The organism is Nonomuraea sp. KM88 (assembly GCF_052245635.1).
Lineage (GTDB): Bacteria > Actinomycetota > Actinomycetes > Streptosporangiales > Streptosporangiaceae > Nonomuraea.
In genome coordinates, this window is sequence record NZ_JBQQCC010000003.1 from 676,751 (window position 1) to 731,452 (window position 54,702).

General features: G+C 71.6%; 58 protein-coding genes and 1 pseudogene (2 of these 59 only partly in view). 32 read left to right on the forward strand and 27 right to left on the reverse strand.

What is annotated here, in order from left to right:
• Both ACTWPV_RS12755 and ACTWPV_RS12760 read left to right on the forward strand, forming a co-directional pair.
• Positions 1-553 carry the 3' portion of an AAA family ATPase gene (locus ACTWPV_RS12755; RefSeq protein ID WP_443151894.1) on the forward strand. The gene continues 65 nt to the left of window position 1, outside the view, so the window shows 553 of its 618 coding nt (coding positions 66-618); its start codon lies beyond the left edge, outside the window; its stop codon occupies positions 551-553.
• A gap of 97 nt (positions 554-650) precedes the next feature.
• Positions 651-995, forward strand: coding sequence for a YciI family protein (locus ACTWPV_RS12760; protein WP_347642556.1), 345 nt, complete (start codon positions 651-653; stop codon positions 993-995).
• Between the two features lie 27 nt (positions 996-1,022).
• Here the strand turns inward: ACTWPV_RS12760 and ACTWPV_RS12765 are convergent, their stop codons facing one another.
• Complete coding sequence (locus ACTWPV_RS12765) at positions 1,023-2,384, reverse strand: glutamine synthetase family protein (protein ID WP_347642555.1); 1,362 nt, start codon at positions 2,382-2,384, stop codon at positions 1,023-1,025.
• 187 nt (positions 2,385-2,571) lie between these two features.
• On the opposite strand from ACTWPV_RS12765, the gene ACTWPV_RS12770 reads away from it, so the two are divergent.
• Together ACTWPV_RS12770 and ACTWPV_RS12775 are read left to right on the forward strand one after the other, a co-directional pair.
• A complete protein-coding gene (locus tag ACTWPV_RS12770) occupies positions 2,572-3,117 on the forward strand; it encodes an EF-hand domain-containing protein (RefSeq protein WP_347642554.1) in 546 nt (181 codons plus the stop codon).
• 32 nt (positions 3,118-3,149) lie between these two features.
• Positions 3,150-4,136, forward strand: a complete 987-nt coding sequence (locus tag ACTWPV_RS12775; RefSeq protein WP_443151895.1) for a terpene synthase family protein — start codon at positions 3,150-3,152, stop codon at positions 4,134-4,136.
• Between the two features lie 30 nt (positions 4,137-4,166).
• On the opposite strand, the gene ACTWPV_RS12780 is transcribed toward ACTWPV_RS12775, so the two are convergent.
• The gene (locus tag ACTWPV_RS12780; protein ID WP_443151896.1) at positions 4,167-5,132 is read right to left on the reverse strand and encodes a DUF5937 family protein; all 966 of its coding nucleotides are present in this window, start codon (positions 5,130-5,132) and stop codon (positions 4,167-4,169) included.
• Between the two features lie 58 nt (positions 5,133-5,190).
• On the opposite strand from ACTWPV_RS12780, the gene ACTWPV_RS12785 reads away from it, so the two are divergent.
• Positions 5,191-6,405, forward strand: coding sequence for an MDR family MFS transporter (locus ACTWPV_RS12785; protein ID WP_443151897.1), 1,215 nt, complete (start codon positions 5,191-5,193; stop codon positions 6,403-6,405).
• Between the two features lie 61 nt (positions 6,406-6,466).
• Positions 6,467-8,239 (forward strand): NAD+ synthase, encoded by a 1,773-nt coding sequence (locus tag ACTWPV_RS12790; protein ID WP_443151898.1) that lies wholly within the window; start codon positions 6,467-6,469, stop codon positions 8,237-8,239.
• A 14-nt stretch (positions 8,240-8,253) separates the two neighbouring features.
• Here ACTWPV_RS12790 and ACTWPV_RS12795 read toward each other — a convergent pair whose 3' ends face one another.
• Complete coding sequence (locus ACTWPV_RS12795) at positions 8,254-8,610, reverse strand: hypothetical protein (protein WP_443151899.1); 357 nt, start codon at positions 8,608-8,610, stop codon at positions 8,254-8,256.
• A 128-nt stretch (positions 8,611-8,738) separates the two neighbouring features.
• On the opposite strand from ACTWPV_RS12795, the gene ACTWPV_RS12800 reads away from it, so the two are divergent.
• The 4 genes from ACTWPV_RS12800 (at position 8,739) to ACTWPV_RS12815 (ending at position 11,672) form a co-directional block, all read left to right on the forward strand.
• Positions 8,739-9,110: a metalloregulator ArsR/SmtB family transcription factor gene (locus ACTWPV_RS12800; protein ID WP_443151900.1), complete on the forward strand. Its 372-nt coding sequence runs from the start codon at positions 8,739-8,741 to the stop codon at positions 9,108-9,110.
• On the forward strand, positions 9,107-9,619 hold the full coding sequence (locus ACTWPV_RS12805; RefSeq protein WP_443151901.1) for an SRPBCC family protein: 513 nt from the start codon (positions 9,107-9,109) through the stop codon (positions 9,617-9,619). The genes ACTWPV_RS12800 and ACTWPV_RS12805 overlap by 4 nt, the downstream gene beginning before the upstream one ends.
• 74 nt (positions 9,620-9,693) lie before the next feature.
• Positions 9,694-10,791 carry a hypothetical protein gene (locus ACTWPV_RS12810; RefSeq protein WP_443151902.1) on the forward strand — a complete coding sequence of 366 codons (1,098 nt, stop codon included), beginning with the start codon at positions 9,694-9,696 and terminating at the stop codon, positions 10,789-10,791.
• Positions 10,792-10,976: 185 nt separating this feature from the next.
• Complete coding sequence (locus ACTWPV_RS12815; RefSeq protein WP_443151903.1) at positions 10,977-11,672, forward strand: GNAT family N-acetyltransferase; 696 nt, start codon at positions 10,977-10,979, stop codon at positions 11,670-11,672.
• A gap of 80 nt (positions 11,673-11,752) precedes the next feature.
• Here the strand turns inward: ACTWPV_RS12815 and ACTWPV_RS12820 are convergent.
• From ACTWPV_RS12820 to ACTWPV_RS12835, 4 genes and pseudogenes are all read right to left on the reverse strand, one after another.
• Positions 11,753-12,526: pseudogene (locus ACTWPV_RS12820) on the reverse strand (transposase family protein).
• 225 nt (positions 12,527-12,751) lie between these two features.
• A complete protein-coding gene (locus ACTWPV_RS12825) occupies positions 12,752-13,591 on the reverse strand; it encodes a DoxX family protein (protein WP_443151904.1) in 840 nt (279 codons plus the stop codon).
• Entirely contained in the window at positions 13,584-14,015 is a 432-nt protein-coding gene (locus ACTWPV_RS12830) for a DoxX family protein (RefSeq protein ID WP_443151905.1), read from the reverse strand. The genes ACTWPV_RS12825 and ACTWPV_RS12830 overlap by 8 nt, the downstream gene beginning before the upstream one ends.
• Positions 14,016-14,062: 47 nt before the next feature.
• Positions 14,063-14,533: a VOC family protein gene (locus ACTWPV_RS12835; protein ID WP_443151906.1), complete on the reverse strand. Its 471-nt coding sequence runs from the start codon at positions 14,531-14,533 to the stop codon at positions 14,063-14,065.
• Between ACTWPV_RS12835 and ACTWPV_RS12840 the strand changes: the two genes are divergently transcribed.
• Both ACTWPV_RS12840 and ACTWPV_RS12845 read left to right on the forward strand, forming a co-directional pair.
• Entirely contained in the window at positions 14,492-15,361 is an 870-nt protein-coding gene (locus tag ACTWPV_RS12840; RefSeq protein WP_443151907.1) for a sigma-70 family RNA polymerase sigma factor, read from the forward strand. The two genes, ACTWPV_RS12835 and ACTWPV_RS12840, sit on opposite strands and share 42 nt — an antisense overlap.
• 10 nt (positions 15,362-15,371) lie before the next feature.
• On the forward strand, positions 15,372-15,716 hold the full coding sequence (locus ACTWPV_RS12845) for a hypothetical protein (RefSeq protein ID WP_443151908.1): 345 nt from the start codon (positions 15,372-15,374) through the stop codon (positions 15,714-15,716).
• On the opposite strand, the gene ACTWPV_RS12850 is transcribed toward ACTWPV_RS12845, so the two are convergent.
• The gene (locus ACTWPV_RS12850; protein ID WP_443151909.1) at positions 15,644-16,279 is read right to left on the reverse strand and encodes an SDR family NAD(P)-dependent oxidoreductase; all 636 of its coding nucleotides are present in this window, start codon (positions 16,277-16,279) and stop codon (positions 15,644-15,646) included. The two genes, ACTWPV_RS12845 and ACTWPV_RS12850, sit on opposite strands and share 73 nt — an antisense overlap.
• Before the next feature lie 87 nt (positions 16,280-16,366).
• Here ACTWPV_RS12850 and ACTWPV_RS12855 point away from each other — a divergent pair, with 87 nt between their 5' ends.
• Complete coding sequence (locus ACTWPV_RS12855; protein WP_347642543.1) at positions 16,367-16,729, forward strand: MerR family transcriptional regulator; 363 nt, start codon at positions 16,367-16,369, stop codon at positions 16,727-16,729.
• 31 nt (positions 16,730-16,760) lie between these two features.
• Here ACTWPV_RS12855 and ACTWPV_RS12860 read toward each other — a convergent pair whose 3' ends face one another.
• Positions 16,761-17,432, reverse strand: coding sequence for a TetR/AcrR family transcriptional regulator (locus ACTWPV_RS12860; RefSeq protein ID WP_443151910.1), 672 nt, complete (start codon positions 17,430-17,432; stop codon positions 16,761-16,763).
• 91 nt (positions 17,433-17,523) lie between these two features.
• On the opposite strand from ACTWPV_RS12860, the gene ACTWPV_RS12865 reads away from it, so the two are divergent.
• Positions 17,524-18,660, forward strand: coding sequence for a hypothetical protein (locus ACTWPV_RS12865; protein ID WP_443151911.1), 1,137 nt, complete (start codon positions 17,524-17,526; stop codon positions 18,658-18,660).
• Here the strand turns inward: ACTWPV_RS12865 and ACTWPV_RS12870 are convergent.
• Positions 18,634-19,395 carry a TetR/AcrR family transcriptional regulator gene (locus ACTWPV_RS12870; RefSeq protein WP_443151912.1) on the reverse strand — a complete coding sequence of 254 codons (762 nt, stop codon included), beginning with the start codon at positions 19,393-19,395 and terminating at the stop codon, positions 18,634-18,636. The genes ACTWPV_RS12865 and ACTWPV_RS12870 overlap by 27 nt on opposite strands.
• 85 nt (positions 19,396-19,480) lie before the next feature.
• On the opposite strand from ACTWPV_RS12870, the gene ACTWPV_RS12875 reads away from it, so the two are divergent.
• Positions 19,481-20,389, forward strand: a complete 909-nt coding sequence (locus ACTWPV_RS12875; RefSeq protein WP_443151913.1) for an ATP-binding cassette domain-containing protein — start codon at positions 19,481-19,483, stop codon at positions 20,387-20,389.
• A complete protein-coding gene (locus ACTWPV_RS12880) occupies positions 20,386-21,162 on the forward strand; it encodes an ABC transporter permease (RefSeq protein WP_443151914.1) in 777 nt (258 codons plus the stop codon). The genes ACTWPV_RS12875 and ACTWPV_RS12880 overlap by 4 nt, the downstream gene beginning before the upstream one ends.
• A 15-nt stretch (positions 21,163-21,177) precedes the next feature.
• Here the strand turns inward: ACTWPV_RS12880 and ACTWPV_RS12885 are convergent, their stop codons facing one another.
• From ACTWPV_RS12885 to ACTWPV_RS12900, 4 genes are all read right to left on the reverse strand, one after another.
• The gene (locus tag ACTWPV_RS12885) at positions 21,178-21,786 is read right to left on the reverse strand and encodes a TetR/AcrR family transcriptional regulator (protein WP_347620754.1); all 609 of its coding nucleotides are present in this window, start codon (positions 21,784-21,786) and stop codon (positions 21,178-21,180) included.
• Positions 21,787-21,793: 7 nt separating this feature from the next.
• A complete protein-coding gene (locus ACTWPV_RS12890; protein WP_443151915.1) occupies positions 21,794-23,344 on the reverse strand; it encodes an MFS transporter in 1,551 nt (516 codons plus the stop codon).
• Between the two features lie 169 nt (positions 23,345-23,513).
• On the reverse strand, positions 23,514-24,188 hold the full coding sequence (locus ACTWPV_RS12895) for an SDR family NAD(P)-dependent oxidoreductase (RefSeq protein ID WP_443151916.1): 675 nt from the start codon (positions 24,186-24,188) through the stop codon (positions 23,514-23,516).
• A 29-nt stretch (positions 24,189-24,217) separates the two neighbouring features.
• On the reverse strand, positions 24,218-24,382 hold the full coding sequence (locus ACTWPV_RS12900; RefSeq protein ID WP_443151917.1) for a hypothetical protein: 165 nt from the start codon (positions 24,380-24,382) through the stop codon (positions 24,218-24,220).
• A 106-nt stretch (positions 24,383-24,488) separates the two neighbouring features.
• Here ACTWPV_RS12900 and ACTWPV_RS12905 point away from each other — a divergent pair, with 106 nt between their 5' ends.
• Positions 24,489-24,890 carry a winged helix-turn-helix transcriptional regulator gene (locus tag ACTWPV_RS12905; protein ID WP_364134715.1) on the forward strand — a complete coding sequence of 134 codons (402 nt, stop codon included), beginning with the start codon at positions 24,489-24,491 and terminating at the stop codon, positions 24,888-24,890.
• Between the two features lie 64 nt (positions 24,891-24,954).
• Here ACTWPV_RS12905 and ACTWPV_RS12910 read toward each other — a convergent pair whose 3' ends face one another.
• Together ACTWPV_RS12910 and ACTWPV_RS12915 are read right to left on the reverse strand one after the other, a co-directional pair.
• Positions 24,955-26,517, reverse strand: a complete 1,563-nt coding sequence (locus tag ACTWPV_RS12910) for an FAD-dependent oxidoreductase (RefSeq protein ID WP_443151918.1) — start codon at positions 26,515-26,517, stop codon at positions 24,955-24,957.
• Positions 26,518-26,630: 113 nt separating this feature from the next.
• Complete coding sequence (locus ACTWPV_RS12915) at positions 26,631-27,653, reverse strand: hypothetical protein (protein ID WP_443151919.1); 1,023 nt, start codon at positions 27,651-27,653, stop codon at positions 26,631-26,633.
• Between the two features lie 120 nt (positions 27,654-27,773).
• Between ACTWPV_RS12915 and ACTWPV_RS12920 the strand changes: the two genes are divergently transcribed.
• Positions 27,774-28,406: a TetR/AcrR family transcriptional regulator gene (locus tag ACTWPV_RS12920; RefSeq protein WP_443151920.1), complete on the forward strand. Its 633-nt coding sequence runs from the start codon at positions 27,774-27,776 to the stop codon at positions 28,404-28,406.
• Positions 28,407-28,536: 130 nt separating this feature from the next.
• Here ACTWPV_RS12920 and ACTWPV_RS12925 read toward each other — a convergent pair whose 3' ends face one another.
• On the reverse strand, positions 28,537-29,898 hold the full coding sequence (locus ACTWPV_RS12925) for an MFS transporter (RefSeq protein WP_443151921.1): 1,362 nt from the start codon (positions 29,896-29,898) through the stop codon (positions 28,537-28,539).
• Between the two features lie 134 nt (positions 29,899-30,032).
• On the opposite strand from ACTWPV_RS12925, the gene panB reads away from it, so the two are divergent.
• Positions 30,033-30,863 (forward strand): 3-methyl-2-oxobutanoate hydroxymethyltransferase, encoded by an 831-nt coding sequence (gene panB, locus ACTWPV_RS12930; RefSeq protein ID WP_443151922.1) that lies wholly within the window; start codon positions 30,033-30,035, stop codon positions 30,861-30,863.
• A gap of 50 nt (positions 30,864-30,913) precedes the next feature.
• Here panB and ACTWPV_RS12935 read toward each other — a convergent pair whose 3' ends face one another.
• Entirely contained in the window at positions 30,914-31,852 is a 939-nt protein-coding gene (locus tag ACTWPV_RS12935) for a serine/threonine dehydratase (protein WP_443151923.1), read from the reverse strand.
• 46 nt (positions 31,853-31,898) lie between these two features.
• Positions 31,899-33,071 carry a trans-sulfuration enzyme family protein gene (locus ACTWPV_RS12940; protein WP_443151924.1) on the reverse strand — a complete coding sequence of 391 codons (1,173 nt, stop codon included), beginning with the start codon at positions 33,069-33,071 and terminating at the stop codon, positions 31,899-31,901.
• A 265-nt stretch (positions 33,072-33,336) separates the two neighbouring features.
• Between ACTWPV_RS12940 and ACTWPV_RS12945 the strand changes: the two genes are divergently transcribed.
• From ACTWPV_RS12945 to ACTWPV_RS12965, 5 genes are read left to right on the forward strand one after another with little or no spacing between them, the layout of a single operon-like run.
• The gene (locus tag ACTWPV_RS12945; protein WP_443151925.1) at positions 33,337-34,026 is read left to right on the forward strand and encodes an alpha/beta hydrolase; all 690 of its coding nucleotides are present in this window, start codon (positions 33,337-33,339) and stop codon (positions 34,024-34,026) included.
• Between the two features lie 45 nt (positions 34,027-34,071).
• Complete coding sequence (locus tag ACTWPV_RS12950) at positions 34,072-34,959, forward strand: ABC transporter ATP-binding protein (RefSeq protein WP_347642525.1); 888 nt, start codon at positions 34,072-34,074, stop codon at positions 34,957-34,959.
• Positions 34,956-35,675, forward strand: coding sequence for an ABC transporter permease (locus ACTWPV_RS12955; RefSeq protein ID WP_347642524.1), 720 nt, complete (start codon positions 34,956-34,958; stop codon positions 35,673-35,675). The genes ACTWPV_RS12950 and ACTWPV_RS12955 overlap by 4 nt, the downstream gene beginning before the upstream one ends.
• 8 nt (positions 35,676-35,683) lie before the next feature.
• The gene (locus ACTWPV_RS12960; RefSeq protein WP_347642523.1) at positions 35,684-36,766 is read left to right on the forward strand and encodes a sensor histidine kinase; all 1,083 of its coding nucleotides are present in this window, start codon (positions 35,684-35,686) and stop codon (positions 36,764-36,766) included.
• A complete protein-coding gene (locus tag ACTWPV_RS12965; protein ID WP_443151926.1) occupies positions 36,763-37,368 on the forward strand; it encodes a response regulator transcription factor in 606 nt (201 codons plus the stop codon). The genes ACTWPV_RS12960 and ACTWPV_RS12965 overlap by 4 nt, the downstream gene beginning before the upstream one ends.
• A gap of 30 nt (positions 37,369-37,398) precedes the next feature.
• Here ACTWPV_RS12965 and npdG read toward each other — a convergent pair whose 3' ends face one another.
• Positions 37,399-38,052 carry an NADPH-dependent F420 reductase gene (npdG, locus tag ACTWPV_RS12970; RefSeq protein ID WP_443151927.1) on the reverse strand — a complete coding sequence of 218 codons (654 nt, stop codon included), beginning with the start codon at positions 38,050-38,052 and terminating at the stop codon, positions 37,399-37,401.
• Between the two features lie 97 nt (positions 38,053-38,149).
• Positions 38,150-39,292 carry a lipase family protein gene (locus tag ACTWPV_RS12975; protein WP_443151928.1) on the reverse strand — a complete coding sequence of 381 codons (1,143 nt, stop codon included), beginning with the start codon at positions 39,290-39,292 and terminating at the stop codon, positions 38,150-38,152.
• Positions 39,293-39,467: 175 nt separating this feature from the next.
• On the opposite strand from ACTWPV_RS12975, the gene ACTWPV_RS12980 reads away from it, so the two are divergent.
• Together ACTWPV_RS12980 and ACTWPV_RS12985 are read left to right on the forward strand one after the other, a co-directional pair.
• On the forward strand, positions 39,468-40,046 hold the full coding sequence (locus ACTWPV_RS12980) for a hypothetical protein (protein WP_443151929.1): 579 nt from the start codon (positions 39,468-39,470) through the stop codon (positions 40,044-40,046).
• Between the two features lie 13 nt (positions 40,047-40,059).
• Positions 40,060-40,704 carry a cyclase family protein gene (locus ACTWPV_RS12985; RefSeq protein ID WP_443151930.1) on the forward strand — a complete coding sequence of 215 codons (645 nt, stop codon included), beginning with the start codon at positions 40,060-40,062 and terminating at the stop codon, positions 40,702-40,704.
• On the opposite strand, the gene ACTWPV_RS12990 is transcribed toward ACTWPV_RS12985, so the two are convergent.
• The gene (locus ACTWPV_RS12990) at positions 40,701-40,877 is read right to left on the reverse strand and encodes a hypothetical protein (RefSeq protein ID WP_347642517.1); all 177 of its coding nucleotides are present in this window, start codon (positions 40,875-40,877) and stop codon (positions 40,701-40,703) included. The genes ACTWPV_RS12985 and ACTWPV_RS12990 overlap by 4 nt on opposite strands.
• Positions 40,878-40,909: 32 nt before the next feature.
• Here ACTWPV_RS12990 and map point away from each other — a divergent pair, with 32 nt between their 5' ends.
• A complete protein-coding gene (map, locus tag ACTWPV_RS12995; RefSeq protein ID WP_347642516.1) occupies positions 40,910-41,758 on the forward strand; it encodes a type I methionyl aminopeptidase in 849 nt (282 codons plus the stop codon).
• An 18-nt stretch (positions 41,759-41,776) separates the two neighbouring features.
• Here map and ACTWPV_RS13000 read toward each other — a convergent pair whose 3' ends face one another.
• From ACTWPV_RS13000 to ACTWPV_RS13015, 4 genes are all read right to left on the reverse strand, one after another.
• The gene (locus ACTWPV_RS13000; protein WP_347642515.1) at positions 41,777-42,166 is read right to left on the reverse strand and encodes a sensor histidine kinase; all 390 of its coding nucleotides are present in this window, start codon (positions 42,164-42,166) and stop codon (positions 41,777-41,779) included.
• Positions 42,167-42,374: 208 nt separating this feature from the next.
• Positions 42,375-44,351 (reverse strand): cytochrome c oxidase assembly protein, encoded by a 1,977-nt coding sequence (locus ACTWPV_RS13005; RefSeq protein ID WP_443151931.1) that lies wholly within the window; start codon positions 44,349-44,351, stop codon positions 42,375-42,377.
• On the reverse strand, positions 44,348-44,944 hold the full coding sequence (locus ACTWPV_RS13010; protein ID WP_443151932.1) for a copper resistance CopC family protein: 597 nt from the start codon (positions 44,942-44,944) through the stop codon (positions 44,348-44,350). The genes ACTWPV_RS13005 and ACTWPV_RS13010 overlap by 4 nt, the downstream gene beginning before the upstream one ends.
• Positions 44,945-45,020: 76 nt before the next feature.
• Entirely contained in the window at positions 45,021-46,304 is a 1,284-nt protein-coding gene (locus tag ACTWPV_RS13015; RefSeq protein WP_347642512.1) for a helix-turn-helix domain-containing protein, read from the reverse strand.
• A 62-nt stretch (positions 46,305-46,366) separates the two neighbouring features.
• On the opposite strand from ACTWPV_RS13015, the gene ACTWPV_RS13020 reads away from it, so the two are divergent.
• The gene (locus tag ACTWPV_RS13020) at positions 46,367-46,501 is read left to right on the forward strand and encodes a hypothetical protein (RefSeq protein ID WP_347642511.1); all 135 of its coding nucleotides are present in this window, start codon (positions 46,367-46,369) and stop codon (positions 46,499-46,501) included.
• A gap of 238 nt (positions 46,502-46,739) precedes the next feature.
• On the forward strand, positions 46,740-49,538 hold the full coding sequence (locus tag ACTWPV_RS13025; protein WP_443151933.1) for a BTAD domain-containing putative transcriptional regulator: 2,799 nt from the start codon (positions 46,740-46,742) through the stop codon (positions 49,536-49,538).
• A 4-nt stretch (positions 49,539-49,542) separates the two neighbouring features.
• Here the strand turns inward: ACTWPV_RS13025 and ACTWPV_RS13030 are convergent, their stop codons facing one another.
• Complete coding sequence (locus ACTWPV_RS13030) at positions 49,543-51,111, reverse strand: helix-turn-helix domain-containing protein (RefSeq protein ID WP_443151934.1); 1,569 nt, start codon at positions 51,109-51,111, stop codon at positions 49,543-49,545.
• Positions 51,112-51,205: 94 nt separating this feature from the next.
• On the opposite strand from ACTWPV_RS13030, the gene ACTWPV_RS13035 reads away from it, so the two are divergent.
• The 3 genes in view from ACTWPV_RS13035 to ACTWPV_RS13045 are tightly spaced (at most 56 nt apart) and all read left to right on the forward strand, a layout consistent with a single transcriptional unit that may run on beyond the window.
• On the forward strand, positions 51,206-53,404 hold the full coding sequence (locus ACTWPV_RS13035; RefSeq protein WP_443151935.1) for a molybdopterin cofactor-binding domain-containing protein: 2,199 nt from the start codon (positions 51,206-51,208) through the stop codon (positions 53,402-53,404).
• Entirely contained in the window at positions 53,388-53,621 is a 234-nt protein-coding gene (locus tag ACTWPV_RS13040; protein ID WP_347642507.1) for an EF-hand domain-containing protein, read from the forward strand. The genes ACTWPV_RS13035 and ACTWPV_RS13040 overlap by 17 nt, the downstream gene beginning before the upstream one ends.
• A gap of 56 nt (positions 53,622-53,677) precedes the next feature.
• Positions 53,678-54,702 carry the 5' portion of an NCS2 family permease gene (locus ACTWPV_RS13045; RefSeq protein WP_443151936.1) on the forward strand. 355 nt of this gene lie beyond the right edge of the window, so 1,025 of the gene's 1,380 nt are visible here — the first part of the coding sequence; it begins with the start codon at positions 53,678-53,680; the stop codon falls past the right edge of the window.

The window sequence follows — 54,702 nt, forward strand, 5'->3', positions numbered from 1 at the left end:
GCTCCGCCGCCTGTACGGCCTGGGCGGCGCCGAGAGCCTGCCCGTCACCGCGGGCGCGGTCGCGGTGATCGACTCGGCGCAGGCCAAGCGGCACTGGCACGGCAGGCTCGGCTGGATGCCAGGCCCGGTGCGCCGCGCCCTGGTGTTCGCCACCCATGTGGGCCGCATCCGGCGGGCGCTCGCCGGCGGCCGCTCGGTCATCGCCCACAACCGGGGCTGCGCCCCGTACGTGCTGAAGGGCTTCGCGTGGCTGGCGCGGCGGCACCACTCCCGCTTGCACCTGCTCCTGCTGGACGCGACGCCGGAGGCGGCGCTGGCCGGGCAGCAGGCCAGGGGCCGGGTGGTGGCGCCGCGCACGTTCGCCCGCCATCAGCGGCGGTGGGCCCGCCTGGTCGCGCGGGTGAAGGGCGGCGACCCCACGCCGGCGGCGGGCGTGCTGATCGTCGACAGGGCGGAGGCGGCCCTGCTGGAGGCGATCACCTTCGACGGCGGGGACGACGACCGCCTGCGCGAGATCCGGATCACCGGATCGTCGCCCGACCACGACGGATGACGGCGGGCCGGAACGCGGCCGATTTTTTCCGCGTGGCGTGTCGATCCGGGCGCGGGCCGTTCGTGTGAAGGGTGAACTCCGAGGAAAGGACACCGCGATGAGGCATTACGTGCTCACCATGTACCAGCCCGACGGCGAGCCGCCGGGACCCGAGATCCTCGACCCGGTCATGCGCGACCTGGGGGCGCTGGAGCAGGAGATGAAGGACGCCGGCGTGTGGGTCTTCTCCGGCGGGCTGCGCCCGCCGGACCAGGCCGCCGTGGCGCGGCTGAGGGAGGGCGAGGTGCTCACCACCGACGGCCCGTACACCGAGGGCAAGGAGCACGTCGGCGGGTTCACCATCATCCGGGCGGCCGACATGGAGGCCGCGCTCGGGTGGGGCCGCAAGATGGCGAGGGCCGTGGCGCTCCTCCCCATCGAGGTGCGCGAGTTCCAGGGCTGAGCAGGCTCCGCCCCGGAACGGGCCTCGTCACAACACGGGCAGGTAGCGGCCGAGCTCGAACTCGGTGACGGTGCGGCGGTAGTCGCGCCACTCGGCCCGCTTGTTGCGCAGGAAGAAGTCGAAGACGTGCTCGCCCAGTGTCTCGGCCACCAGCTCGCTGCGCTCCATGACGGCGATCGCCTCGTCGAGCGACCCGGGCAGCGGCTGGATGCCGAGGGCCCGCCGCTCGGCGCTGGTCAGCGTCCACACGTTGTCCTCGGCGGCGGGCGGCAGCTCGTAGCTATCCTCGATGCCCTTCAGCCCGGCCGCCAGGACCAGCGCGAACGCCAGGTAGGGGTTGCACGCCGAGTCGAGCGAGCGGAACTCGATGCGCGTCGAGCCGCCCTTGTGTGGTTTGTACATCGGCACCCGGACCAGCGCGGACCGGTTGTTGTGGCCCCAGCACACGTAGGAGGGCGCCTCGCCGCCCTGACCGGCGATGAACTCGGCCCCGCCCCAGAGCCGCTTGTAGGAGTTGACCCACTGGTTGGTGATGGCGGTGATCTCGGCGGCGTGCTTGAGCAGCCCGGCGATGAACGAGCGGCCGATCTTGGACAGGCGGTAGTCGGTGCCGGCTTCGTGGAAGGCGTTGCGGTCGCCCTCGAACAGCGACATGTGGGTGTGCATGCCGGAGCCTGGGTGCTCGGTGAACGGCTTGGGCATGAACGAGGCCCAGATGCCCTGCTCCAGCGCGACCTCCTTCATGACCAGGCGGAAGGTCATGATGTTGTCGGCCGTGGTCAGCGCGTCGGCGTAGCGCAGGTCGATCTCCTGCTGGCCGGGCGCGCCCTCGTGGTGGCTGAACTCCACCGAGATGCCCATCGACTCCAGCATCATGATCGCCTGGCGCCGGAAGTCGTGGCCGGCGCTGTGGGGGGTGTGGTCGAAGTAGCCGCCCGAGTCGATCGGCTCGGGCCGCCCGCCCGGCTCGGGCCGGTTCTTCAGCAGGAAGAACTCGATCTCGGGGTGGGTGTAGAAGGTGAAGCCCATGTCGGCGCACTTGGCGAGCGTGCGCTTGAGCACCCAGCGGGGGTCGGCGTGCGACGGCGAGCCGTCGGGCATGAGGATGTCGCAGAAGATGCGCGCCGCACCGGGCGTCTCGCTGCGCCAGGGCAGGATCTGGAACGTGGCCGGATCGGGCTTGGCGAGCATGTCGGACTCGTAGACCCGGGCGAAGCCCTCGATGGCCGAGCCGTCGAAGCCGATGCCCTCGGCGAACGCGCCCTCCAGCTCCGCGGGGGCGATCGCGACGGACTTGAGGAAGCCGAGCACGTCGGTGAACCACAGCCGGATGAACCGGATGTCGCGTTCCTCGAGCGTGCGGAGCACGAACTCCTGCTGGCGGTCCACGGCATCCCCTCAAGACGACAGTACGGGTCCCCTACCAGCATGCCGTGTCCGTGTTTCGCACACGTTACGGGGGGTGCCGGGGAAGGCTCCCGCGGAGGAGCCCGTGAACAAGCCGGTGCGAGCCTCGCTGACAAAGGGCCCGCCCCGACTTACTGTGATCACGCAGTCAGTCTCGGGGGAGGCATTGGTGGCTATCGACCTGCTCAATCACAAGCTCGATCGAGCGTTCGACCACATCGACGCGAGCGGCAACGGCGTCGTCGAGCGTGAGGACCTGCTGGGTCTGGGCGCCCGCATTCTGGTGGGCTTCGGGGAGTCCCCCACCTCGGTCACCGGGGCGAGCCTCGTCGGCAGCTTCGACGGCATCTGGTCCACCTTGTCGCTGGCGCTCGAGCGCGACGGCGACTCCGGCATCGCGCGGGAGGATTTCCGCAAGGGGATGACGGCGGCGTTCGTCACCGGCGACCGCTACGACCCGGTGTTCAGGCCGGCGACGGTGGCGGTGGCGGAGTTGTGCGACGCCGACGGCGACGGAGAGATCGGCCCCGCCGAGTTCCGTACGCTGCTGTGCGCGTTCGGCGTGGCCTACGACGACGTGGACGAGGCGTTCGACCGGCTCGACAGGGAGGGCAGGGGCACGCTCACCGTGGACGGGCTGGTCCGGGCCGCTTGCGACTACTACACGAGCGGAGACCCCAACGCCGCGGGCAACTGGCTCTTCGGACCGCTGTGAAGACTCCGCTGAAGACGACCGTGAGGACGAGTGTGAACACCACCGCGAGCACCACCGTGTTCGCCACGGTGCGCACCGCGCTGCGTTCCGCGCTGACGTCCATGCTGCCCCTGCCGCGCAGGGGCCACTCGGCCGCCGTGGCGCTGCTGCCGCTCACCGAGCGGGTGCCCGCGATGGCGGCGCCGTGCCGGATGCACCCGGCCGTGTACGCGATCGAGGCCGCGGTCATCGACTGGGCCAGGCGCACCGGCCTGCGCGCCGACCCCGGCGTCGGTTTCCACCGGATGGCGAGCCGGGCCTTCGCGGAGTTCGACGCGGCCGCGGCGGCGTTGTTCGCGCAGTGGCTGACGTGGCTGTTCCACCTGGACGACGAGCTGGACGAGGGGTCGTGCCGGCTGGACATCTTCGACGGCATGCTCAGGGGCGCGGCCGGCCATCCGCTGGAGGCGGCCTTCGCCGATCTGTGGCGGGTGACGAGCGCGCGGATGAGCGACCGGTGGCGGTCGAGGTTCGCGGTGGGGCTGCAGCGCCAGCACGACGCGTGCCGCACGGAGGCCGACAACAGGGCGGCCGGCCGGATGCCGACGCTGGAGGAATATCCCGAGCTCCGCAGGGGCACGGTGGGGCCCTACCTGTACGACCTGGTGGAGCCGTGCCTGCGGGTGGAGGTGCCGGGCTGGGTCCACGACGGCGAGCCCTGGCGCCGGCTGGTGGACGCCTGCAGCGACGTCACCGCGTGGTGCAACGACGTCGCCTCCCGGCCGAAGGAGCGCGGCGACGTGCACAACTTCGTCGTGCTCGCGATGCGCCAGCTCGGGCTGGGCGAGCGGGAGGCGACCGCGTGGGTGCTGGACCGGATCGCCGATCGGTGCCAGGACATGCAGGAGGCGGCCAGGCGGCTGCCCCTCGCGGATCTCGCGCCGAAGGCGGCCAGGGACGTCAGCAAGGTCGCCTGCGCCTACCTGGCGGCGCCGCGCGCCCACCTCGACTGGCTCCTGGAGTCCCAGCGTTACGCCTGACCGCACGGTCACGGCCGCGGCGCCTGGGCGCTAGGCGGCGCCGCACGCGAGCATGTCGCCCGTGGGGGTGCGGCGGTAGACGACCTGCTTGCCGACCCGCATCCCCACCGCGAGCCCGCCGCCGCTGAGCACGCCGAGGTGCTGGCTGACGGCGCCCGGGGTGAGCGACATCCGGGCGGCCAGGGCCGAGGTGGTGGCGGGCTCGGCGAGCGCGAGGAGGATCTGCGCCCTGCTCCTGCCGATCAGTGCGGCCAGCGCGCCGGGCGCGGGCGGCGGCCCCTGCTCCCACAGCGTGCCCACGCCGAGCACGGTATAGACGAGCATCGGCTGGTACGGCGGCGCGATCACCCCCACCGACGGCCACCAGAACGCGCTGGGCACCAGCACCAGGCCGTCACCGCGCACCGCTTCGTCGGCGCACCACGGCCGGTCGATGAGCAGCTTCTCGCCCGTCCAGGTGACGGCGGGGTCGAGCGTGGCGAACAACTGGCGCGCGCCGCCCTCGGCCAGCAGGCGGGAGCGGCGCAGCACGTCGCGTTCCAGCAGCCCGTACACGCGCGGCCAGAACTCCGCGAAACACGTCTCCCAGTACGCCTCCAGCGCCCGCGCGACCCTGGCCACGCCCGCCTCGGGGTCGGCCGTGAACCGCTCGATCACCGCCCGGTCGGTCCCCTCGACCCGCAGGGCCTCCCGCCGGGCCGTCTCGGGCGGCGTACGCCTGACCCGGTCGAGCTCGGCGGTGAAGTCGGGCATCGGCGTGTCGGGCGGCGGGGTGATGAAGTCGGCCACGTAGCCGGCCGGCGGGACGAGGGCGAACAGCTCGCTGAGGTCGAGCCCGGCGAGCCGTGGCCGGACGGCCTTGATCCACTGCAGGTGGAGTGACTGCCGGGCGGGCCTCTGGAGGGTGCGCAGGCTCGCGACGAGCTCCCACATGGGCGAGAACGCGAACCGGATGCGGGCGACGTCCTCCGGGGTGAGCGCCCAGGTAAGCGACATGCTTTTAGTCTCCCCTAAATCGTTCGCACCCTGAAGAACCAAATATCACGATTCCTGCGTGTCACACACCACCGCCGAGAAGCCGTCAGACCCGCAGCGGAAGCCGTCCTTCCTCCAGTCCATGGTGGGCGGGTTGCCCCGCCCGTTCTGGGCCCTGTGGGGCGGCACCCTGGTGAACCGCCTGGGCACCATGGTCGTCCCCTTCACCGGCGTCTACCTGACGCAGAGCCGTGGCCTGTCGCTGGCCGCGGCGGGCCTCGTGATGGGCGTCTACGGCGCGGGCTCGCTGCTGTCGCAACTGCTCGCCGGGATCCTCACGGACCGGATCGGGCGCCGGGCCACGCTGTCGGGCGGCATGGTGGCCACCGCCGTGAGCATGCTGGCGCTCGGCTACAGCTCCACGCTGCCGGCGATCCTGGTCTCCATGTTCGCGCTCGGCCTGGTGATCGACGTCTACAGGCCGGCCTCGACCGCCCTGGTCGCCGACCTGGTCTCCCCCGCTGAACGGCCCCGGGCGTACGGGCTGCTGTTCTGGGGGATCAACCTCGGCTACGCGATCGGCATGACGAGCGGCGGCCGGCTGGCGGAGCTCGGGTTCGTCTGGCTGTTCTGGATCGACGCGGTCTCCTGCCTGGTCTTCGCCGCGCTGGTGTGGCGGGCGGTCCCGGAGACCAGGCCGGAGGCGAGGGGGTCGGCCGGCGGCTTCGGCGTGGTGCTGCGCGACCGGGTGATGGTGGGGTTCACGCTGGTCGTACTGGGCAACGCGCTGGTCTACGGGCAGACGATGACCATGCTGCCGGTGGCGATGACGGAGGTCGTGAAGTTGTCGCCGGGGCAGTTCGGGCTGGCCATGGCGCTCAACGGGGTGCTCATCGTGCTCGTGCAGCCGCTCGTGTCGGGCTGGCTCGGGCGCAGGGACGCCTCCCGCACGCTCGCGACGGGGCTGGCCGTGATGGGTCTGGGGTTCGCGATGACGGCGTTCGTCACCAGCACCCTCGGGCTGGTCGTGACGATCGCGGTGTGGACGACGGGGGAGATCATCACGGCCGGCGTCCCCGGCGCCGTCGTGGCCGCGCTCGCGCCCGCGCACCTGCGCGGTCGGTACGCGGGGTTGTTCGGCTTCGCGTGGTCGATGGCCGCCGTGCTGGCGCCGCTGATCGGCGGCCCGCTGCTGGAGCTGGGCTCGAAGGCGTTGTGGTTCACGGTCGGCGGGGTCGGCGCGGTGTCGGCGCTCGGCATGCTGGCGCTCGGACCCGCGATCCGGCGCCGCTGAGCGACATATATCACTTTTCGTCGCTTGGACGATAAAAAGCGTGACGTATTAGGCTGAGCGCGTGGCTCAACTGCGGATTGCCCTGGCACAGACCAACCCGACCGTCGGCGATCTGGCGGCCAACGCGGACCGGCTGATCGTGTGGACCCGCGACGCCGCCGAACGCGGTGCCCACCTGGTCGTCTTCACCGAAATGTTCCTCACCGGCTATCCCGTCGAGGACCTCGTGCTGCGTACGTCGTTCGTGGACGCCAGCATCAGGGCCCTGGAAGAGGTGGCGCGCAGGCTGGACCGGGAGGGGCTCGGCGAGCTGCCCGTGGTGGTCGGCTACGTCGACCGCGCCGCCCGCGCTCCCAGGACCGGCCAGCCGAAGGGCGCGCCGCTCGACGCCGCCGCGCTGCTGTTCAAGGGCGAGGTGGTCACCCGTACGGCCAAGCACCACCTGCCCAACTACGGGGTGTTCGACGAGTACCGCTACTTCGTGCGCGGCGACCGCCTGCCCGTCTTCCGCCTGCACGGGGTCGACGTGGCCATCGCGGTGTGCGAGGACCTCTGGCAGGACGGCGGTCCTGTGTCCGTCGTCGGGCAGGCGGGAGCCGGGCTGCTCGTCGTCCCGAACGCCTCGCCGTACGAGAAGGAGAAGGACGACGTCCGCCTGGAGCTGTGCGCGCGCAGGGCGCGCGAGGCAGGCTGCGCGCTCGTCTACGTCAACCAGGTCGGCGGGCAGGACGAGCTGGTCTTCGACGGCGACTCGATCGTGGTGGACGGCTCGGGAGAGCTCCTGGCGCGGGCCGGGCAGTTCAAGGAGGAGCTGCTGGTCGTGGATCTCGACCTGCCGCCCTCGCAGGCGCGGACGGGGACGTTCCCGTACGACGCGGGCGACGGCACCACGATCACGGTCGAGCGCCTGGTGGTGTCGGCCGACCCGGTCGCCCCCTATCCCCCGGTGCCCGCCCCCATCGCCGAGCGGCTGGACCCGCACGCCGAGGTCTACTCCGCGCTGGTGCTGGCCGTCCGCGACTACGTGGCCAAGAACGGCTTCGAGTCGGTCATCCTGGCCCTGTCTGGGGGCATCGACTCGGCGCTGACGGCCACGATCGCCGCGGACGCCATCGGGCCCTCGCGGGTCCATGTGGTGCCCATGCCGTCCCGCTACTCCTCCGACCACTCGCTGCGCGACGCGGAAGAGCTGGTGCGCAGGCAGGGGGTGCAGTCGCAGGTCGTGCCGATCGCCGAGATCGTCGACGCGTACGAGAAGGAGATCCACCTGTCCGGCCTGGCCGCCGAGAACATCCAGGCCAGGGTGCGGGGCATGATCCTCATGGGCCTGTCCAACGAGCACGGCCACCTGGTGCTGACGACGGGCAACAAGAGCGAGCTCGCGACCGGCTACTCCACGCTGTACGGCGACTCCGCGGGCGGCTTCGCGCCGATCAAGGACGTGCCGAAGACGATGGTCTGGGAGTTGTCGAAGTGGCGCAACACCCACTCCGACCCCTCCTTCCTGCTGCAGGCCGAGCGGCCGATCCCGGAGAACTCGATCACCAAGGAGCCGAGCGCCGAGCTGCGGCCAGGGCAGCGCGACACCGACTCGCTGCCCCCGTACGAGGTGCTGGACCGGCTGCTGGACGACTACGTGGAGAAGGACATGGGCTCGCGGGAGCTCATCGCGGCCGGCCACGATCCCGAGCTCGTGACGCGGGTGATCAGGCTGGTGGACGTGGCCGAGTACAAGCGCAGGCAGTATCCGCCGGGCCCCAAGATCACTCCCAAGAACTTCGGCCGGGACCGCCGCCTGCCGATCACCAACAGGTGGCGCGAGACCACGAGCTGATCCCCCACCCCGGCTCATGACGGCCGGGCCCAGGCCCGGGAGTTGTGCACCAGCGACGCCTGGTGGGCCAGCGCGGACGCGAGCTCCAGGGCTCCACCGCGCTGGATCCGCTCGGCCACCCCGGCACCGCGCATGCCCGCGCTGACCTGCCGCCGTAACTCGGCGTGCCACACCACGGCCGTGGAGGTGCGCTCGCGCCAGATCCGCCACCCCGGGTAGGTGTCGCGCAGCACCTGGAGCTGGCGGACGGCCGGCTGGAGGGTCGGATGGGAGCGGAAGGCCCGATCCGGCGCATCGGTGACACCGGGAGAGCCCGCGCCGCCGTGGTCGATCGATGCGGAGAGGTCTACGGCGCCCTGCGGCTTGCTCATGCTGCGTACCTCCGCCATCCGTGGCCGCTGCGAAGAAGGTTCTTCATGTATCTGGGCCCACGGGAGGTTGCCCCGACGTGGCACCCCAACTCTGGCCGAACACGTAACCAGTAGGTTACGCTTTCTGGGTGGACGAAGTGGCGGGAGCGATCGCCGACCCCGTGCGGCGGCGGATCCTGGTGATGCTGCGCGACGGGCGGCTGTCCGCCGGTCAGATCGCCGGTCAGATCGCCGGGCAGTTCGCGATCAGCAGGCCGGCCGTGAGCCGTCACCTGCGCGTGCTCAGAGAGAGCGGCCTGGTGCGCGACGAGCTGGTCGGAAGGCAGCGCCTCTACGCGCTCGACCCCGGCAGGCTCGGCGAGCTGCTCGCCTGGCTCTCCCAGTTCGCCCGGCCCTCCGGGTGGGAGCACCGCTTCGACGCGCTGGAGACGGAGGTGCACCGAACGCGCCGCGAGCGCCGCACCACCACCAGCACCAGCAGCGAGGAGAACACCGCATGAGCCCGATCCCCACCGGCAGGCTGTTCGGCACGGCCTCAGGAAACGATCTCGTCCTCACCCGGACGTTCCGCGCACCCGCCGAGGACGTGTGGGCGAGCATCACCGAGTCCGAGCGCACGGCCCGCTGGTTCGGGCCCTGGGAGGGCGAGGCCGCGCCCGGCCGCACGATCAAGGTGCGGATGGTGCACGAGGAGCATGAGCCCTGGTACGACCTGCGCATCGAGGCCTGCGAGCCGCCGCACCGGCTGACCGTGTCGGCGCTCGACGCGCACGGGGCCTGGCGGATCGACCTGCTGCTGTCGGAGACCGCCGGCATGACGGAGTTGCGCTTCGTCCAGCACCTGGACGGCACGGACCTGGCCGGCGACGTCGGACCCGGCTGGGAGTACTACCTCGACATGCTGGTGGCCTCCCGCGACGGCTCCCCCACACCTGATTTCCACGATTACCACCCCGCCATGCAGGCGTACTACCGCGGCCTGTCGCCGCAGACGCCGAACGGCGCATAGGTCGCCGGCGCGGCGCCGCCCGCGGCTTCTCCAGGGGGGTGAGAACTGTCGGTGGCAGCTGGCACAGTATCGCCGTGGCTCAACCCCTGAAAGACATGATCAACTCCGCCTCCGTGCAGGTCCTGGCCGACGGGCTGAGCGCGGCCTGGGCGCCGTTCCCCCGCGCCCGCTTCACCGAGCGCGCCCTGGCCGGGCTCGGCGGGCTGGAGCTCAAGGACCGCGTCAGGCATGTCTCGGCGGCGCTGCACGACGCGCTGCCGCTGCCCTATCCCCAGGCCGCCGAGATCGTGCGCGCGTGCGCGTCACGGGTGCGGCTCGACATGTGGAGCGGCTGGCCGGCCACCGACCACACGGCCGCGGCGGGGCTCGATCATCTGGAGCCCGCGATGGCCACGCTGGCCGCGCTCACGCCGTACGCGACGGGCGAGTTCGCCGTACGCCCCTTTCTGGAGCGCTATCGCGACGACGCTCTCAGGATCATGCATGCCTGGGCCGAGTCCCCCGACGAGCACCTGCGCCGTCTGGCCTCAGAGGGCTCACGGCCCCGGCTGCCGTGGGCCGGGCGGGTGGCCTGGCTGATGACGCCTGGGCCGACGTTGCCCCTGCTCGACCGCCTGCGCGACGACCCGAGCGAATACGTGCGCCGCTCGGTCGCCAACCACGTCAACGACCTGGCCAAGGACCATCCCCAGGTGGCTCTGGAGCTGCTCGCCCGCTGGCGTTCCGACGGCGGCTCCCACGTGGAGAAGGTGCTGCGGCACGCGGCGCGCGGGCTGCTGCGCACGGGCCACCCCGAGGCGCTCGCGCTCATGGGCGTCACCCCGGGCAGCGGCGCGGTCGACGCGCTGGCCCTGGAGGCCGACACCGTGACCATCGGCGGGAAGCTGTCCTTCACCGTCACGGTCACGGCCGGCGCGCCGGGGCCGATGCTGCTGAAATACGCGATCCGGCGGCCCGGCTCGCGCCGCGTGTTCCACCTCGGCCAGCGGGCGGCCGACGGGTCCGGCGCGGTCTTCACCCTGCGCAAGAGCCATTCTTTCCGCCCGGTCACCACCCGTGACGAGCCGCCGGGCGGGAGGGAGCTCGACGTGATCGTCAACGGCAGGGTGGCCGCGACGACCGCGTTCACCCTCGTCGATCCCGCACCCGGGCCACGTGGAAGCGTCGGCTAGTTGTCCTTCTTCAGGGACACGTCACTGCCTGTGAAACAGATATGGCCGCCTTTGTAGTCGTCGTGCTCGTGAAGACAGAAGGATCCGGCGGCCGGCGCGGAAACGAGCGGGCAAGGCAGGCGGCTTTCAGGTAAATTGCCCCGGGCTGTGCGCAGCCGTCGCACCGACCTGGAGGCGGACCCACCGTGACCCCCGACGTCGACCTGCTGGCCATCGAGATCGGTGTCATCTGGCGCCTCGACGACCGCGGCCGCCTGCCCGGGCCGGAAGACCTGGTGGTGGGTGTGGCGGCCGACGACATGACCGCGGCGGTGGGGCCCGACGTGCCCGGCGCGCTCGCCGCCCGGCTGCTCGATCTGGTCGCCCGCGGCCTCCCTTCCTCCCCAGGCCAGCCGCCGGAGGTGCTGGAGCGGTGCCGCGCGCTCCTCGGAGAGGCGACGGTGTCCGGCGGGCCGTGCTATCTGATCCCGCCGCCACCGGTGCCCTTCGACGCTCCCGCAGCCGAGGTGCTGCGGTCGGACGACCCGGCCCACGCCGAGCGCGTACGCCCCCTGCGGCCCGCGAACTGGGCCCGCGACGAGTGGCACGACCTCCTCGACGGCCGCGACGGCGCGCCCTGGGCGATGGTCGCGGCGGACGACCAGGTGGCCGCCGTCTGCCACACCGCGCGCCTGACAGCGGCCGGCGCCGAGGCCGGGGTGTGGACCGCACCCGCGTTCCGTGGTCGTGGCCTCGCCGCGGCGACCACCGCCACCTGGGCCGGTCTCCTGCCGGGCACCCGCCTGTTCTACAGCACGGGTGCGGACAACCACTCCTCGCAGCGGGTGGCGGCGCGGCTCGGGCTCCGTTCCATCGGCTGGTTGTGGAAGCTCACCCGCTGACATGTGAATCAACCTCGGCCATATCGCCTGACCTCGATTGCCCCAGAGCCGACTCGATCATCAGTGAACCTATTTCAGGCTCACGCGGCTTGAGCGACGCGATGGTTTTGAAGGACTGCGATGGCCTTGCAGAGGTGGCCGGCCTTTGACGGGCTGCAGCGGAGCTTTCGGAGGGTCTTCCAGCTTTTGAGCTGGGCGTTTGCGCGTTCGCCGGGGCCGCGGAGCTTGGCGTGGGCGCGATTGGCCTGCTTCTGGGAGTCAGGCTTTTTCCTGCCCTTGTACGGGGTGAACACCGGGCCCTCGGCTCCCTGGTACGCCTTGTCCGCCAGGGTGATGATCCCGGCTTGTTCCAGCGCGCGCAGGATGCCCCAGATGCGGGCGGCGGTCAGATCGTGGGCCTTGCCGGGCAGAGCGCCGGAGGTCCACAGGATTGTCCCATCTGGTGAGGCGATGACCTGGATGTTCATGCCGTGCACGCGGTGCTTGCCGGAGAAGTACGGCCGGTCGGCTTTGATCCGGTCGGTGCAGATCAGGGTGCCGTCCAGCACCAGGTAGTGCAGCCCGTCCCGCTTGGCCTTGCGCAGTGCCTGGCCAAGCTTGGGCGAGCGGGCCGACAGCAATGCCACCGTCTCCTCCACGTATCGCCACGCGGTTGCCGTCGATACCCCGAAGCCGGCGCCCAGTTCGGCGTAGGTCTCGCCCTTGCGCAGTTAGACCAGCACCAGTAGGGCCTGCCGGCCGGGGTTGAGCCGCCGCCAGGGCGACCTCATCGTCTTGCGGTGCCGGTGGATCACCCCGGCGACGTAGTCCAGGGTCTGATGCGACAAATCGACGGCGGCACGATAGAAAAGCACCTGAAGCTCCTGGTGGCGACGGTGTGGATTGTGGTGATCAACCCGTCTACCAGGAGCTTCTTGCTGTTACCGGTCAAACCACGGCATCGCGATCATGCTGTGACCAGGACACTCGCCGCAGAGTCTGAAATAGGTTCAGTGAAATGGAACGAGTAACTCGTCCGTCGAGTCTGCCGAGGTGACCGAGCACTTTCCCGGGATGCTGGAAGCGGGCGAGCAGTTCTGTCAGTTCGGCGTTCGTACGGTTGCGTCCTGCGGGATCGCCGGCTTCATGACGCCGTGTTCGTGGCGCCGAAGCGCCCAGGATGTGAGAGTGCACAAGGTGAAAAGCGAGGTGTAGGCCACGTGGTACCACTCGGAGCCGGACACCAGGTGTGATACGACCGCGCCCGAGAAGTTGAAGAAGGCGCCCACATAGGCCCATTCCTTGAGCCGGGTGAATTGCGGCAGGAGAATTGCCGCAGGGGCCAGCACCTTCCAGAATCCGATGATATACAGGAAATAGCCTGGATAGCCGAGCACGGCCATTCCGGCGACGGTCTCCGGCCGGTGTATCAGGTCGGCCACGCCGCCGCTCAGCAACGCTCCCGTGAAGCCCAGTGTGGCCGCCCAGTAGATGATCGTCGTACCCCTGCCGCGCCGCGAAGCGAACGGTGGCAGGCGGAGGAACGGCGTGGGGTGCAGCGCGAAGTCACGGCGGGCCGCCGGCCGCAGCGCCCAGGAGATCATCGTGACGGTGGCGAAGCCGAGCGGACCGATGCCCGCGCCGACGTTCCCGACGAAGAAATGGGAGGCAGCGGCCGCCGTGTAGACGAATATCGCGCCGGCGTAGACCCATTCCTTGAGCCGGGGAAAGCGCGGGATCACCAGCACCACCGCACCGGGTATCTTCCACACGCCCAGGATGACGGCGACGTACCACGGATAGGCCAGTTGTTGTTCCAGGACGTCGCGGACGTAGTCGGTCCGCAGAAGGTCCCATACGCCGCCGACCGCGGACTCCACGGCGATGATCGAGGTGGCGATCCAGTAGATGACGGCACGGATGCGGGTCGTTTCACGCACGCTGGTAGACCCTGGGCAGTCGTTCCCGGCGCAGCAGGTCCCGCCAATCATCCGGCCAGTTGATCAGGGCGAAGACGATCATGATCACCAGGTTGGTGGGCGCGGCGACGCGTTCGTAGAGTTCGCTGCCGGCGATGATGTGCGTCGTGGTCGCGGCGGTGAGGACTAGGATCAGGGCCGTCGCGCCGATGAACTTGAATCGCCGGCGGGGAAGGACCAGCAACACGGCGCACACCCCCTCGATGGCCCCGACCACGAACCTGAACCAGGACGGGTAGCCCCACTCGACGAACTTCACCGAGTACGCCGGCCCGAAGAACGTGGGGCCGGGCCAGTATTTCGTGACGAAGCCCATGAAGAACGTGAATGCCACGAACCAGTAGAAGGCCGTGAGCAGTCGTCGTGGCCACATGCGGGTGGACATGATGGTTTCCTCCAAAGTAACTTGTCCGGAAAATGCATGCCGCCGGTTCAGGCCGGCTGGATGAGGCCGATGACATTGCCGTCCGCGTCGGTCACCGAAGCGATCAGCTTGCCCCCGCCGACGTCCTTGACCTCCTGCGACGTCTGCGCCCCGGCGTCGAGGAGCGCCCGCAGGCTCGCCTCGATGTCGTCGACGTGCCAGTAGGAGACGGGCCCGGACATCCCCTTCTGATGGCCCTGCGGGTCCAGGCCGATGTTCTGGCCGTTTGCGGAGAAACCGACGTAGTAGGGCTCGTCCATGTACGGCTCGACGCCCAGCAGTACGCTGAAAACGGCCTTGGCGGCGGCGAGATCCTTGACCGGGTGAATGACGGTCTTGATGCCATGGTTCATGACGTACTCCCCTGGTGTGCCGGTCACATCGGCGAAGGCCGATGGGTCATAGATATGACACGACCCGATCAAGGAATGTGACCGATGGATGACCACGCGTTTCTGGCCGACCGATTCGAGGAGCATCGCCGTCACCTGCGAGCGGTGGCCTACCAACTGCTGGGGTCACAGAGCGAGGCCGATGACGCCGTTCAGGAGTCGTGGCTGCGGCTCAGCCGCTCCGACACCAGCGAGGTCGAGAACCTGGGAGGATGGCTGACCACGGTCGTCGCCCGCGTGTCGCTGAACATGCTGCGCTCGCGCACCACTCTGCGCGAGGACCCGTTGGAGGCGGTGGCTCCGGACTCCCCCGGCGACGGCGGGAGCGATCCGGAGCAGGCCGCGCTGGTGTCCGACTCGGTCGGCCTGGCAATGCTGGTGGTGCTGGACAAGCTCGCTCCCGCCGAGCGGTTGGCCTTCGTCCTGCACGACGTCTTCGCCGTGCCGTTCGAGGAGATCGCACCGATCGTGGATCGTTCCGCGGCCGCCTCCAGGAAGCTCGCCAGCAGGGCCCGGCGGCGGGTCCAGGGGGCGGACCCGCTGTCCGGTGCCGACCTGCTGCGGCAGAGGGAGGTCGTCAGCGCCTTCCTCGCGGCCTCGCGGGCCGGCGACTTCGGCGCTTTGCTCGCTCTGCTCGACCCGGACGTGGTGCTGCACGCTGATCGTGCGGCCGTGCTGACGGGCGCCTCCGGGCGGCTCCGCGGCGCTTCGGCGGTGGCCGAGACTTTCCGCGGCCGTGCCCGAGGCGCGCGACTGGCGCTGCTCGACGGGGCCGCCGGAGCCCTTTGGTCAGCGGGCGGGCAGCCGCGCGTGGCGTTCGATTTCACGATCGCGGCGGGGCGGATCACCGAGATCAACCTGATCGCCGACCTCGACCACCTTCACGAACTCCACCTGGAGGTCATCGAGAGCTGACGAGGGCGCCGTGCCGGACTACGGGTTCGGCTCGTTGTCCGTGACCGCCGGGGTCGTCGCCCGCGCCCATCAGACGCTGGTCTGGGAACGCACCCGTCACATACTCCGGCTGCGTTCGGCGCTGCGGGACTACTTCCCGGCCGCCCTGGCCTCCAACGCGGTGCTCGCCCTGCTGGCCAAGGCCCCGCCCCGGCCACCGTCGCGAAGCCGACCATCGGCCAGATCATCCGGAGTCATCACCGGCATCAGCTCCCCGCACGCCGCCATCGGCGCGTACCCGGCTCACCCGCCGGCGCCGCCGTGCAGCACCTCCCGGTCCCAGCGGGACCTCGGCTGGGTGTGCAGGCGCCAGTAGTGCTCGGCGATGTCGTCGGGGTCGAAGTCCGTGCCGGGCGCGACGGGCCCGGCCACGGTGACGCCGGCCACGTGCACGCCCGACGATCCCCACTGCTGGTCGAGGATGTCCACCAGGGTCCGCACGCCGGCCTTGCCGAGCGAGAGGCTGGTGTAAGCCGCCTTGGGCTCGGGCATCCCGCCGGTGATGAGAAACGAGCCGCCGCCGCGCCCGGCCATGGCCGGTACGACGTGCGCGGCCGCGATCAGCGCACCCACCACGTTGACCGCCCAGGCGTCGAGGTGCGAGCGCATGCTCGCCTCGGCGGGCGTGTCGGGCCGGATGACGGCCGCGTTGTAGACCACGACGTCCGGCGTGCCCAGCTCGGCGGCGGCCGCGTCGAGCGCCGCGCGCAACTCGTCCTCGTCGGCGCTGTCGGCCCGGTAGGCGCGCGCACCCTCCAGGTCCAGCGTCGTCCCTGACCGCGAGACGAGGGCGACCTCCATGCCCTCCTTCGCAAACCGGCGGGCGACGGACCGCCCGATCCCCGGTCCTGCCCCGATCACCACCGCACCCGGCATCATCAGCTCCTTCGTGTTGTTGCTCTAGAACAATGGGACGGTAAGGCGTCACATCGATGTGAAGGTCAAGTGTGAAGGGCAAGGGAGCACATGCGGATCGGTGACCTGGCCCGGGAGACCGGGGTGAGCAGGCGGTTGCTGCGTTACTACGAGGAGCAGGGCCTGCTCAGGCCCGTGCGGCTGCCCAACGGCTACCGCGACTACGGCGACGCGGACGTCGCCGCCGTCCGCCACATCCGGATGATGCTGGCCGCCGGGCTGCCGACGTCGGTGATCGCGCGGTTGCTCGACTGCGTGCATGACGACGGCGGACGGATGGTGCCGTCCGGCTGCCAGGGCATGGCCGGCAGCCTGCGGAGGGAACGCCGGCGCCTCGCCGAGACCATCGAACGGCTCCAGACGTCCCAGCGCGCCCTCGACTCCCTGCTGGCCGCCGTCGCGGAACAGCGGTGACCGCGGACGGGCCTGGCCCGAGCCGGCGACCTCAGCCGGATGGCAGGCGGGTCGCGATGCCGTCGAGGATGAGGTCGAGCCCGAGCAGGAACTGGGCGTCGAAGTCGCCGTTGTCCACCTGGGCGTGCCGGGCGAGCTCGCCGGCGTGGTCGTCGAGATGCCGGGTGACCTTGCCGCGGATCTCGGCGTCGGCTCCGGCCGTGCGTACGGTGTCCCACCAGGTGTTCTCCGACGCGACGAAGCCGTTGACGTACGAGCTGAGCGTGCCGACGGCGGCGACGAGCGTGGCGCCGCTCAGCCCGGCGCCGGCCAGCGCGGAGTAGAACACGCGGGAGCGGGCCACCGCGTTCGGCCCGAGCAGGGGACGCGTGGCGGTGAGCGCGGGCACCCAGGGGTGGCGGCGCATCACCTGCCTGCTCTGGGCGAGCTGGCGCACCAGGAGCTCTCGCCACGGGCCCGCCTCCGCCGGCTCGATCTCGCCGATCACCTCGTCGAGGGCCAGGTCGAGGACGTCCTCCTTGCTCCTGACGTACTCGTAGAGCGACATCGTCCCCGCCCGCAGGCGCGCGGCCAGCGCCCGCATCGAGAATCCGGCCACGCCCTCGGCGTCGAGGAGCGCGACGGCGGCCGTGACGATGCGCTCGCGCGTCAGCCGTGGCCGGCGCGGCCGGTCGTCGTCGCGGAACCAGATGGATTCCGGCACGCTCCCGCTCCCCTTTCCGCGCGCGTTTCCGTGCACTGTACGGAAAACCGTACGGCTAGCTTAGGGCGCCCAGGACAGAGGAGGAGAATCCATGGCAGAGCAGCGGTGGCAGCACGACTTCGCGATGCTGGCGTTGCGGGTCGACCAGGCGCTGGGCGGCGGCATGCTCATCTACTCGGGTCCGGCGGAGTGGAGGGCGACGGCGGCGTCGGAGCCGCCCGCCGCCCCGGGCGAGCTGGCCGGGGAGGCGGATCGGCTGCTGGAGTCCGCCCCGTCGGCATACCTGGCCGCACAGGTGCGCGCGCTGCGGGCCGTCGCCCGCCGGCTGGACGGCGAGCGGCTGCCCCTGGCCGAGTACGCGCGCGAGTGCCTGGGCCTGGAGCCGCGACGGCTGCCCGAGGAGGTGTTCGAGCAGGCGCACGCGGAGCTGGACGCGGCGCTCCCGAGGACCGGCGGGTCGCTGGCCGACCGGATGCGGGCGTGGCAGGCGGCCCACACGCTGGAGCCGATCGAGCGGCTGCCGGAGCTGGCGGCCAGGGCGGTGGCCGAGACGCGGGCGCGGACGCGCGCGATCATCCCGCTGCCGGAGGAGAGTGTGGAGGTCCGGCTCGTGGAGGGGGTGGCGTTCCACGCGGCCGGCGCGTACGAGGGCGGCCTGAAGTCCACCATCCACGTCAACAAGGCGATCCCGTTCAACCTGGCCGATCTGCTGTACGTCATCGCGCACGAGGGCCATCCCGGGCACATCGCCGAGTCGCTGCTCAAGGAGCACCGGGACAGCCAGAGCGTACGGTTCATGTTGTCGCCGTCGTTCGTGCTCAGCGAGGGCCTCGGCCTGCTCGCCGAGGAGCTCGTCTTCCCCGGCGAACAGGCGCGGGCCTGGCTGGACGAGCACGTCTTTCCCGAGGCCGGCATCCGGCCCGACGGGAGCGACCTGGCCGCGATCCACCACGCGAAGAACGTGTTGTGGGGCGTCTGGGGCAACGCCGTGTTCATGGCGGAGGAAGGGAGAGGCGAGGCGGAGCTGGCCGCGTACCTGGGCCGGTGGGCGTTGTACAGCGAGAGCGAGGTGGCGCTGGCCATGGGGCTGCTCAAGCCGTCGCCGACGAGCCCGTACCTGTTGGGATATTTCCATGGATGGGAGCTTCTGCGGCCCTGGGCGACCACCCCCGACCGGGTCCGCCGCCTGCTCACCGAGCAGCTACTTCCCGCCGACGTCATCCCCTGACGCGCGCCGCGCGATCAGCGCCTCGACGCCGTCGAGCAGCAGCTCCAGGCCGAAGCGGAAGTCGCTGTCGTCGACCCACCCTTCGGCGCCGCGCAGCGCGCCCGCGCGCACGGCGGCCGACAGCGCCGGGTAGGTCCCGGCGTCGAGCAGCCCGGCCAGGGCCTCGCCGTAGTCCTCGGCTCCCTCGACGCCCGGGCCGTCGGCCTGCGGCTCTCCGGACGTGGCCACGAGCGCCGCGTCGGTCAGCGCGTAGCCCGCCAGGACACTGGCCACGTTGACCTTCTCCCCGCCGTCCAGCCCCATGCCGTCGAGCGCGGCGAGCAGGCGGTCGAGCCAGAGCAGCCGCCGAGGGCCCAGCGGCGGGGTGAGCCGCGCGATCGGCAACAACCACGGGTGCTCAAGGAGGGTGTCGCGCTGGGCGCGGGTCCAGAGCTCGAGATAGTCGCGCCAGGGCCGGCCCGCGGGGTCGGGCGGCATCGGCACGACGAAGTCGGCCATCGCGGTGAGAAGGTCCTCCTTGCTCCCGACATAGCGGTAGAGCGCCGTCGCCGCCACCCCCGCCCGCGAGGCCACGCTCGCCATCGAGACCCCGGTCAGGCCTTCGGCGTCGGCGATCTCGATGGCGGCCGAGGCGATCGTGGCCAGGTCGAGCCGCGGCCTCGGGCCTCGGCGCGAGACCGGCTCGCGCCCCCACAACCGCTCCACCACGGGCGGCAACGACCGCTCCTGCGACATTCGGGTTCCTCCTTGACTCACTCCTAGGATTCTGCATTACCTTAAAACTATGAACGTCATACACAGTACGCCATTCACAGAAGCTGTGCACGCCAGAGGACTGACCAAGTCCTTCGGCGGCAGGCCGGTGCTCGCGGGGATCGACCTGACCGTGCCCACCGGCTCCCTGCTGGCCCTGCTCGGGCCGAACGGCTCCGGCAAGACCACCACCGTGCGCATCCTGACCACCCTGCTCGCGCCGGACGGCGGCACCGTCACCGTGGGCGGCCACGACGTCACCCGCGAGGGTGCCGCGGTACGCCGCGTGATCGGGCTGACCGCTCAGCAGGCCACGGTCGACGGGCTGCTGACCGGCCGGGAGAACCTCGAGTTGTTCGCCGGCCTCTACCACCTCGGCGGGAGGCAGGCCCGCCGGCGAGCGGGCGAACTGCTCGAACGCTTCGACCTGACCGCCGCGGCCGGCCGTCTGGTCTCCACCTATTCCGGGGGGATGCGCCGCCGCCTCGATCTCGCCGCCAGCATGATCTCCAACCCCAGGATCCTCTTCCTTGACGAGCCCACCACCGGGCTCGACCCGCGCAGCCGGGCCGAACTGTGGTCGGTGATCCGCGAACTGCTCGCCTCCGGCACCACCATCCTGCTGACCACCCAGTACCTCGACGAGGCCGACCACCTCGCCGACCGCGTCGTGGTGATCAACGGCGGGCGGGTCGTGGCCGACGACTCCCCCACCGCGCTCAAACGCCAGGTCGGCGCGGAACGCCTGGTGATGCGCCTGTCGCGGGCCGATGACGTGCCCCGTGCCGGGGCCGCGCTCGCCGACGCCCACCTCGGCCAGGACTCCCGCGAGGTCACCGTGGCCGTCCAGGGCCCCCGGCACCTGCACAGGACGCTGGACCTGCTCGACCGGGCCGGGATCGACGTCGAGCACGTGGCCCTGCGCGCCCCCACCCTGGACGACGTGTTCTTCGAGCTCACGGCGGCCGCGGCGTGAGCGCCCTCGTCACCTCGGCGGGCGACCTTCGCCGCCTCGTCGTCCGCGACCTGCGCCGCGAACTGCGCGTCCTCGACGGCCTCATCGTGAACACGGCGCTGCCCGTGATCATCATGCTGCTCTTCGTGTACGTGTTCGGCGGCGCGATCACCACCGGCTCCAGCGGCCTGGCCTACATCGACTTCGTCGTCCCCGCCGTGCTGCTCATGTCAGGCGGGTACGGAGCCGCCCTGTCGGCCGTGAACATCTCCGAGGACCTGACCGGAGGCATGATCGACCGTTTCCGCACCCTGCCCATCAGCGGGTGGGTGGTGCCCGCGGGGCACGTCGTGGCATCGGTCGTGCGCAACGTGGCATCGTCCGCCATCGCCCTGCTCGCCGCGATCGTCCTCGGGTTCCGCCCCGAGGCCACCCTCACCGGCTGGGCTCTGGTGCTGGCGCTGGTCGCGGGATACGTCCTGGCGATGTCCGCCCTCGCGGTCGTGTGGGGGCTGCTGGTCAAGTCGACCCAGGCGGCGGGAGCGTTCAGCTTCGCGGTGCTCTTCCTGCCGTACGTCTCGGACGGGATCGTCCCCGCGGAAACGATGCCGGGCGTGCTGCGCGACTTCGCCTACAACCAGCCGGCCACACCGATCATCGAGACGCTGCGGGCACTGCTCCTCGACCGGCCCGTGGGCTCGTCGGGGGCGGTGGCGGCGGCGTGGCTGATCGGTGTGGTGGTGATCAGCGTCCCGGTCGCGGCCCTGCTCTTCCGCCGCAGGACCGCCGCCTGACGGCCGCTCCGCCGATCAGGGCCTGGGCGTTATCCCGGCCAGGACCACGTCGACCACCCGTACGGCGAGGTCGGGAGCGAGCTCGCCACCGGGCCCCCACTTGGTGTGCCAGAGCATCGTCCCCGAGAGCAACGCCATGCCCATGTCGACGTCGAGGTCGGGATTGAGCTCGCCGGAGGCGATGCCGCGCTCGATCACCGCGCGCATCGCCTCCCTGCGAGGTGTGATGGCCCGCTTGACGAACCGCTCCATCAGCTGCGGATAACGATCGGCCTCGCTCATCGCGATGTTCATCACGCAGCGGCTGCGGGGCTGGCCCGCCTCCCTGCGCATGGCGTCGAGCAGGCTGATCAGGTCGTCGCGCACCGATGTGCCGCCGAGCTCCGGCAGCGGCGCCTTGAGCGTGGCGAGGGCGTCGACGACCAGATCTTCCTTGTTGGACCAGCGCCGGTAGATCGTGGTCTTGCCGACGCCGGCCCTCGACGCGATCGCCTCGATGGACAGCTCGGACACACCCATGCCTTCGCCGAGCAGGTCGAGGGTCGCCTCGATGATCGCCTTCTCGGCCTTCTCGCTGCGCGGACGGCCCGCCGGGCGGGCAACCGCTGGTTCCTGGATCGTCATCGCGGCCTCACACTGTAGCGGGTTCCCTCTGTTCCGTCTGCCGCACCGGTCGCGGCTTGCCGGGCATCCACCTCGCCACGACCACGATGCCGAGCAAGCCGACCACCGCCGACACCATGGCCGTGACGTGCATGCCTTCGACGAACGCGGCGAACGCCGGCTTGATCAGCGCCTGGCCCTGCTCCCCCAGAGCCTGGGCGACGCCCATCGTCCCCATGATCGACTCACCGGCGGCGTGCTGGGCGTCGGCGGGCAGGCCCGCCAGCACCGGCGCCATCTCGCCCCGGTAGCTGGAGGACAGCACCGAGCCGAGCACCGCCACGCCGAGCGCGCCGGCCAGCTGGCGGACGGTGTTGCTCATCGCGGATCCGACACCGGCCTTCTCCCTGGGCAGCGACTCCATGATGGCGGTGGTCGCGGGCGGCATGATGTTGGCCATCGCCGCACCCTGCACGAAGAAGACGATCTCGATCAGCAGGATCGGCGTGTTCTGGTCCATCAGAGCGTAGCTGCTCAACGCCAGGGTCACCACGATCATGCTCACCGTGGCCGACAGCTTGGCGCCGAACCGCTCGTTCACCCGCTGGCTGAGCGGCGCGAAGATGAGCTGCGCCGCGGCGAACGGGATCATCAGCGCTCCCGCCTGCACCGGCGTGAACCCCAGCACGATCTGCAGGTAGAAGGTCAGGAAGAACATCCCGCCCATCATCGCGAAGAAGACGATGCCCATCATGCCGATGGCCGAGCTGAAGCGGACGTTGGCGAAGTTACGGACGTCGAAGACCGGGTGGTCGATGCGCCGCTCCCACCACACGAACACGCCGAGCACCGCCAGGCCGAACAACGTCGGCACCAGCACTTCGGCGCTGGCCACGGTGGCAAGTTCGCCGCCGCGGATGATGCCGTACACGATGGCCACCAGACCGATGATCGACAGCGCCACGCCCAGCGGGTCGAGCCTGGACGGCTTCGGGTCACGCGACTCGGGCACGACCATGGAGATCAGGACCAGGCTGACCAGCACGATCGGCACGTTGACCAGGAACACCGAGCCCCACCAGAAGTGCTCGATCAGCAGGCCGCCCGTGATCGGGCCGATCGCCACCGCGAGACCGACGCCGCCGGCCCACACGCCGATGGCCTTGCCACGCTCACCGGGCGGGAACACGTTGGAGATGATCGCCAGCGTGGCCGGCATGATGGCCGCGCCGCCGATGCCCATCGCCGCCCTCGCCAGGATCAGTTGCGTCGGATCCTGGGCGTAGGCGCTGGCCAGGGAGGCCAGCCCGAACAGCACCATGCCGATGAACAGCATGCGCTTTCGCCCTGTTCGGTCGCCGATCACGCCGAACGTGAACAACAAGCCGGCGAACACCAGCGTGTAGGAGTTGATCGCCCATTCGAGCTCGCTCTGCGTCGCCCCCAAGCCCACCGTCTCGTCGGCGATGGTCTTCATCGCGACGTTGAGGATCGTGTTGTCCAACACGACGGCCAGCAGGCTGAACACCAGCACGCCGAGGATCGCCCATCGGCGTGGATGCCCCGTTTTCGGGTCCATGAAAGGTCCTTAATTTCGATACGCCTAAGTTTCGCAACGACACCGTAGCGCAATGCATTCCGATACGCAACGGTCCCGTTTCGTTAATCCGTGCGAACTCCGCGACCGAACCGGATCACTGCCGCCACCCCCGCCACGCGGCGGGCTACATGGGGCGAGCTGGGAGACGTCAGCCGGAGAAGACGCGCTCGGCTTCGTCGCGTCGGGTGTGCAGGTCCCAGTAGAGAGGGGCGATCTCCTCGGGCTCCGCGGTCGGGGCTCCGGGAGGGCCGCCCCCGCCGATCCACACGTCGATGGCGACGTGCGCGGCCTGGACACCGGTGCCGGCCAGCTCCTTGTGCAGGTTGAGCACCCAGTTGCGCAGCGCCGCCTGGGCGGCGTTGACGTTGCCGAGTATCGGGTGCGGGTCGAGCGAGCCGCCTCCGTTGGTGTAGAGCAGGGTGCCCGCGCCGGCCTCACGCATCGCGGGGAGAACGGCCCGGGTGGCGGTGATGGCGCTGTAGAGCAGCAAGTCGATCAGCCACTGCACGTCGGACGGGTTGGTCTGGGACGGCGAGGCGAGGGCGATGGAGCCGACGCTCGGGGCCGGGGAGTGCTCCAGGACATCGATGCCGCCGAAGAGAGTGGCGGCGTCCTTGAGGGCCTGGGCCAGCGCGTCGTGGTCGAGCACGTCCGCCGGGAACGCGGCGGCGGCGATGCCCTCCGCGGTGAGCCGGCCGACGAGGTCGTCGAGCTTGGCCCGGTTGCGGGCGATGAGAGCGACATCGTAGCCCTGGGCGCCGAAGGTGCGGGCGATGGCGAGGCCCATGCCGGGGCCGGCGCCGACGATGGCGAGAGCAGGCATGATCAGTTCACTTTCTCTTGAGTACGGGGTCAGGAGGTTGCGGAGGGGACGGCGCAGCCGTCGGAGCCGCAGACAGGAGCGTGGCCGCCGGGGGCGAAGGTGACCACCTCCACGTGCTCGACGGCTCGCGCCAGGCGATGGCCGCCCAGCCCGCACCAGGGGAAGGCCGCCTCGGACCAGAGCTCGACCTTCATGGCATCCCCTCCGATTCTTACTATTTGTGCGTAACGTCAAGATAGGACAGCATGGAGGGGCCTACAAAAGGCACATCACTGTGCGTCACGGAGAGGAATGTGCGTCATGGAGCACGCAGGGGGATCGGCGGCCGCCGCGAGCCGGGGGCCCTGCGCGGCGATCCCGGCCGACCAGATGGCCTTCATCCGCCAGATCCTGGACCGGGTCGGCGACAAGTGGAGCATGCTGATCATCGCGATCCTGGAGGACGGCGCCCTGCGCTACACCGACCTGCAGCGCGACGTCCCCGGCATCTCCCAGCGCATGCTCAGCCACACCCTGCGCCAGCTTCAGCAGGACGGGCTGATCACCCGCACGGCCTACGCGGAGGTCCCGCCGCGCGTGGAGTACACCCTCACCCCCCTCAGCCGCGGCCTGCTCGACATCGTCAAACAGCTGATCGGCTGGGCCTCCGACCACCACGACGAGATCCGCGCCCACCGCGACCGCGCCGCAGCCGGGTCCTGACCCCGTCTCGGCCCTCCGCAAGCCTGCCACCGGCCCGCGTCGGCCGCCTCCGTAGGTGCCCGAGTCAGGTGCGGGCGGGCTTGATGACTCCGCACCACCGCTGCAAGGCTGCCCGGAGCGTCCCGATCTCCATGGGATCGGGCCGAGGCGATGCAGATGCCCAGGCCACGTAACAGTCCGGCCGGAGGAGCAGGGCGGTGGGCGCGGGGGTCTGGGAGCGCGCCGTGACGACATCGACCTGGTCGTGCCCCAGGGCGAGTGTCTCCGCCAGTGATGATTCTTCGGTCAGGTCGAGCAGCAGAGGGCGTGCGGTTCTGGTCAGCTCGGCCAGCCGGACCGGCCCGGTCGCGGTGTGCAGGTCCATGTCCGGGGCGAACCGGCCGGTCAGCGGGTGCGCCTCGGGTACGCCCATGTCGTAGCGGACGTCGGCGCCTGCGGTGAGTTCGGCCAGGCGCCGCACCGCGCTCGGGTCGCGGAGCAGTTCGGCGAACACCTCGCGCAGTCCGGTGACATCGCTGCCGGGGGCGACCAGGGCCGCCTGTGCCTGCGCGTTCAGCACCATGCGCCGGGCGGCCGATCGCCGCTCTGTCTCGTAACTGTTCAGCAGCCCGGGCGGGGCGCTTCCCCGGATCTCGGCGGCGAGTTTCCAGCCGAGGTTGACCGCGTCCTGCAGGCCGAGGTTGAGCCCCGGACCGCCTCCCGTGGCGGCGTACACGTGGGCGGCGTCACCGATCAGGAACACCCGGCCGTCGGCGAACCGTTCGGCGATCCGGGTGTTACCGCCGGTCAGCCGGCGCAGCGCGTGCGGTCCTTGGCCGTCGGGCGGCCCGAGCGGCACGTCGACGCCGAGCACGCGGCGGATACTCGTCCCCAGCTCCTCCAGGCTCATCGGAGCGTCGGTCGCGGGCTGGTCCCACTCGGTGGTGCTGACCAGCGGTGGATGGCCGGGCATCGGCGCGTAGGAGAACCCCCCGTGCTCGGTGCGGTGGGGCATGAACGGCATGACGGCGCCGTAGCCGGGCACGTTCAGCGCGCCGGTCGCGGGATCGACCCAGTCCTCTGGGATCGTCGCATGCGCCGAGCGAACGGTCATCCGGTCGTAGGTGATTCCGGGGAACCCGATGCCGGAGAGCTTGCGCGTGGCGCTGTGGGCTCCGTCGGCACCGATCAGGTACCGGGCCCGCAGGTGGTACTCCCCGTCCGGGCTCGTGATGTCGACGGTGACGGCGTCGTCGTCCTGCGCCAGGCCGACGACCTCGTGCCCCCGCCGGATGTCCACGCCCAGTTCGACCGCTCGCTCCTGCAGAACCCGCACGACACGTCGCTGCGGCACCGGCAGGGCGTGGACGGGGCTGTCCTCCAGCAGGCTCAGGTCCAGGCCCATCGCGCCGAACATGAAGTACGCGGAGTTCGGCCGCGGCGGTTCCTGGCTGCCGCTGAGACGTTCGTGCAACCCGCGGTGGTCGAGCATCCTCACGACCTGGCCGAGCAGTCCGTTCGCTTTCGGTTCCCGGCTGGGCTCGGGCAGCCGCTCCAGCACGAGCGGCCGGACCCCTGCCAGGCTCAGTTCGCAGGCCAGCATCAGCCCGTTGGGGCCGCCGCCGACGATGACAACATCTGTGATCATATGTACTCCCTTGTTCGCCCGCAGGAGGGGCGGGACGGATGAGGCGCTGAAGCGCCCGGCCGGCGGGCGGCGGCCGGCGAGGCTCGCCGCAAGACGCGGGCATGGCGACGCGGTCAGCCGCGGTAGCACTCAGCGAGGGCGATGAAGGCGGCCTTGGGTTCCCAGGACATGTCGGGGTAGGTGTCCCCGCGGCGGTCCTCGAGGACTTTGACGATGCCCGGACTGGCCAGGTCGAGATCGTCGCGGGGATCGCCGTCGGGGCGGTGCGGGAAGTTGTCGAGCGCGAAGAGGAAGACAAAGGTGCTGTCGACACCTGCGGCGTCGTAGATCTCCAACAGCTCCCGCAGGTATGCGGCCTGGCCGGGCTCGTCGCGGATGCACTCGCTGTTCAGCCGGACCGGCACGCCGGTGTCCTCGCCGAACTCGACGACCTCCAGTACGCGGCCGCCCCTGTCACCCGCACCGCGGTAGGCGGCGGTGCCGAACTCGGTGATCGCGACCGGCTTCCCCTGCGCGACGAGGGTGCGTACGGCCTCGGCGAACGGGCCGGCGACCTCGGCCGACCGGTAGAGATCCACGCCCACGATGTCGAAGGGGGCCCAGTCGACGCGCTCGAGCGGTATGGAGGCGTAGGTGATCCGGCCGCCGAATCGCTCGCGAATGAGTGCCACGGCGCCGGACAGGAAGTCGTTGACCCGCGCGCTGAGCTCGCCTGCCCGCTCGGCCAGCCGATCTCGCCGAGCCAGCAGCCCGAGCCTGTCCTCCTGGGTGTCGCCCGGCAGGAATCCCTTGTTCATCAGGCTCAGCTCGGCGCCGGTGACGAACACGACCTCGGCGCCCCGCTGCCGGATCCGCTCCGCCCGCTCAGCGCAGTCGGCGAACAGCGACAGCGTCTCCTCGGGGGTCAGCTCCAGAGGGTAGGGCGAGAACCAGACCTCCAGGCCGAGGTCGGCGGCGTACGTCGCGGCCAGCTCCAGCCGCCCGGGGTCACCGCCGATGACGCGGACCGCGGTGCAGTGCAGGTCGTCCCTGATGATCTCCAGCTCGCGCTTGACCACGTCCGGGTCGAAGCGCTCGCGGGAGGACCCTCCATTGCGGATGAAGCCGGTGTCGTAGGTGATGCCCTTGGCCCTCATTGCACGGGTCCTTCCTGTGGGATGAGGACGCCCAGGCTATGAAGAAACTTGCGTGCACGCAAGTTTGCGCACACGCACTCCAGCTGGGATGCTGGGACGGTGACGACGAGACGGACGGGGTTGCGCGAGCAGAAGAAGCAGGCCACCCGAGAGGCCTTGCGCGCGGCGGCCCTGCGGCTGGCCCTCGAGCGTGGGCCGGACAACGTGCGCGTCGATGACATCGCCGAGGCCGCCGGCGTCTCACCGAGGACGTACAACAACTACTTCTCCAGCCGCGAGCAGGCGATCGTCGCCGCCGTCGCCGGCGAACGGGAAGCGCGAGCCGCGGCGGCGGTGGCCGATCGGCCCGCCGGCGTCGGCCTCGCCGACGCCGTCATCGAGGCGATCGTGGATCAGTACACCGTCCCGGACGAATCCGGCCGGGACGCGCTGCTGCTGATCACCACCCGTCCCGCACTGCGCGACGCGTTCGTCGAAACCACCACCGCGATCGAACATCCTCTTACCGACGCGATCGCCGACCGTCTGGGCGATGGCGACCCGCACACCGCACGGGTGCTCGCGGCGAGCGTGGCCGCCGCAGTTCGCGTGGCGCTCGAGCAGTGGCTGCAGACGACTGCTTCGTCCTTCACGACCAGCGGGCTCGTCGTGCCGTCCGGCTCGCTACCGGACCTCCTTCGCACCACGCTCGCACCCCTCGCACCCGCACTCGACGCCGCCGAGCAACGAGCACTCCACCGCCGGCATCGGTGACCTCCCGCCTCGAGAAGCGGCGCCCCCGGCCTCTGCCGCCGGAGCGTCGCAGGCGCGTGGGAACCCGCCGAACACCCCCGATCAGACCGCGCCCGCTCACGTGCGACCACGCGGACCCGCGACGACCTGCTCAAGTGAGTGCGGCAGGTCCTTCCTGACGTAGCGGTGCGTCCTCCACCAGGACTGGAGGCTCCCCCATCGGCGTGAGCGAGGCGTCGTTCTCCAGTGCCCGGACGACCTCATGTCCCTGCACGCCGGACGTCCCCTCCGCCGCCGCGGACCCGCCCTCCGGCCGCGGCGCAGCGGACCGGCTCAACGCGGTGGATGTCATCGGGCGGCGGCGCCAGAACGGGAGGGCGATCACCACCGTGGCCACCCCCACCAGGCCGGCCACGGCGAACGCCCAGGCCGGACCCGTCCCGTCGATGACGGCCCCCGCGATCGGCGCCGAGACGGCACCGCCCACCAGCAGCGCGGTGCCGTGGAAGCCCATCGCCTCTCCCCTCGCCCCTGCGGGCACCCAGCGGCTGAGCATGTCGACGGTGGACGACAGGGACGGCGCGCAGAGCATGCCCGAGGGCAGCAACGCCAGGACCAGCCAGTGCCAGCCGCCGCCCACCCACGCCACGGGGACGGTCAGCAGGCCCATGGCTCCGATGAGGACCAGCGGCGAGAAGCCGCGGGACAGGCCACCGTACAGGAAACCACCGATCAGGGAGTAGACCGCCCAGATAGCCACGGCGAGCCCGACCCACGCTGTCTGGCCTGCGTGCTCCATGGTGGCGACCAGAGCGAGCTCGGCCGCCGTGAGCACGAACGTGGCCGCCGCGACCGTGCCGAGCAGCGCCACGAACGCCGGCGTGATCCACTGCCTCCTGGGCACCTTGACCGCCTGCTCCGCCATCTCGTCGGCCGAGCGGGTGGGCGGGTTGAGCACGATCAGCCCCACCCCCGCCGACGTCACCCCGAGCCCGATGACGGCCATCGTCGGGCCGCTGCCGAGCGTCGTGACGCCGGCCACCGCGAGCGCGGGACCGGTCATGTAGGACAGCTCGACCAGCATCGAGTCGAGCGCGAAGCCGCTGCGCCGCTGGGGCTCGGGCACCATGGCGGCCAGGCACTGCCGCGTCACGCTGAAGACCGGCAGCCCCAGCAGCCCCGCCACCGCCGCCGCCACGGCGAGGACGGGGAACGGCAGCGCCCACGCGCACGCCCAGAACACCGCCTGCGCCACGGTCGTGACGACGACCACGGGACGCAGCCCGTGCTTGTCGACGAACCTGCCCGCCAGGGGCGAGCCGATCGCCATGCCGATCGTGCTGGCCATGGTGACCAGCCCGGCCTTGGCGAAGCCCAGATCGAGCGTGGTGGCGACGTGCAGGGTCAGCGCCATGCCGACCGCCGTGGACGGGATGCGCGCCAGCAGCCCCACGAGCAGCAACGTGGGGAGACCCGGAATCCTGAGCAGGCGCCGGTAGGGGTCAAGAGCCATGGTGTTCGTTACCTCCGCGCTGATTCTGGCAAGAGGCACCGACAGTTCTGCCACTCGTTTTCCGCGCGTGCCATCATCGGAGGAGTCCGGGGACGCCGCCGGGGCGCCTCGAGACCTTTCTGGAGTGATGACACATGTCCTCTTCAACCACGCTGTACGGCGGCGCCGCCGGACGCCGCGTCACCGTCCGCGACCTCGTCGCCGCCAAGGAGCGCGGAGAGCGGTGGCCCATGGTCACCGCCTACGACGCGATGACGGCGAGGGTGTTCGACGCGGCGGGCATCCCCGTCCTGTTGGTGGGCGACTCGGCGGCCATGGTCGTCTACGGCCACGACTCCACGCTCCCCGTCACGGTCGACGACCTGCTGCCGCTCACGGCGGCCGTCGTACGCGGGTCGTCGCGCGCGCTGGTGGTCGCCGACCTGCCGTTCGGGTCGTACCAGTCCTCCCCGCGGCAGGCGCTGGAGACGGCGGCGCGCTTCATGAAGGAGGCGGGCGCGCACGCGGTCAAGCTGGAGGGCGGCCGCCGGGTCGTTCCCCAGGTCGAGGCGCTCGTCTCGGCGGGCATCCCGGTCATGGCGCACCTGGGCCTGACCCCGCAGTCGGTCAACGTCATGGGCGGCTACCGCGTCCAGGGCCGCGGGCAGGCGGGGGACGAGCTCATGTCGGACGCCAAGGACCTGGAAGGGGCCGGAGCGTTCTCGGTGGTGCTGGAGTGCGTGCCGGCCGATCTGGCGCAGCGGATGACGACGTCGCTCGCGATCCCGACCATCGGCATCGGAGCGGGCCCGTCGACGGACGCGCAGGTGCTGGTGTGGCAGGACCTCATGGGACTGACGCCGCGGCCGGCCAAGTTCGTCAGGCAGTACTCGGATCTGGCCACCGAGATGGACCGCGCCGTCCGCGCCTTCGCGGCCGACGTCACATCCGGCGCCTTCCCCGCGCCCGAGCACACCTACCGCTGACCGCGGCGCACCGGCAATTTCCTGTCGGGGCCGGCGCGGCTCACGGGCAGTCAGGCGGCCAGGGTGGCGGGATCGGTGTTGGAGCCGCAGACGACGACCCCCACCCGCTCCCCCGGGCTCGGTGTGTAGACGCCCGACAGGAGCGCCGCGTACGCGGCCGCGCCGGCGGGCTCGGCCGCGATCCGGTGCCGCTGCCAGAGAGTGCGACGGGCGGCCAGGATGGCCTCGTCGGTCACGAGCGCGCTCTCCACCCTGGGGCCGGAGAGGATCTCGAAGGCCAGGCCGCCGATCTTGCTGGCGCCCAGCGCGTCGGCCCCCACGCCGCTCACCTCGACGGGCACCGGCCGGCCCGCCCGCAGCGCCGCCGCCAGGGTCGGGATCCGCTCGGGTTCCACGGCGACGATCCGCGGTCCCGCGCCGGAACCGCCCGCCGTGCTCGCGGTGCCCAGCGTGACGCCGGCGGCGAAGCCGCCGCCGCCGACGGCCACCACCACCGTGTCCACGCCACCGGTCTGTTCCACGATCTCCAGCCCGGTGGTGCCCTGCCCGGCGATCACCTCGGGCTGGTCGTAGGCGTGCACCGCCAGCGCGCCGGTCTCGGCGGCGCCTTTGGCGGCGGCCTCGGCGGCCTCGGCATAGATGGCGCCGGTCTGCGTGATGTGCGCGCCCAGCGCCTCCAGCCCCGCCACCTTCACCGGGCTGGTCACCTCGGGGACGAAGATCTCGGCCCGCACACCCAGCTCTCGCGCCGCGTACGCCACCGCGAGCCCGTGGTTGCCGCCGCTGGCCGCGATCACTCCGCCCGCGGGCAGCTCGCCCGCCGACAGGATGCGGTTGAACGCCCCGCGCACCTTGAAGGATCCCGAGTGCTGGAGCAGCTCGAGCTTGAAGAACAGCCCGGGCGAGATCTCGAGCACCGGGGTGCGGAGCGCGAGGCCGCCGATCCTCCTGGCGGCGGCCAGCACCTGCTCGTGGGCGACGGTGGTCACGGTGTCCCCTTGTTCGTCGTTGCGGATCTGATCGCAGAACCCGACCCTATGCCAGCGCCTGGGCGATGTCGGACCACAGGTCCTCGGGGTGCTCGATGCCCACCGCGATGCGCACCGTGCCCTCGCCGATGCCGCTGCGCGCCAGTTCCTCCGGGCTGAGCGACCGGTGCGAGGTGGTGGCGGGGTGCAGGATGAGCGTCTCGACGCCGCCCAGCGAGGGGGCGAGCAGCGCCAGTCGTACGGAGCTCATGAACTTCTCACCTGCCACCCGCCCGCCGGCCAGGTCGAACGCGAACACCCCGCCGAACCCCGGCAGCAGCTTGCCCGCCAGCTCGTACGAAGGGTGCGAGGCGAGCCCCGGCCAGTGCACCGCCGTCACGGCGGGGTGCTCGGCGAGCCGGACCGCCAGGTGATGGGCGTTGGAGCAGTGGCGTTCCATGCGCAGTCCCAGCGTCTGGAGCCCGCGCAGCGTCAGCCAGGCCGCGAACGGGTCGGCCGAGGCCCCGAGCTCGATCGAGAAGTGCCACACCTTCTCGTAGAGTGCCGCGTCGGCGAAGACGGCGAGCCCGCCGACCACGTCGGTGTGCCCGGACAGATATTTGGTCGTGGAGTGGACCACGACGTCCGCCCCGTGCTCGATCGGCCGGCAGAGCATGGCCGTGGCGAACGTGTTGTCGACCACGGACAGGATGCCCAGCTCGCGTGCGGCCGCGCACATCCCGGGCAGGTCGGCCACGAGGGTCATCGGGTTGCTGATCGTCTCCAGGTAGACGAGCCTGGTCTCGGGCCGCACGGCGGCGCGCAGGGCCGCGGGGTCGTTCTCCGGCACGTACGTGACCGCGATCCCGAACCTGCCCGTCAGCTCGTTGAGCATGGCGGCGGTCCCCCCGTAGAGGGATCGCTGGGCCACCATGTGGTCGCCGGGCTTGAGCAGGGCGAGCAGGACGGTGTTGATCGCGCCCATGCCCGATCCGGTGGCCACCGCTCCGGCGCCGCCTTCGAGCCCGGAGACGGCCAGTTCGAGGGAGCGGACGGTGGGGTTGGTGTAACGCCCGTAGACGAACGCGCCGTCGGGGCGGCCCATCGACGTGGCCATCACGGCGGGGTCATCGAACACGAACCCCGAGGTCTGATAGATGGGAACGCTGATCGGGCGGCTGCCCTCGACGGCCGGCTGCGGCGGGTGCACGGCCCGCGTTTCAGGTCGGAATTCGCTCATAGGTTAAGGATCGCCCATAAAAGGGACTCCACGGCAGAGCCCACGCGCCGGAATCGCCCCAGAGGCCTGCCATGACGATCCCATCGATCCGCCGGGACGCGGGCCGGTGCTCGCCGCTCGCCGCCAGGCTGCGGGCGTGACCGCGCGCAGTCACGGGGACGGGCTTTCGCGGGCGGTGAACACCCTGGCCGCCGCCTGGGACGTCTTCAATAATTCGGACAAATCGGTCTCCCGTCGGACCCTGGTCATCTGACAGGGTGAGGACATGAAAACGACCTTCGTACTCGTGCACAGCCCAGCGGTCGGGCCCTCGACCTGGGCTCCCGTGGCCGAGTCGCTGGAGCGCCGCGGGCACGCGGCGGTGGTGCCCGACCTGACCGGCGTGACCGCGGGAGAGACGCCCTACTGGCCGCGGGTGGTGGAGAAGGTGCGCGCGGCCACCCCTCCCGGCACCAGCGTGGTGCTGGCCGGGCACAGCAACGCCGGGCTCTACCTGCCGTTGATCAAGGAAGGGCTCGACGGGCAGGTGGTGGCCTGCGTGTTCGCCGACGCGAGCCTCCCGCCGCGCGACGGGCCGGTCAAGGTCGCCGAGGACGGGTTCCTGCCGTTCCTGCGCGACCTCGCGGGCCCCGACGGGATGCTTCCGCGCTGGACCGACTGGTGGGACGAAGAGGACGTGGTGGCCCTGCTGCCCGATCCGGCGGTACGCGTACGGGTCGCGGCGGAGCAACCACGGCTGCCGCTCGACTACTACACGCAGTCCCTGCCCGTGCCCGCGGGGTGGGACGACGTCAGGTGCTCGCTGTTGTGGTACGGCCCGCCGTACGACTCGATCGCCGAGGAGGCCGCGCGGCGCGGGTGGCCCGTGACCCGCCTGCCCGGCCAGCACCTGCACCAGGTGATCGACCCGGAGGGCGTCACCGACGCGCTGCTCAAGCTCTCCGGAAAGTCGTGAATTCTTCACTGCCGTCCGCGATCGGGTCCGGCGATAGTCGGATCCATGACAGCGATCGACGTGACCGGGCTCAGCAAGAGCCACCAGGGTTTCCCCGCGGTGAAGGACGTCTCGTTCGAGGTGGCCGAGGGTGCGATCTTCGCGCTGCTCGGCAGGAACGGCGCGGGCAAGACCACGACGGTCGAGGTGCTCGCGGGTTTCCAGCGCGCCGACAGCGGCACGGTGCGGGTGCTCGGCCTCGATCCCTGGGCCGACAGGGCCGCCGCGCGACAGCGCGTCGGGATCATGTTGCAGGAGGCCGGGTTCTTCCCTGACCTGACGGTCGCCCGGACCGTCGACATCTGGCGTGACTTCACCGCCGTGCCCCGCCCGCGCGACGAGGCGCTGGAGCTGGCCGGGCTGGCGGGCAGGTCCGGTACGAAGGTGCGCCAGCTCTCCGGCGGCGAGAAGCGCCGGCTGGACCTCGCGCTCGCCCTGCTGGGCCGCCCCGACGTGCTGTTCCTCGACGAGCCGACGGCCGGCATGGACCCCGAGGCGCGGGCGCGAACCTGGGAGGTCGTCCGCGACCTCGCCGGGCAGGGCACTACGGTCCTGCTGACGACCCACTACCTCGAGGAGGCGCAGCGCCTGGCCTCCGCCCTGGCGATCATGGACAGGGGCGAGATCGTGGCCTCGGGCGGGATGGCCGAGACGCTCGCGGCGCGGAGCGGGCGGGTGGCGTTCCGGATGCCCGCCCAGGTCCGTCCCGCGGACCTGCCGCTGCCGGTCACCCTGGAGGGCGGCAACGCCGTCTGCCGCGCCGAGGACCCCGACCTCGCCGCGCAGACGCTGCTCAGCTGGGCCGCGTCGCGCGGCGTGCGCCTGACCGGCCTGGAGGTCCGCACGGCCACCCTCGAAGACCTCTTCCTCGACCTGTCCGGGAGCGCCCGATGAGCTTGACCGCCACCTACCGTCTCGGCACCCGCCTGTTCTGGCGGGACAAGTCCATGGTGTTCGCCTCGGTGATCACGCCCGTCGGGCTGGCCGTGGGGATGCCCGCCCTCATGCGGAACGTGACCTCCGGCGGTGTCGCCGCCGCCACCCACATCTTCCAGGGCGCGCTCGCGCTGCTGCTGGCGATCACCGCGTTCATGAACGTCGCCGTCGCCCTGGCCGCCCGCCGCGACCAGCTCGTCCTCAAACGGCTGCGGGCGACCCGGCTGACCGACGCGCAGATCCTCACTGGCCAGATCGCCGGCACCGCCACCCAGACCGTGGCCGTGATCGCGCTGTGCACGCTGGCCGTCCACCTCGTGGCCGACGTTCCGCTGCCCGCGAACCCCCTCGCCTTCGCCACCGTCACCATCGCGGGCTCGGCCGTGCTGTCCCTGCTCGGCGCCGCGTACACGGCCGCGATCCCGCGGGCGGAGCTGGCGGCGGCGTTCACCACGCCGGTGTTCCTGGTGGCGGGCGTCTCCGCGGGCGCGATGGGCCCCGTCCCGGTGCCCGCATGGCTGCGTCCCGCCCTCGACCTGCTGCCGACCACGGCCGTCGTCGACGCCGTCAGGACCGGCGACCTCGTCGTGCCCCTCCTGGTCCTGGCCGGGTGGACGCTGGCCGGGCTGGCCGCGATCCGGCTGTGGTTCCGCTGGGAGCCGCGCAGGTCATAATCGTGCCCGTGGTCTCGTCATCCGCCAGGCGGCTCGCGACCGGGCTGATCGTCGGCGTCGCATGCGCCTACACCATGATCGCGCTGCTCTACTTCCAGCACGGCGCGGGCTACGGCGTGCTGGCCGCCATCGCGATCACGGCCGTGGTCACCACCTACTCCGTCAACATGCGTGCGGCGCTGCGCGATGGGCGCCCGCCGCTCTTCCCTCTCACGCTCGTCCTCCAGGCGGTCGCCACCTACCTGCCCGAGCTGCTGCCCGGCGGCTGGTCGGCCGTGGCGGCCCCGATGCTGGCCGGGACCCTGCTGGTGTTCCTGCCGCTGCGCTGGGGCGGCGCGCTGGTGGGGCTCATGATGGTGTACGAGGGCGCCGTCCTCTCCCTCAGCGGGGCCGTGCCCGTGATCGTCGCCTTCTACGTGGTCACCGTGCCCACGACGGGCGCGATGACGTACGCGCTGGTGCGCTTCGTCCGGGTGACGGTCGCGCTGGAGGAGGCCAGGGCGGAGCTGGCGGACGCCGCGGTGCTGAAGGAACGCCTGCGCATCTCCCGCGACCTGCACGACGGGCTCGGCCGCAGCCTCACCGCGATCGCGCTCAAGGGCGACCTGGCCGCCCGCCTCATGGACCGCGACCCCGGCTCGGCCCGCACGGAGGTGGGGCAGCTGGTGCAGGTGGCGAGGGAGGCGGCCAAGGACGTGCGGCAGGTGGCCAAGGGCTACCGGGCGCTGTCGCTGGCCGGTGAGGTCGACAAGGCGGTGGCGCTGCTGGAGTCCTCCGGGGTGGCGGCGCAGGCGCATCTGGCCGACGTACCGCTCCCCAGGCGTTCCGAGGAGGCGCTGGCCTGGGCGGTGCGCGAGGGGGTCACCAACGTCCTGCGCCACAGCAGGGCCACGACCTGCACGATCACCACGTCGCTGCACGGCGGGACGCTCCGCCTCGAAGTGGCCAACGACGGCGCGCCGGCCGGCTCGGAGCCGCGTGGCGGCGGGCTCACGGGCCTGGCGGAGCGGGCCGCGCAGGCGGGTGGCTCCTGCGCCGCCACCTCGACGGGCACCGGCGGCTTCCTGCTGGCCGTGGAGGTCGCGGCATGATCAGGGTGCTGCTGGCCGAGGACATGCACATGATCCGCGCCGCCCTCACCGCCCTGCTCGGCCTCGAGTCCGACATCGACGTGGTCGCGGAGGTCACCCGCGGCGACGAGATCGTGCCGAGGGCCATGGAGGTCCGCCCCGACGTCGCCGTCGTCGACATCGACCTGCCGGTCGTCGACGGCATCACCGCCGCCGCGGCGTTGCGCGAGCGCCTGCCGTCCTGCCGGATCCTCGTGCTCACCGCCATGGGCCAGCCCGGGCACGTGCGCAGGGCGCTGGCCGCCGGCATCGAGGCGTTCCTGGTCAAGGACGCCCCCGGCGACCGGCTCGCGGACGCCGTCAGGCGCACCGCCGCCGGGCTGCGCGTGCTGGACGCCGAGCTGGTCTCGTCGGCCATGGAATACGGGGAGAGCCCGCTGACGCCCAGGGAGTCGACCGTGCTCAGAGAGGCGGCCGGAGGCGCGTCCGCCGAGGACATCGCCTCCCGCCTGCACCTGTCACCCGGCACCGTACGCAACTACCTGACCGGGGCGATTACCAAGACGGGCGCCCGCAACAAGATCGACGCCATCCGCATCGCCGAGGACGCCGGCTGGCTCTGAGCCGGAACCCCGGCGCGCGCCCGCCGCCGGTCAGATGTCGGTGATGCGCAGTCCGGCGTGCGCCTTGTAGCGGCGGTTGACGGAGATGATGTTGGCCGTCAGCGCCTCCACCTGGCAGGCGTTGCGCAGCCGTCCACCATAGACGCCCCGCACTCCCGGGATGGCCTCGGCCAGGGCCTGCACCGTGCCGGTGGCCTCGCGGTCGTCGCCCAGCACCAGCACGTCGAGGTCGACCTTCTCCACCGACGGGTCCATCAGCACGACGGCCGACACGTGGTGGAAGGCCGCCACCACCCGGCTGTCGGGCAGCACCGCGGCGGCCTGCTGCGCGGCGCTGCCCTCCTCGACGGGCAGCGCGTACGCCCCCTGCTTGTCGAACCCGAGCGGGTTGACGCAGTCGACCACGATCTTGCCGGCCAGCTCGGCGCGCAGGGACTCCAGCAGTGCTTTGTGCCCTTCGTACGGCACCGCGACGATCACGAGGTCCGCCTGGGAGGCGACGGCGGCGTTCTCGTCGCCCGTCGCACCCGCTCCGATGGAGTCGGCCGCCTCCTGGGCTCGCTGGGCGCTGCGCGACCCGATCAGCACCGGATGCCCCGCCAGCGCGAACCGCCGCGCCAGCCCTTTGCCCTGGTCGCCGGTGCCGCCGAGGATGCCGATGGAAAGCCCGTTAACGTCAGTCATAGCCAGATCATGCCAGCTCCACCCCGCCGGACCGGCAGCCGGGCTCGCCGCAGGCGAGCCCGGCGTGAAGGAGCGCCGGTGAGCACGGCCCGGCGGGTCAGCAGTTGCCGGACGCGGGCAGCCCGTACATCCGCAGCGCCAGCCACTCGATGGCCAGCGGCCCGCCCTCGACGGCCCCGGTGACGTGGTCGGGCGCGGGCAGCGACACCCAGCGCACGGTCACCCCGGCCCGGCAGTACGCCGAGCGCAGCGTCGATCCCACCGACAGCGGGATGATCTCGTCCCCGGTGCCGTGGTACAGGAACATCGGCACCTGCGGGGCCGCGGACCCGAGCCGGTTCTCCGCCAGGCGCGCCTGCCACTTCGGCTGGCCGAGCAGGTCGATCGGGCTCAGGTCGGAGAAGCGGAGCCCGGCCAGCCTGTCCAGGTCGCCCACACAGTCGTCGGCGGCGTCGGCGAGCAGCGCGCGGCCCCGGTCGTTGAGGTCGGCCTCGAGGCCGAGCTCGGGGTAGGCGGCGTCGAGGCCCACACCGGCGGCCGCGGCCAGCCCGAAGTCGTCGCCGCCGTCGAGGTGGTTCGCCACGGCGTGCAGGTCGGCGGGGACGCCGCCGGCCGCGACGCCCTTGAGCCGCAGCTCGGGCGCGTACGCGGGCTGCAGCTGGGCGGCCCAGCCGGCGGACGCGCCGCCCTGGGAGTAGCCCATGACGGCGACGGGCGCCCGGCTCGACAGCCCGGAGCCGGGGACGCGGGTGGCCGCCCTGATCGAGTCGAGCACGGCGTGCCCCTGCGAGATCCCGGCCATGTACGTGTGCGGCCCGGGCGTGCCGAGCCCCTCGTAGTCGGTCATCGCCACCGCGAACCCCTTGAGCAGGAACAGGCTCACCAGCGCGAGCTCGGCCTCCCGGCCCTGGCTCATGGCGGCGGAGGGGGCGCACTGGTCGCCCAGCCCGTGGGTGCCGACGGCGTACCCGACGATCGGGCGCGTGCCGAACGGGTAGCGGCCCTTCGGCACGAGCAGCGTGCCGGAGACCGTGTTGAGCGAGCCGGTGGCGGAGGTGGAGCGGTAGAGGACGTGCCAGGCGTTGACCGGCACCTCGAGCAGCCTGCCCGGCAGCAGGTAGACGGTGGTGGGCTGGGCCGAGACCACGTCGCCGGGGGTCGCGGCGCGGGCGGGGGTGGCGATGAGAGACATGATCGATAACAGGATCACTGACATGCTGACGCGGACACGAAAGGTCATGTGCCGCCCCTCTCCTTGAGGATCACACGCTCGGGGACGGCGGCGCCGCGAGCCCGATCGTTACTCGCAAGTAACCCCCTGTCAAGGCCCGATTTGACCGATAAATCCACCTCGTGTCCGCACGCCACTCCCGAATCAGCCACCCCGGAAGTACGACGTCAGGCACCATGGATGAATGGACTCAGGATCGGTGGCACTCCTGCGCGAGCTCCTGGCCGACACCGGCTGGATCGACCGCGCGCGCGAGCTGGGGCTCGCCCTGCGCGCCACCCGCTCGCCCGGCGGCCTGCTGCTGGTCGGCCCTCCCGACGACGAGCCCTGGCACCTGACGGCGCATCTCAGCGACGAGGCCCGATACTCCGGGCTGACGCAGCTCTCACCCACCCTGGTGCGCTGGACACCGCCGGCCGACGCTCCTCCCCACCTGCGTGTCGGCCTCGACCGCCTGGAGCGGGCGGCCCGGGGCGAGACGTTGTTCGTGCTGGCCGAGGAGCAGGCCCCGGTCCCGCTGCTCGAACGCGTCGACGACGCGCGGCGCACGGGCGCGACGATCCTGGCGATCGAGGGCGGCGACGCCGAGCTGACCGGCCTCGCCCATGACGCGATCGCGGTGCCGCGCGGCGGGCTGGTGTCGTTCGACGGCGCGCAGCACCTGGTGAGCGCGGCGGCCGGCGAGGTGGAGCGGCGTCCTGGTCTGCGCGAACGCCTGGCCCGGCTGCTGGAGAAGGTCAGCGGCCCTCAGATGACCGACTAGTAGGAGGCGCCGCGTGATCGTCGAGCTCAGCCACCGCATCGTCGAGGGGATGACCACCTATCCCGGCATCCCCGCTCCAAAGCTCGGGGTGCACCTGAGCCGGGAGGACTCCCGCAGCTTGTACGCGCCGGGCACGGAGTTCCACATCGGCGTGATCACGCTGGCCGCCAACACCGGCACCTACGTGGACACCCCGTACCACCGCTACGCCGGCGGCGACGACCTCGCGCGGGTGCCGCTGACGAAACTGGCCGACCTTCCCGGCCTGGTGATCCGGGCCGGAAGGCAGCGGGCGGTGCCCCTCGACCGGGCACTCGACGTACGCGGCCGGGCCGTGCTGATCCACACGGGATGGGACCGCCACTTCGGCACCGGCGCCTACGCCCAGGGCCACCCGTACCTGGCCCCCGAGTCGGCGGCCTGGCTGGCCGAGCAGGGCCCGGCGCTGGTCGGGATCGACTCGCTCAACATCGACGACACCCCGCCGCACGGCGAACGCCCCGCCCACTCGATCTTGCTGCGCGCGGGGATCCCCGTCGTGGAGCACCTGACGGGGCTGGGCGCGCTGCCCGACGAGGGCTTCCGCTTCCACGCCGCGCCGCCGATGGTCGCCGGCCTCGGCACGTTCCCCGTCAGGGCCTACGCGGTCGTGCCCTAGTCGTCCTCCTCGTCGGCCTCATCCCATGCCTTGTTGCGGTCGGCGGCACGCTGCAGCGCCCCGGCGGCCTCCTGCTCGGACGCGTAGGGCCCCATCCGGTCCTTGTTGGGGCACCCCTTGTCGGGCTCGACCCTCATGTGCTTGAGGCAGAACCACCACTGGCCTTCGCTCACGAGGTCAATTCTGCCCCGTAGACTCATGTTTCATGACGACACTGCTCCAGCCAGGGCGAGTTTCGCCCATGCGAAAGGTCCCCGCCCACATCGAGCGGCCGGAGTACGTCGGCAAGAAGCGCCCCACCACCGGCGAGTCCGACGTGAAGACCCCCGAGATGATCGAGCGCATGCGGGTGGCGGGCAGGATCGCCGCCCAGGCGCTCGAAGAGGTCGGCAACAACGTCCGGCCGGGCGTCACGACCGACGAGCTCGACAGGATCGGCCACGAGTTCCTCATCGACCACGGCGCCTATCCGAGCACGCTCGGCTACAAGGGCTATCCCAAGTCGCTGTGCACGTCGATCAACGAGGTGATCTGCCACGGCATCCCCGACGACACCGTCCTGCGCGACGGCGACATCGTCAACGTCGACATCACCGCCTACATCGGCGGCGTCCACGGCGACACCGACGCCACCTACCTCGTGGGCGAGGTCGACGAGGAGTCGCGGTTGCTGGTGGAGCGCACGCGCGAGGCGATGACGCGCGCGATCAAGGCGGTCGCGCCGGGGCGGCAGCTCAACGTCGTGGGCCGCGTCATCGAGGCGTACGCCAAGCGGTTCGGCTATGGCGTCGTGCGCGATTTCACCGGCCACGGCATCGGCACGAGCTTCCACTCCGGCCTCATGGTCCCCCACTACGACGACCCGTCGTTGCGGGTGGAGCTGGTGCCCGGGATGACGTTCACGATCGAGCCGATGCTGACGCTGGGGACCATCGACTACGACATCTGGCCCGACAAGTGGACCGCGGTCACGAAGGATCGCAAGCGCACCGCCCAGTTCGAGCACACGATCGTCGTCACCGACACGGGCAGCGAGATCCTCACCTTGCCCTGACCGCGCTCCGAGGCACCGTCACCGGCGCATGGGCACCACCCCGGTCACCGTGGTGCCCTCTCCGGGCACGCTGTTGACCGACAGGCTCCCGCCGATCTCCGCGAAGGCCGCCCGCATCCTGGCGATCCCGCGCCCCGTCAGCGGCGCGGGATCACCCTTGCCGTTGTCGCTGACCGTCATGCGCAGCCCGCTCCTGCCCGCGGTGACGGCGATGGAGACGGTCTTGGCCCTGCTGTGACGCTCGACGTTCGACAGTGCTTCGCCCATCGCGGCCATGACACCGCGTGTCACGCGCGACGGCACGTCCGTGGCGGGCAGCGCCCAGGTCTCGACCTCGATCCCCGTGCGCTCCGACCACTCGATGAGGCAGGCCTCCAGCGCCTCGGCCAGGCTCTGCCCCCCGCGCATCCGCGTCTCTTCCGACAATGGTCTCGCCTCTCTTGGCACCCCGGGCTCGCGCCGCACCCCACTCCGGCGCTCCCAACCGCGCGGCACGCAATCCCCCCTCAAGGTTGCGTATGCCAGCGAATGAGGTTATGCCCGTCTCCCCTGGAAGTCAGGCTACCCGGCGGTCCTGTGGCGCGGACGGAGAAGATAGAAGGCCGTGTCCGAACGGCTACTCGCCCTTGTCAGCACGGTTGAGACGGGCGAGATAGGCGTTGTAGGAGTCGAGCTCCGGGTCTCCGGCGCCGGAGCGGTCGGCCCTGCGGTCGGTGCGCCGTGCCTGCCGGTCGTCGTCCTGATACCACTGCACCGCGATGGCCAGCAGCACGATCAGCGTCGGGATCTCGCCGAACCCCCACGCGATGGCCCCGCCGTCGCGCTGCGTCTGCAGCAGCGTGTCGCCCCAGGGGCGGCCGAGCTGTTCGTACCATCCGGAGGCGATCACCGCGCCCATCATCATCAGCGCGATGCCGAAGAACGCGTGGAACGGCATGGTGACGAAGAGCATCAGCAGCCGCCAGACGTGCGGGAGCCGGTGGGGCCCCGGATCGACCCCGACGATCACCCAGAAGAACAGGCACCCGCTGATGAGGAAGTGCAGGGTCATCCAGATGTGCCCGAGATGCTCCTGCATGGCCGACTCGAACAGCGGCGTGAAGTAGAGCGCGTACGTCGACGCCACGAAGATGGAGGTCGGCACCAGGGGATGCGTGACGACCTTGGTGAACCGGCTGTGCAGGATCGTGGTGATCCACTCCCGCGGCCCGCGATCGCCCCTCTTCGATGCGGGCTTGAGCGCGCGCAGGGCCAGCGTGACCGGCCCGCCGAGCACGAGGAAGATCGGCACGACCATGGAGAGCGTCATGTGCTCGATCATGTGCACGTCGAACATGACCTTGGCGTAGCGGGCCAGCCCGCTCTGCGTGGCGAACACCAGCAGCGCCACGCCGAAGAACCAGGACGCGGTGCGGCCCCACGACCAGGCGACACCGCGCCGTGCCAGCCGGTAGACGCCGGCTCCGTAGAGCCCGGCCAGGACCGCGGCGACCACGGCGAAGAACAGGTCGAGCCACCACAGCGTGAACACGTTCGCCAGCGACAGCTCCGGCGGCATGGGGAAGCCCAGCAGCTCGAACGCCCGGTCGGCGGGCACGACGACCTCGGGCGGCCGCGTGCGCGACAGCGCCACGGCCAGCCCGACGGTGGCGAGCATGAGCAGCGTCTCGCCGCCCGCCAGCCGGGTGAAGGCCCGGGGCCGGCCGGCCGCGAGGTCGGCCAGCGTGCGCTGCCTGTGCCAGTAGCCCACGTAGCCGAGCAGCACGAACGCCACGATCTTTGCCACGGCCAGCAGGCCGTATTCGGACGTCCACAGGTCGGAGACCGCGCCCAGCCGCGCCACCAGGCTGAACAGCCCGGACAACCCCACGCCGACGTAGCACCACACCGCCATCCGGGAGAACCTGGCGGCGGCCACCTCCAACTGCGGCTGACGGCGCAGCGCGTGCGCGGCCAGCACGACGAGCCCGCCCACCCACAGAGCGAGGGCGAGCAGGTGGAGCGCCACCGACGAGGTGGCCAGGTCGTGGTTGGGCGAGGAGGCGCTGTGCCCGGTCAGCGGCGCGGGCAACATCGTCGCCAGCGCGAACACCAGCAGTCCCGCGGCGGCTCCCGCGGTGATGGCGCCGCGGGAGAACAGCGCGATCGCCACCCCGAACAGCACCACGAGCGTCAGCGCCACACCCTGCGTGGTCTGGGTGGCGTAGCTGGTCAGGATGGTGCGCTCGAGGATCTGCGGCACGGTCCTGCCGATGGACTCCGCGGCCCCGAAGAGGATCGCGAGGAACGCCGACCCGGCCCATGCCAGCGCCGACCACGAGCTGGCCTTGACGTAGTCGACGGCGGTCCCGCCGAGCACGCCCTTGTCGTTGGGCAGCAGCGCGGCGGCCATCAGCAGCAGGCCGACGGTGAGCACTCCGGACGCGTCCATGAGGAGCTTGGACAGCGGCAGCCCCCACCTGACGACCGCCCCGGCGTCGGGCAGCCCGGGAATGATCTTGGGAAAGGCGCTGCCTCCGGCCATCATGCCGATCACCAGGGCGGCGATCGCGGCCCCCGCGCCGGCGAGCGCGAGACGCGCCGCCCGGCTCACGGCTTCTTCTTCCGCGCGCTGAGCAGGAAGCCGATGCCGATGCCGACGAGCGCGCCGATCACGATGATCAGCCAGACCGGGAACATGGCGTCCTGCCCGGCCGACGCCTGCTCGGCGTCCGGCGACGAGGCCGCGGGCGCGGCGGGCTCGGACGCGACGCTGCTCGCGGGCGCGGGCGCCTGGCTCGTCGCCGCCTCCTCGCTGGGGCTGGGACTGGGGGACGGCGTCTGCGCCCCCTCGACCCGGAACGGGATCTCCCCTTCGATCGGATGGCCGTCGGAGGACACGACGCGATAGGCGATCGTGTATTTCCCGTCGGGCAGCGGACCCTTGACCGCCTGGCGCACGACCGCGCCGTCCAGCTCGGGCTTGCCGAGCTGGTGCTGGTCGTCACCGGGCCCCCGCACGATCACGAACGGCATGCGCACCTTGGCGGTGAACTCGAGCTCGACCTCGTCGAGGGCCTTGACCTCGGCGCCCTTGGCCGGCGAGCTGCTCTTGAGCGCGTCGTGGGCCAGGGCGGGAGCGGCGCCGGACACGAGCAGGGCGGCGGTGAGAATCGCGGCGAGCACCGCGAACGAGGATCTCTTCATGGCACCTTCAAGGCTACCGACGCCGCTGCCCGGTCCGGACCCCGATGTATGGGCCCCCTGGACGGGCCGGTGCCGCCTACAGACCCGCGCAGGCCAGCGCCCGCTGGTAGGCCTCGACGGCCCCCTCCGCGTCGCCCAGCTCTTCGATCGTCTCGGCCGTGGCCAGCCAGGTGGAGGCGGAGCGGCGGGAGTCGGGCAGCGGGGTCAGCCAGTCGCGCACCGACGCCACGTGACCTGCGGCCTCGGCGGAGCGCCCGACGGAGCCGTAGGCCCGGCCGAGCAGGAGGTTGGCCTCGGCGCCCAGCACGTGCCCGTACTCGGGGACCAGGCCTCTGCCGATCTTGGCGTGCTCGACGGCCTTGTCGAGGTCGCCGGTCATGTATTCGGCGTAGGCCAGTTCCACGTGGACCCGGGCCTTGTCGATCGTGCTGGTGGAGGTCTGCTCGAACTCGGCGACCGTCGCGCGCAGCTCGTCGCGCACGGCGCCGGCCTCGGCGGGCCGTGCCTTGAGCCGCTGCTGCAGGAGCGCGAGGCGCATCCTGGCGACGCTGCGCGGATGGCCGTTCTCCAGTTGCACCGCCATGGCCCGTTCGGCGAAGGACAGCGCCTCCTCGTTGTGGCCGGTGTTGTAGGCGACGTTGGAGGCCATCCAGTTGGCGGCCACGATGGAGCGTGGCGTGCCGAGCGCGTCGGCCGCGTTGAGCAGCTCGGCCGCGAACTGGCGGGCGCGGAGCAGGTCGCCCCGGTGCATGTAGGCCGACAGCAGGGTCGCGGCCAGCTCGACGAGCGGATCGGTCCACGGCAGGCGGGCGCTCCCGCCCAGCATCTGCTCCCCCACCGTGACGGCTTCGGTCAGCCGCTCGCTGTCGCGGTAGGCGCGGCACAGCACCATGGCGACCTCGATGCGCCGCTCGGGCGACAGCTCCTCCTCGCGGAGCCCGAGGAGGATGGAGATCGCCTCGTCGAGGTCGCCGGCCGCCTCGGTGGCGAGGGCCAGCCCGAATTCGGTGTCTTGACGAAGTGTGGGCAATCCTGTCAGGTTGCTGTTGGCCAGCAGCTCGCGGAACCGGGTGCGGGCCTCGGCGACCTCGCCGTTCTCGAGCGCCAACCGTGCGTAACCGAGAGCCAGCTCGATGTCCTCCATCTGCTCGGCGGTCACACCGTTGATCAGATAGGACAACGAACACTCCAGTTTCTGGGCCAAGAGCTCCAGAACGGCAGGAGTCGGGGTACGCTTGCCACTCTCGATCAACGAGACGTAGCTGTCCGACAACTCGGGATGCGCCAGCTGTGCCTGTGACAGGCCGCGTTGTCGCCGAACTGTCTTGATGCGGAGTCCGACCAGGTCAGATGTGGTCACAGTCGTCGCTCCCTGAGAAGATATAGTCCGAGCAACCCCCACATAGGCGAGGGAGAACCCCCATGCGTATGCGTATTGCCCTGTCGGCACTGGTCACCGCGATGATGGTCGCTGCGGCCCTTGCGGGCAATGTTACGGCCGCGAGTGCCGAAATGTCCCCCGTCGGAGCCAATCAGGATTCCAGCGACTGCTGCTGAGGTCGCCCGGCCAGAGGGGCACATTCCCGGCGTCGGGGGCGCGTACACCGCACCTCGCTCCCGACAACTCCCCGGGACGATGAGGCACGCCCTCGTCATGTGTGCCCCTCGACCCCGCTCCGAAGTGTTCCTCCAGCCCGGCCTTGATCCAGGATTTTATCCGGCGCCGTCTACATTTGATCTACAGTGATCGCTTCGACGACGCCGGCTCGGGGCGATCAAGGAGCGGGGAGGTCGCGTGAGCGAAGAGATCTACATCCGCCTGCTCGGCGCGGTCACCGGTGAGCGGCAGGCCGAGCCCATCGATCTCGGCCCCGCCCGGCAACAGGTCACACTCGCACTGCTCGCCTCCGTCCCCGCCAGGCCCGTCCCGATGCACCGGCTCGTCTCCGGCATCTGGGGCGACGACGCCCCGCGCAACGCCGAGCAGAGCGTCTACACCTACATCTCCGGCTTGCGCCGCGCCTTCGAGCCCTCGCGCGGCCGCCGCGAGCCCTCGCGGTTGTTGTCGGGCACGTCCGCCGGATACGTGCTTCAACTGCGGCCAGGGCAGGTGGACGCGGTGCTGTTCGGCGAGCGCGTCGCCGAGGCACGCAAGGCGCAGCGGAGCGGCGACGACCTGCAGGCCGTGCGCGCGCTCGACCAGGCCCTGCGGATGTGGCGCGGCATCGCGCTGAGCGGCCTGTCGGGCCCGTTCGCAGAGCAGGAACGCGACCGCCTGGAGCAGCTCAGGGTGTCGGCGATCGAGCAGCGCGCGGAGAGCCTGCTGCGCCTCGACCGCCACGCGGAGCTCATCGAGGAGCTGCGCGACCTGACCCGCCAGCGCCCTCTGCGCGAGCGGGCCCGCGAGCTGCTCATGACGGCGCTCTTCCGCTCGGGGCGCCAGGCGGAGGCCCTGGAGACCTTCGAGGAGGGCCGCGCCGTCCTCGCCGAGGAGCTGGGCCTGTCCCCCGGCGAGGGGCTGCGCAGGTGCCACGAGATGGTGCTGCGCGCCGACACGGCCCCGCTCTCGCCGCCGGCGCCGCACCAGCTGCCGCGGCGGCTGGCGGTGTTCGTGGGCAGGGCGGATGAGACCGGCCGGCTGAAGGAGCGGCTGGCGCCCGGGCACGACGCGCCGCCCGCTCCCCTGGTGATCATCACGGGCTCGCCGGGCGTCGGCAAGTCGGCGCTGGCGGTGCAGGTCGCCCACCTGGTGGAGGAGCGGTTCCCCGACGGCCAGCTCTACGTCAACTGCCGGGCCGCCACGCCCGAACTGCCCGCGCTCACCGCCCTGGAGGTGCTCGGCCGCTTCCTGCGCGCGCTCGGCGTGCCGCCCCACGCCGTGCCCTCCGACCTCGACGAGGCGGCCGCCGTGTGGCGCAGCCGCCTGCACGGCCGGCGGGTGCTGGCGCTGCTCGACGACGCCGGGGACCTGGCGCAGATCCGGCCGCTGCTGGCCACGCCGTTCGGCAACTCGCTGCTGGTGACCAGCCGCGAGACCATGACGTGGGGCGACGACTACTTCCAGCTGGAGCTGGACCGCATGTCCCACGCGGAGTCGGCCACGATGCTGGCCGGGCTCGCCGGCGCGGGCCGGGTGGCGGCGGACGCTGGGCAGACGGCGAGCCTGGTCCGGTTGTGCGAGGGCCTGCCGCTGGCCCTGAAGATCGCGGGCGCGCGCCTGGCCGCCCGTGCCGACTGGACCGTGGCGACGCTGGCCGCCCGGCTCAGCGACGAGCGGCGGCGCCTGCACGAGCTCGCCGTGGGCGACCTGGCGGTGCGGTCCAGCCTGGCGGCCGGCCACACCGCGCTCGAACGCGGCCGCCGGGCCGTCGACCGGCAGGCCGCGCGCATCCTCGCGCTGCTCGGCCTGCTGCACGTGCCAGAAGCGACCGCCGAGGTGGCGGGCGCGCTGCTCGGCGTGCCGCCCGCCGAGGCGGAGCCGGGGCTGGAACGCCTGGTCGACGCCCACCTGCTCGACCGCGCCGGCCACGGCCGCTACCAGCTGCACGACCTCGTCCGCCTCTTCGCGGGCGAGCTGCGGCCGGACGGCGCCACGGACGCGCTCATCCGCGTGTTCTCCTACTACGCGGCCTCAGCGCGGCTGGCGAGCAGCGTCATCGACCCGCACCGCGTGCAGACCGCCGCCCCCGTGGACGCGGTTCCCCATCAGGTCTCCGGCTTCGAGGAGGCCAAGGCGTGGCTCTACGAGGAGGAGCCCATCCTGGTCGCCGCGGCCGCCCAGGCCATGGGCTCTCCCGACGAGGCGATCGCCAGGCTGGGGATCAACCTCGCGTTCGGCCTCGCCTGGCACCAGCAGCGGACCTACGACATGACGACGATGCTCGCGCTGAACACGCAGGCCCTGCGGGTCAGCGAGCGGCTCGGCGACGAGACGAACGCGCAGCTCGCCCACGACCACGTCGCCAACGCCCTGCGCATGACGGGCCGCACCGACGAGGCCGTCGCCCATCTGCGGGCCTCGCTGGCGATCGCCAGGCGCCGCGGCGACGCCTTCGGCGAGCAGCGCGCGATGGGCAACCTCGCCGTCGTGAACATCTCGGGCGAGCGCTTCGACGAGGCGCTCCCGTGGGCCGAACGCCAGCTCGCCCTGGCCAGGAGCATCGGCTCGCGGGTGGGCATCCGCTACGCGCTGCTGATGACGGGCAACGCCCACTGCGGCGCAGGGCGTCCCGAGAAGGCGTGTGAGCCCCTCCACGCGGCGCTCGACGACGCCCAGGAGGCAGGCGACCTCACCCATGAGGCGCAGATCCGCATGGGGCTCGGGGAGACCCATCTCGCCATGGGCCGGCCGGAGGAGGCGCTGGAGCAGCTCGTACGAGCCTCCGAGCTCATGACGCTGGTCGGCTACCGGATCGGGAAACTGCGCTGCCTGGTCGGGCTGTCGTACACGCACCGGGTCATGGGGCGACCGGACCGGGCGCTCGCCTGCGTGACCGAGGCGGCAGGCTTCGGCGGCGCGCTCGGCAACCCGCGCTGGGAGCGGCGGCTCGCGGAGGAGCAGGCGGCCGTGCACGAGGCGCTGCACCAGGTCTGATCCGCTAGCGCGGCGGGCCCGTGTCCCTGAGCGCGAGGAAGAAGTCGACCCGGTCCGCCATCGCCGACAGGTCCCTGCCGGTCAGCTCCTCGATCCTGCGGACGCGGTAGCGGACGGTGTTGACGTGCACGTGCAGCCGCTCGGCGCAGGCGTTCCACGAGCCGGCGCAGTCGAGGTAGACGCGCAGGGTGCGCACCAGCTCCGACTGGTGCGTGCGGTCGTAGTCGAGCAGCGGCGCCAGCAGCCGGGCGGTGAACGAGCGGCGCACGTCGGCCGGCACGGTGGCCAGCAGCAGCGCGTGCGTGTAGATCTCGTCGCTGGTCACCACGCCGCCGGCGCGGGCCTCGGCCAGCCGTCTGGCGTGCCGGGCCTCCTCGACGCCGCCCTTGACGGCGGCGGCACCGGTCAGGGCGCCGCTCAGCCCGACGCTGACGCGCGTGTCCGGCAGGGCGGACAGCACCCGGACGCCGGCGCGCAGCCGGCCGGCGACCTCGGAGGCGGTGCGCTCGCGCAGCGGCACCACGGCGACCGCGCCCTCCGCCCGCGCCGCAGGATCCACCGCTGGGTCCACTCCCGGGTCCGCCTCCGGGCCCACCCCTGGTTCCGCCCCCGGGTCCACCGCCGGAACCACCGCCGCGACCGCCTCGCGGCCGAGCAACTCCTCGACGACCCGGCCGCCGAGCGCGGACGGGCCGGGGACGCCCTGCCCGGACACGGTGGCGTTCACGATCGTGTACGGCTCCGCCGCGCCGATGCCGCACGTCCGCAGCCTGGCGTTCAGCTCGGGCAGACCGGCCCCGGCGAGCGCGGCGGCGACGAGCTGCTCGACCAGGCGACGCTCCACCCTGCGCCCCTCCTCCATCCGGCTGCGTTCGAGCGCCACGCAGGCGGCCAGCTCGTAGCCGACGTCGGCCCGGCCGAGCAGGTCGCCGTCGCAGGCCAGCGCCCAGCCCGCGGCCCGGTTGCCGCGCCCGACCGCGAAGACCGTGGTGGCGCCGGCGAGCGCGGGCAGCCGGGGCGCCGTCAGGTACGCCGTCGCGAGGCGCACCGGGTCGTCGGCCGCGCCGACGAGGACTTCGCCCGACGCGGACACGACGGCGCCGGTGACGCCCAGCTCGGCGGCGGTCAGCCGGAACAGCTCGGGCAGGTCCGCGCCCTCGGCCATGGCCGCGACGAGCCTGCGGTGGCTGCCGAGCGCCTCGCGGACGTCCCCGGACAGGCGGGGCACGACCAGCTCGCCCAGCGTGCGGAAGGACACCTCGGTCGGCACCTCCACCAGGGGCAGCCCGGCGGCCCTGCAGGCGGTCACCAGGTCGCCGGGCACGTGGCCGAGCCAGGCCTGCCCGGCCCCGAGCGCGGCGACGCCGGCCTCGGCCAGCGCGGCCACGAAACGCGCCGAGTCGCCGGGCTCGTGCCACCACATGAGCCCGGTCAGGACCAGCTCGCCGCCGCCCAGGTAGCGCCCGGGCTCGGGCAGGTCGGTGATGTGCACGGTGCTGAACTCGCGGGCGGGGTCGCCGGCGAGCAGCGTGAGGCGCAGCTCCTCGATGGCCAGCAGGTCAGAGATCCGCATTTGGAGGAATATACAAGCAGGTGTGCACAACCGCTGACCCGGATTTGACTCCGGGCGCATAGGACGGAACCGGCGGCGGTGCTCTACTCGGAAGATGACGGAGACGGCGAGCACCACCACCGCGGGACAGGGCGTCGGTGAGAGCGCGCGGCGGCCGGACGCCGTGCTCAAGGTGACCGGCGAGTTCGCCTACGCCTCTGACCTGTGGCTGGACGGCATGGTGTGGGGCGTGACGCTGCGCAGCCCGCACCCGTCGGCGTGGATCCGCTCGATCGACGCGGGCCCGGCGCTGAAGATCGACGGGGTGCTGGCGGTGCTCACGCACGAGGACGTGCCGGGCGCCAAGTTCTTCGGGCTGGACCGCAGGGACCAGCCGGTGCTGGCCATCGACCAGGTCCGCTACCAGGGGGAGCCGGTGGCGCTGGTGGCCGCCGACCATCCGGAGACGGCCCGCAGGGCGGCTGCCGCGATCGTGGTGGACTACGAGGTACGCGAGGCGGTCACCGACCCTCGCCAGGCCAGGGACGTGGTCCGCCACCAGCCGGTACGCCGGGGCGACACGTTCGAGGCGGAGGTCGTCGTCTCCGGCGAGTACGAGGTCGGCATGCAGGACCAGGCCTTCCTCGGCCCGGAGTCGGGGCTGGCGGTGCCCGCCGAGGACGGCGGCGTCGACCTGTACATCGCCACCCAGTGGCTGCACGTGGACCGCGACCAGCTCGCCCCCTGCCTCGGCCTGCCGCACGACAAGGTACGCCTGACGCTGTCGGGAGTCGGCGGCGCGTTCGGCGCGCGCGAGGACCTTTCCATGCAGGTGCACGCCTGCATGCTGGCCCTGCGGCTGAACCGCCCCGTGAAGATCGTCTACGGGCGCGAGGAGTCGTTCTTCGGCCACGTGCACCGCCATCCGGCCCTGATGCGCTACGAGCACGGCGCCACCCGCGACGGCCGGCTCGTCTACGTCAAGGCGGACATCCTGCTGGACGGCGGCGCCTACTGCTCGTCCTCACCCGCGGTCGTGGGCAACGCCGCCTCGCTGGGCGTGGGGCCGTACGAGGTGCCGAACGTGCGTGTGGACGCCACCGGCGTCTACACCAACAACCCGCCGTGCGGCGCGATGCGCGGGTTCGGCGCGGTGCAGGCGTGCTACGCGTACGAGTCGCAGATGGACCGCCTGGCGGAGGCGTGCGGCCTGTCGCCGGTCGAGATCCGCGTCCGCAACGCCGTCGCGCAGGGCTCGCGCCTCATCACCGGCCAGCTGATCGACGCTCCGGCCCCGCTGGCCGCGATGTTGCGCGACCTGGAGTCGATGCCGCTGCCGCAGGGGCCGCCCGCCACGGACCTGCGGGCGCTGCCGGGCGGCGTCTCGCAGACGACCCACGGCGAGGCGGTGCGCCGGGGCGTCGGCTACGGCGTCGGGATCAAGAACATCTGCTTCTCCGAGGGCTTCGACGACTATTCCACGGCCCGCGTGCGTGCCGAGCTGGTCGGGGGCGAGCCGCACGTCACCGTGCACACGGCGGCGGTCGAGGTGGGCCAGGGCCTGGTGACGCTCCAGGCGCAGATCGCCCGCACGGAGCTGGGCATCGAGAATGTCACCGTGGCCACCGCCGACACCGCGGTCGGCTCGGCCGGCTCGTCGTCGGCCTCCCGGCAGTCGTACGTCACCGGGGGCGCGGTGCGGGCGGCCTGCGAGGCCGTGCGGGAACGGTTCGGCGGCCGGCCCGCCCGGGAGGCGCTGGAGAGGTCCGGGCCGATCGAGGAGACGCGTGAGTACCGGCACCGCCCCACGTACCCGATGGATCCGGTCACGGGGCAGGGCGACTCGCACACGCAGCTCGCGCTCTGCGTGCACCGGGCGGTCGTGGACGTGGACGTGGAGCTGGGCCTGGTCAAGGTGGTCGAGCTGGCGGCCGTGCAGGACGTGGGCCGGGTGCTGAACCCGCAGGCGCTGGAGGGCCAGATCCACGGCGGGTCCGCGCAGGGGCTGGGGCTGGCGCTGATGGAGGAGATCCAGGTCCGCGACGGCCTCGTGCTGAACCCGTCCTTCACCGACTACCTGATCCCCACCATCCTCGACATGCCGCCCATGCAGATGAAAATCCTAGAAAATCCAGACCCTGCGGCCCCGTACGGATTGCGCGGCGCCGGCGAGCCTCCGACCCTCTCCTCCACCCCGGCCATCGCGGCGGCGGTGCGCGCGGCGACCGGCCTCCGGTTGACTCGCGTTCCGATTAGGCCAGAAGATATCGCCTTGTTCGACAACGGGGAGGTTTCTCATGGCAAGCGCACGTGAGGCGGCCGAGGCGGAGTTCCGGCGTTTCGACGCCGACGGCGACGGCCTGCTGACCGCCGCCGAGATCCGCCAGGCCAACGAGGCTCTGGGCGGGCTGGGCGCGTCCGAGAGCGAGATCGAGGCGTTCATCGCGTCCGCCGACAACGACGGCGACGGGACGATCGGGCTCGACGAGTTCGTCGGCCTGGTAGGCCACGGGCGGCACGAGAAGGCGTGATCTCGTCCCCCGCCGGGTAATGGCCCGGCATGCCCCCTGATCGTTGGGGGGATGGCGTGCTCGACAGGTTCTTCGAGCTCACCGGGCGGGGGACCACCGTCGGCCGTGAGGTGCGTGGCGGGCTCACGACGTTCATGGCCATGGCCTACATCATCCTGCTCAACCCCATCATTCTGGCCGGCGCCAGGGACGTCACGGGCGCCCGGCTCTCGATCGCCGAGCTGACCACCTCGACCGCCCTGGCCGCCGCCGTCTCCACGCTGCTGATGGCCGTCGTCGGCAACGCCCCCTTCGGCCTGGCCGCCGGGCTCGGGCTGAACGCGGTCGTCGCCTACCAGGCCGCGCCACACATGACGTGGGCGCAGGCCATGGGCCTGGTGGTGCTGGAAGGCCTGGTGATCATCGTGCTGGCCGTGACCGGCCTGCGCACGCTGATCATGAACGCGATCCCGCTCGCGCTCAAGCACGCCATCAGCGTGGGGATCGGGCTGTTCATCGCCCTGATCGGCCTGGTGGACGCCGGGTTCGTGGCGGCGGGCGAGGGCACGCCCGTGCAGCTCGGCGCGACCGGCCACCTCGCGGGCTGGCCGGTCACGTTGTTCTGCTTCGGCCTGCTCCTGATGATCGTCCTGTACGTCCGCAGGACCCCGGCCGCGATCCTCATCAGCATCGCCGTCACCGCCGTCCTCGCCATCGTGGTGAATTCGCTGGCCACCATCCCCCCGCAGGCGTGGGGCGTGGTCGCGCCGCGCGTGCCCGAGTCGCTGGTCTCGGCGCCGGACTTCGGGCTCGTCGGCGCGTTCGACCTGTTCGGCGGCTTCGCCAGGGCAGGGGCGCTGACGGCGACCGTGGTGCTGTTCACGCTGGTGTTGTCCGGCTTCTTCGACGCCATGGGCACGATCATCGGCGTCAGCGACGAGGCCGGGCTGATCGACGAGCGCGGGCAGGTGCCCCAGCTGGGCCGGATCCTGACCGTGGACGGCGTGGCCGGCATGGTGGGCGGCTCGGCCAGCGCCTCGGCGAACACCGTCTTCGTGGAGTCGGCCGCCGGCGTCGGCGAGGGCGCGAGGACCGGCCTGGC

Bases quoted from the DNA above. Each gene is read 5' to 3' on its own strand.
- ACTWPV_RS12760 (WP_347642556.1), top strand. From the start codon at position 651: ATGAGGCATTACGTGCTCACCATGTACCAGCCCGACGGCGAGCCGCCG.
- ACTWPV_RS12780 (WP_443151896.1), bottom strand. From the start codon at position 5,132: ATGTCGCTTACCTGGGCGCTCACCCCGGAGGACGTCGCCCGCATCCGG.
- ACTWPV_RS12795 (WP_443151899.1), bottom strand. From the start codon at position 8,610: ATGAGCAAGCCGCAGGGCGCCGTAGACCTCTCCGCATCGATCGACCAC.
- ACTWPV_RS12805 (WP_443151901.1), top strand. From the start codon at position 9,107: ATGAGCCCGATCCCCACCGGCAGGCTGTTCGGCACGGCCTCAGGAAAC.
- ACTWPV_RS12830 (WP_443151905.1), bottom strand. From the start codon at position 14,015: ATGTCCACCCGCATGTGGCCACGACGACTGCTCACGGCCTTCTACTGG.
- ACTWPV_RS12840 (WP_443151907.1), top strand. From the start codon at position 14,492: ATGGATGACCACGCGTTTCTGGCCGACCGATTCGAGGAGCATCGCCGT.
- ACTWPV_RS12835 (WP_443151906.1), bottom strand. From the start codon at position 14,533: ATGCTCCTCGAATCGGTCGGCCAGAAACGCGTGGTCATCCATCGGTCA.
- ACTWPV_RS12850 (WP_443151909.1), bottom strand. From the start codon at position 16,279: ATGATGCCGGGTGCGGTGGTGATCGGGGCAGGACCGGGGATCGGGCGG.
- ACTWPV_RS12855 (WP_347642543.1), top strand. From the start codon at position 16,367: ATGCGGATCGGTGACCTGGCCCGGGAGACCGGGGTGAGCAGGCGGTTG.
- ACTWPV_RS12865 (WP_443151911.1), top strand. From the start codon at position 17,524: ATGGCAGAGCAGCGGTGGCAGCACGACTTCGCGATGCTGGCGTTGCGG.
- ACTWPV_RS12870 (WP_443151912.1), bottom strand. From the start codon at position 19,395: ATGTCGCAGGAGCGGTCGTTGCCGCCCGTGGTGGAGCGGTTGTGGGGG.
- ACTWPV_RS12885 (WP_347620754.1), bottom strand. From the start codon at position 21,786: ATGACGATCCAGGAACCAGCGGTTGCCCGCCCGGCGGGCCGTCCGCGC.
- ACTWPV_RS12890 (WP_443151915.1), bottom strand. From the start codon at position 23,344: ATGGACCCGAAAACGGGGCATCCACGCCGATGGGCGATCCTCGGCGTG.
- ACTWPV_RS12895 (WP_443151916.1), bottom strand. From the start codon at position 24,188: ATGCCTGCTCTCGCCATCGTCGGCGCCGGCCCCGGCATGGGCCTCGCC.
- ACTWPV_RS12900 (WP_443151917.1), bottom strand. From the start codon at position 24,382: ATGAAGGTCGAGCTCTGGTCCGAGGCGGCCTTCCCCTGGTGCGGGCTG.
- ACTWPV_RS12905 (WP_364134715.1), top strand. From the start codon at position 24,489: ATGGAGCACGCAGGGGGATCGGCGGCCGCCGCGAGCCGGGGGCCCTGC.
- ACTWPV_RS12910 (WP_443151918.1), bottom strand. From the start codon at position 26,517: ATGATCACAGATGTTGTCATCGTCGGCGGCGGCCCCAACGGGCTGATG.
- ACTWPV_RS12915 (WP_443151919.1), bottom strand. From the start codon at position 27,653: ATGAGGGCCAAGGGCATCACCTACGACACCGGCTTCATCCGCAATGGA.
- ACTWPV_RS12925 (WP_443151921.1), bottom strand. From the start codon at position 29,898: ATGGCTCTTGACCCCTACCGGCGCCTGCTCAGGATTCCGGGTCTCCCC.
- panB (WP_443151922.1), top strand. From the start codon at position 30,033: ATGTCCTCTTCAACCACGCTGTACGGCGGCGCCGCCGGACGCCGCGTC.
- ACTWPV_RS12940 (WP_443151924.1), bottom strand. From the start codon at position 33,071: ATGAGCGAATTCCGACCTGAAACGCGGGCCGTGCACCCGCCGCAGCCG.
- ACTWPV_RS12945 (WP_443151925.1), top strand. From the start codon at position 33,337: ATGAAAACGACCTTCGTACTCGTGCACAGCCCAGCGGTCGGGCCCTCG.
- ACTWPV_RS12950 (WP_347642525.1), top strand. From the start codon at position 34,072: ATGACAGCGATCGACGTGACCGGGCTCAGCAAGAGCCACCAGGGTTTC.
- ACTWPV_RS12955 (WP_347642524.1), top strand. From the start codon at position 34,956: ATGAGCTTGACCGCCACCTACCGTCTCGGCACCCGCCTGTTCTGGCGG.
- ACTWPV_RS12965 (WP_443151926.1), top strand. From the start codon at position 36,763: ATGATCAGGGTGCTGCTGGCCGAGGACATGCACATGATCCGCGCCGCC.
- npdG (WP_443151927.1), bottom strand. From the start codon at position 38,052: ATGACTGACGTTAACGGGCTTTCCATCGGCATCCTCGGCGGCACCGGC.
- ACTWPV_RS12975 (WP_443151928.1), bottom strand. From the start codon at position 39,292: ATGACCTTTCGTGTCCGCGTCAGCATGTCAGTGATCCTGTTATCGATC.
- ACTWPV_RS12980 (WP_443151929.1), top strand. From the start codon at position 39,468: ATGGACTCAGGATCGGTGGCACTCCTGCGCGAGCTCCTGGCCGACACC.
- map (WP_347642516.1), top strand. From the start codon at position 40,910: ATGACGACACTGCTCCAGCCAGGGCGAGTTTCGCCCATGCGAAAGGTC.
- ACTWPV_RS13000 (WP_347642515.1), bottom strand. From the start codon at position 42,166: ATGCGCGGGGGGCAGAGCCTGGCCGAGGCGCTGGAGGCCTGCCTCATC.
- ACTWPV_RS13010 (WP_443151932.1), bottom strand. From the start codon at position 44,944: ATGAAGAGATCCTCGTTCGCGGTGCTCGCCGCGATTCTCACCGCCGCC.
- ACTWPV_RS13020 (WP_347642511.1), top strand. From the start codon at position 46,367: ATGCGTATGCGTATTGCCCTGTCGGCACTGGTCACCGCGATGATGGTC.
- ACTWPV_RS13030 (WP_443151934.1), bottom strand. From the start codon at position 51,111: ATGCGGATCTCTGACCTGCTGGCCATCGAGGAGCTGCGCCTCACGCTG.
- ACTWPV_RS13035 (WP_443151935.1), top strand. From the start codon at position 51,206: ATGACGGAGACGGCGAGCACCACCACCGCGGGACAGGGCGTCGGTGAG.
- ACTWPV_RS13040 (WP_347642507.1), top strand. From the start codon at position 53,388: ATGGCAAGCGCACGTGAGGCGGCCGAGGCGGAGTTCCGGCGTTTCGAC.